The sequence below is a fragment of the Kordia aestuariivivens genome, from assembly GCF_014397005.1.
In the GTDB taxonomy this organism is placed as follows: domain Bacteria; phylum Bacteroidota; class Bacteroidia; order Flavobacteriales; family Flavobacteriaceae; genus Kordia; species Kordia aestuariivivens.
This window is the reverse complement of record NZ_JACGWS010000020.1, coordinates 1-57,671: the sequence shown is the minus strand read 5'-3', so window position 1 is coordinate 57,671 and position 57,671 is coordinate 1. Positions and strand designations below refer to the sequence as shown.

Here is a 57,671-nt window from a genome sequence, read left to right as displayed (position 1 = left end):
TTCACATCAATATCATTCGTACGTTGCATGAGCAACGTTGGTACTTTTATGTATCCTAAAATGTCAATAATATTTACCTGCGTATTCATTTTAGTCAATTTCATAGCCGCTCTCGGACTCGCTCCCGACCTGAAATAACTAGCCAACCAACTCATAAACTGCGCATCATTTGCTTTGGAAGGCACTAAAGTTTGTAAATTCATTTTACCGCTTCCCCAATCGTTTTCAATCATATCGTATACCTTCTGACGTTCGTCGTCGGTTGGTGCCCAAGGATAATCTTCTGAGTATCTTCGCTTTGCAAAAATTCCAAACGTAATTAATGCGCGTACTTTGTTTGGATAGGTAGCACTGAATAACGCAGATACACTTCCGCCTTCCGAATGTCCAAAAAGAATCGCTTTTTTGGAGTTTGTGGCATCCATTACTGCTTTGATGTCTTCCATGCGTTCTTCGAGCGTAGAGAGCTCTACAATACGATCTGAAAGCCCTGTACCTCTTTTGTCAAAGAGAATGATTCTTACGATTTTGCCTAGCTCTTGGAAAAAATCTACTAATTCAGGGCACGCCCACATCCAATCAATATTAGAAACCCAACCAGGAATGTATACCAAATCTATTGGACCTGATCCAAAGACTTGATACGCTATACTAATGTTTCCACTTTTTGTGTATTCTATTGTAGGAATCATAAATTATTTTTTAGTGTGATGCATTCATTTTCAAAAATAGACGCTGCTTTTATTTTTATGATGAATACACTTACTTATAATATTACTAAAAATTAAACCCTTTTAAAAATTAGATGTTAAAATAGTGTTATTGTCGGATCAGTTTTATCGTTTTGCTAGTATTTGCAGCATATAATTTCATTATATATAAACCACTTTTTAGTGTATTGACCTGTATTCTTTCTAAATTATTGTGTTGAGAACGTACTAATTGTCCATTCATGGAATAGATTTCTACTTTCTGTAATGCAACCTCGCTATTTTGAATGTTTACAACATCTGTTGCTGGATTTGGATAAATAGAAAGGTTTGTCAATTGATTTTCTTCCACAGAAAGTGTGGAAAAGTCAAAAGAACTAACTCCTGATAAGCCTGAAGCATTTGGATCTACAACATTAGTAAATACTGCTGCGCCATTATCAATCATATCTGCTTGCATGAAACTTTTTAATGGAGTTACTGCATTTGCTAATGCTGAATCGTTTGCTAAAATTTCAAGAATTCCGCTTGTAGGCGCACCATTTATTTGAATCGTTACAATTGGTGTTGTTGTACCCGCAGATGGTGCAGGTAAAGCCGCTGGACTTCCAAGTGTTTCTGTAATTAGATAGCCATCAATTGTTGGTTGGGCTACATCAGTTCCATTAAAAAAAGTAGCATTTGCAGCACTTCCTAATGAAGATGTAACCGTTGCCGTAGCACCATCTGGTAAAAGAATTGTAAATCCGTAACTCTGTACAGAGGTTGCAAAGTTACTCGCGCTTGCGTTTGGCACAGCGCCAATGGTAAAGCTGTAACTTCCGTTATCAATTAACGTGTAGGTGTAACCATCTTGTGCATACATGTTGGCTGTAAATAGGCAATAGATTGCCATACATAGATTTGTAAAAGTAATTTTGTTCATCATGTTTAATTTTCTGGTAATTGTTCTTGAATTTGAAATGTGCTAAAGTTTAAAAAGTTGCCTGGATGTGCCAATATGTTTTGTAAGATGAAAGGTGCATCTGGTGCAACACCTTCGTATTGTACTCTTCCGTCCATATCAACATCATTTGTATCGTAACCACTTACGATAAAGGTTGAAAAGTTTAGGAAGTTTCCAACATCATTTAAGACTAGCGACAGAATTGCTGGCGCATCAGGATCGGTTCCTGAGTATTGTACGATGTTGTCTCCGTTTACATTTCCTGTCCACATTCCAACAGTGTCTACTGGCATTCCTGCAATCGTTTGTGCGTTGCTTCCAAAGGTAATTTGACTTGTTGCATCTGTAAAATCGACAGTGTTTCGTATTCCTGTTAATGACACTACGTTTCCTGTCATGATTCCTAAATGGTTTCTGTGTTTGATGACTACAAAATAATTCCCTAATGGTGACGTAAATTGTACTACTGATGTTCCATTTGTATCCACCACATCTCCATCGCGTTGGAGTAATGCTGATTTCCCTTCTACAATAGTTGTATTGTTTGAAGCGTCACGTAATTCAACAAAAACCCAATCAACAATTGCATTATTGCCTGTTGCATTAAATACAGCACTATCAGATGTTGCGCCATCAGGATACGGCGAAGTTGTTGGAATTAGATTTTCAATTCTTAAGTCGTCACGCATAAGTGTTTCTTCTCCTGTATTTGGATTTAAACTAGCACCTTGCAGGTATACTTTTGGTTCTAAAACGAGTGTTCCTTGTTCTATCATAGCACCAAAACCTGTCCAACCGGCATCTATATATGCTTGTGTTGTTCCTTGTGGAATGAATAGATTGATATCGCTTCGCGGATTAAAAACACCATTGTTTATTGTTGGTGGATTTACACTTTCTGCGATAACTTCAGTTAATCCATTACCAAAAAAAGATTCTCCTCCAATGGATGTTATATTTGCAGGAATGTTTGTACTTCGTAATGAACCATTACTTCTAAATGCCCGAAATGCTAGCGTGGTAACCGTACTTGGTAAACTAACTGTTTGTACATCTTGGCTTCTAAAAGCTGAGTTTCCAATGGTCGTAATGGTAAAATCAACTCCGTTTTTACTTATTAATTCTGGGAATATAAAATCGCCATTTGGTACCGTTCCATTTTTTCCAACTGCGGATAATGTATTGGGTGCTAAGGTTAAAATTTCATATCGTATTGCGTTTACCGTAAATTGTGTTCCGATAGCAGGATCGCCACCATTTACCGAGAAAAAACCTGTCCAACCTGCATTTTCATAATCAGTTTCACTACTTACAGGAATTGTTAGGTCTATGCCTCCTGTTTCTCCAAACGAATTGGTTTCAATGGTTGCTGGTGTTGCTCCAAATGCTGTAACTTCCGTTAAACTCGTTGTTGTAAAAGCATTAGCGCCAATATCAGTGATACTTGCAGGAAGTGTTACGCTAGTAATAGGATCGTTTTGAAAAGCGCTTGCGCGGATCGTTTTTACTGAAAAATTAGTAGTATTTAAATTTGCTTGCGCAGGAATTATTAAATCTCCTGTTACGGAACCACCAATGACTTCTACTTCATTTGGATTGACAGACGTAATTTCATACGTAATTCCATCTGCACCAAAAGTTACTCCAATAGCTCCATCAGAAACTATACCATTTACACTAAAAAAGCCTGTCCAACCTGCGTTTTCATAAGTTGTTTCTAAACCAAATAATACTGTTAAATTTATTACACTACGATCTCCAAAACTTGAAGCCGTAATTGTTGCTGGCATTGTCCCTTGGGCGTTCACAGAAGTTAGTGAACTTCCCTGAAAAGCATTATTTCCTATGGATACTATATTTCCTCCAATCGCAACACTTGTAATATCTGTGTTTTGAAAAGCTGCATCTTCTATTAGAGTCACATTAAAACTTGTAATTGAATTAGTTTCTAAGACAACTGCAGGAATGCTGATATTTTGTGCAGCTGTTTGCCTATCTAATACTTTTACCGTATTCGGACTTATAGCTGTAACTTCATAACGTAAATCTCCTTCTGTAAATCGTGCACCAACTTGAAAATCACCGTTCACACTTCCAAAACCTGTCCAAGCTGCGGCAATATAATCGTCTATAACCGTTTGTTGATCTGGTATAATGGTTAGATTAATAGTACTACGTGTTCCAAAACTAGAAGAGGTAATGGTTGCTGGCGTTGCGCTATCGGCAATGACAAAAACTAATGGATTATTTGCGAACGCACTATTTTCAATGCTTGTAATGTTTGAAGGAATGGTAATACTAGTCAATAAATTTTCATTAAATGTATTTACTTCTATTGTTGAAATATTTGCAGGAATGGTAACGCTGGTTAATTTATTGTTTCGAAAAGAAAATCCTCCTAATGTTGTTAAACTCGCAGGAAAATCAATACTTGTAATTTCATTATCGCGAAAGACATCGTTATTAATGATTTGTAAATTCGCAGGAAGCGTAACACTTTCTAAGTCATTATTACGAAACGTTTGTGATTTAAGTTCAGTAACACCATCAGGAATTACAATAGATGTCAATTGATTGTTACGAAATGCGCCAGCTCCTAAGGTTGTTAAATTTGTGGGCAATGTTATGTTTACAAGTTGATTGTCTAAAAAAGCATCTGTATCAATAGTTTCTACTGTAGTAGGCAGTACGACTGTCACCAAATTATTATTTCTAAAAGCTCCCCTACCAATGGTAATGACTCCTGTTGGAATTACCAAACTACTTATCTGATTGTTTATAAAAGCACCATTTCCAATAGTTACCGTTCCTGACGGAATGTTCACATTAATTAATTGGTTTCCTCTAAATGCATTTACCCCAATCGTTTCAGGTCCAGAAGTGAATATAACCTGCGTTAAACTGTTATTTAAAAATGCTTCTTCACCAATTGTAGTGACTGAAGCTGGAATCGTAATTGTAGTAAGATTGTTGAGTTCAAATGCTTCTGCCCCGATAACTTCTATATTTTGAGGAAACACAACACTATTGACTCCTTTATTTCTAAAAGACTGAAAACCAATCGCTGACACCGTAAATGAAATACTATTTTTAGTAGTTGTAGATGGTAAAACTAAATCGACAATTCCTGTTCCGCCACCTCTTAATTCTACTGTATTTGGATTGACACCGTTAATTCTGTAATTGAATCCATCCACAGAAAAATCAGCACCTATAAAAGGTGTTCCATTGATAGAAAAGAAACCTGTCCAACCACCATTTACATACGAAGCTTCTGAACCACTTGGAACTGTTAAACTAATATTTCCACGATTTATAAAGCTATTCGTTTCAATTGTTGGAGCTACAACGGCTTGTGAAATAACTTCTGTTAATGGATTGAGGTTAAATGCCTGATCAGCAATGGTAGTTACCGATGCTGGAAGCGTAATTGTAGTAAGATTATTGAGCTCAAATACTTCAAATCCTATAGTTTCTATAGTTGATGGCAATACGACACTGTTGATTCCTCTGTTTCTAAAGGCACGATTTGTAATAGCGTTTACTGTAAATAAAACGCCATTTTTAGTCGTTGTGGGCTGTAATACCAAATCAGTGATTCCGCTTCCGCCACCTCGTAATTCTACTGTATTTGGATTGACACCGTTAATTCTGTAATTGAATCCATCTGCAGAAAAATCAGAACCTATAAATGGTGTTCCATTGATAGAAAAGAAACCTGTCCAACCATCATTTACATACGCAGCTTCCGATCCACTAGGAATCGTTAAACTAATATTACCACGATTTACGATACTATTCGATTGAATAGCAGGAGCCGTTACTGCCTGCGAAATGACTTCTGTTAATGGATTTAGGTTAAATACTTCGTTACCAATGGTAATTAAAGATGCAGGAAGTGTAACTGTTGTTAAATTATTAATTTCGAAAGCTTCGTTTTTTATCGTGTTTATCGTATTTGAAAACACAACACTGTTAATACCTGCATTTCTAAAAGCACGACTTCCAATAGCTGTAACCGTATACGTATCTCCTAATTGTGGTTCTAAAACTGATGCTGGTATGACTACATCAACAATACTATTTAAACGACCAGCAACTTCAACTTCTAGTGGGTTTTGCGATATCACTCTATAACGCAAATCACCAACATCAAAAGTTCCTCCAACGGGAATTTCTCCATTCACTGTGTTGAAACCTGTCCAACCGCCACTTATATACGTAGCTTCTAATCCGTTTGGAACTATTAAATCTACATTAGTACGTGTACCAAATGAACTATTGCTAATACTAGCAGGTATTGTTCCTTCGGCAATAATTTCAGTTAATCCGCCATTTAAAAAGGCTTCTCCACCTACATTGGTAATGCTCGCTGGTAGGGTAACTGAGGTAAGACCTCCATTGTCTCTAAATCCGCGAAAATTAATAACGCGTAAGGTGTTGGGTAAAATTACACTCGTCACACCTTTGTTTCTAAATGCCTGACTTCCTACTGCAGTTACTGTATAATTGTCTGTACCATCTGTAACTGTACTTGGGATCGTTAATGGATTTGTAAATGTTCCGCCCGTGACCTCAACTTCGTTGGGACTGGTGGAAATGACATTATAATTAAACCCGTCTACGCTAAAGGTTTGCGCAATTCCTATTATACAAAATAGATTTGCAATGAGAATGGTTAGTTTTGTTTTCATAATCTGCCCCTTTTAGTATCTCTTTTGTTTTCTTCTGTAATTTTTACGTTGTAATGCTAATTGGTAAATTGTTATTATTTATTTTTAGTTTAATAGGCCGGCCCTGAATTAAAACTAAAACTAAACTTATTATGGTGCAAAACTAGAAGCTATTTGTCTTTACATGTATAACAATACTGCATAATGCTGTTACATTTCCGACATTATGTCGGTTTTTTACTGTACTATTTTGAAAATTGGAACTATTTGGACGCACATTGTTGATAGAATCATCAATACACACAAACAACTATAAATCAATAAATTAAAAAGTATATTAAAGAATTTAATAATAGAAAAGTCAACTGTTCGCTGTTAGAAAGAACTATTTTATACTTTATTTAACGTTTTAGACCGCACATCAAACGCAACCTTTTATTTTTACGGTATCTACTAAACAAACCCAGAAACTCTCAGAAGATATGCGTACCAAAATTTTTAAATTAATTGCTTTTATTACGATTGCTCAACTATGTTTGTATGCATGTTGTGGAGATGATTTTAATGCCTTTATGACTTCATTTGAATTTACAGCTAATGACGAAGATGATGAAGATGCTAGTTCAGTCACTAATGAAGATTTCAGCTTAATTATACGCCCAGACTATCAAGTAGAAATGGCTTCGCTCCTATCTAAAAAAGCTGGATTCATGAACATGGCAAACGCTACTACATGTGACGAAAATTATATGGTTGTTAAAAATGCTACAAGTGTTGAATTGAGAGCTGATGTGCCATTATTTGGAATTGCCGCAGGAGAACTATTAAATGAGCGTGTGCTTACTAAATACCTATATAGTAACAATGAAAGTTTTCCGCTAAATGAAATCATCTTAGAGTTAAATTCAGATAACAATATTGGAAGCCAATATGAACTAAGATTCGATATGGATATTCCTGTTGATACTACAGTAAATTTTACATTCACCATTACATTTGAAAACGGCGATGAAATTGAACGTACCTCAGCAGCAGTTACTTTTGAGTAATTATTTTTACAAACTATAATCTAAAGGCAAGGTATTTCCAACACGTTTGTCTCCTAATACGCCTCCAAAGAAAACTTTTTTTGGAGGTGAATAGTTTCCAAATTTATTAATAAAAAACACCCTATTTTCATCATCTATATCTAGAAACGATTTGTAATAGCGATCGTACACAATGACTAACTTATTTGTTGTGACATTAACTTTAGTGTCCTCGCCCATGTTCGTGATTTCAAAATACTTGTACGGCGGCACAATAAATCCTTTATGGAAGATTTGAAAACCGTTTTCTGTCAATTGTTTTTTTGCCAACGAACGCATAAAATATAATACTGATTGATCGTATTCTTTTTCTCTAATTTTTCTATGCTTTCTGCGCACTTCCTTGTTTTGCTCCATATAAAAACTAGAACCTTCAACATATACACTTCGTACTAAGACATCACCCATTGTTGACAATCGTAAATCCGCTTCAAACTCTTCCAATATATATGAAACAGTATACCCTAAGTATTTGTTTTTAATAATAAGAGGCTTAGAAGCATACGCGTTCAATTTTTGCGTTGCCGGATTGTACACTAATTCTATATCATCCTGATTTACAATTCTACATGCGGTTGCTGAAACTGATCTTCCTATAAACTCACGCTTAAAAATATCCATCTTCTTTTTACGCGACCATGTATCATTTTCAAGATATACCGTTCCTAAAACTTGCGGTTTGGCAACTAAATATAAACTGGTGCCATTTGTTAATTTACGGACATCCAACAGTTGCTTTTCATAACCTAAGTAACTAATGATCAACGCAGATTTAGTAGATGGTTTGTAGCTAATGCGAAACTTTCCTTCATCATTGGTTGATGTTCCATTGGTGGTTCCGTCAAAATAGACAGAAACACCAAAAAGTGGTTCTTTCGTTACCGCATCAAACACATATGCTTCTAATATTTGTGCTTGAGATGTAGTAACACATAGTAGTAGCAACCAAAAAAAATAGTTTGAGTAGTTTGTAAACATATAGGTCAAATTAGATCGTTACTGAAAATAATAATTATTTTTGTGTTAGACTTCAAAATCTTATGAATTTATCCGAATTAAAATCCTTCCTTGACGAAAAAGTAGCAGAATACAATCAACCCAAATTTGTGGAGAGCGATCCAATTCAAATTCCATATCAATTTCAACGCAAAGAAGATATCGAAATCGCTGCATTCTTAACAGCTACCATTGCGTGGGGAAATCGAAAAATGATCAACAACAATGCCAAAAGAATGATGGATTTACTGGGGAATTCACCCTATGATTTTGTCATGAATCACACCGAAGACGACTTGGAATCTTTGCAATCATTCGTACATCGCACCTTTAACGGAACTGATTTTATATTCTTTATAAAAGCATTAAAAAATATCTACGAAAATCACGGCGGATTGGAAACGGCTTTTTCTACCTCTAAAAACAAACGATTGCAAGAGAATATTTCTAAGTTTAAAGAACTATTTTTTAGCATTCCACATCCCGAAAGAACCCGAAAACATGTTTCTGATCCAAATAAAGGAAGTGCCGCCAAACGGATTAATATGTTTCTCCGCTGGATGGTTCGCAATGACAATACTGGCGTTGACTTTGGAATTTGGAAACGCATATCACCTTCGCAATTATCGTGTCCGTTAGATGTGCATTCTGGAAACGTAGCACGCAAATTAGGCATTCTCAAACGCAAACAAAACGATGGCAAAGCATTGCTAGAACTTGATACTGCCTTGCGCAAACTAGATCCGAACGATCCTGTGAAGTATGATTTTGCACTCTTTGGATTGGGCGTTTTCGAAAAGTTTTAAATTTTGTCATTCCTGCGAAGGCAGGAATCTTGAAGCTTTGGAAACAAAACTTAAAAAGTCATACCGAACATTAACATAAAAAATCCCCATCAGTTTACTGATGAGGATTTACTATATACAAATTCGTTTTTCTTTTACTTCACACGATCAAATACAATCGCATCCACAGAGAAATCGGTAGGTCTGCCTGCGCCGCCGCCAAATGTAATGGCCATTTGCATTTCGTTTCTAGATTTCATATTGATGATTCCTTTTAAACGTCCTAGTTCTTCATCTGCTCGTTTATCCATAATAATAAAATCGATCGCTGCTGGTGATGTTCCATTGTTTACGGTATATTTCATCGCTGCTTTTACACCTTGGTGATCATACGACTTTCCTCCCATGGTTTGACCATTGAATTCAAACGTAGCATATCCATCAGCACTTAAAGTTAAAAAACCGATGTCGCCTTTGTCTTTTCCTTTCCATCTCCCTACATGTTCTCCACCTGGAGCGGTAAATGAATACATTACTATTAAGGTTACAAGGGCAAGCGCTACTCTTTTCAAAATTTTCATATCGGAATGTTTACTGTTTTTACAATCAACAATATAAACGATTATTTTAAAAAAGACTAATTATTTTTATACTGCGTAATCAATCTGTAACATCAGCGCTTCCAAATGGAACATGATTGTTTTGTAAGAAAAAAGACTGAATTTATATTTTTCGCAATATTTTAGTGATTTTCGATAGTTTCATTAAAAAATCATCAGAAAAACTAAAGACGGATTGAATTTACACTACTGCAAATAGCTTCCAACAACAAACAAAACGTTCTCGCAGACCTGCAACAAGCTTTCGCGAGCAAACAATTCCTTCTCGCAGACCTGCAGCAAGCTTTCGCGAGCAAACAATTCCTTCTCGCAGACCTGCAGCAAGCTTTCGCGAGCAAACAATTCCTTCTCGCAGACCTGCGGCAAGCTTTCGGGATACCCCGAAGCAATCATTTTAAGTAATTTCTATTAAAAAACAAGCGTACACTGAGCAGAGTTGAAGCACACAGACGTTTAAAGCATAAAAAAACGCCATCTTCTCAGATGGCGTTTGTATACTTAATTGCCCAAGTTGTCTAAATAATGTTATTTATAAAGTTGGACTAAAATTTTATTCTTTATTGTTTAACAACCTTGATTGTTTTTTGAGCTTCTAATGTTTGAACTTTTACAAAGTATAAACCAGTTTGTAAACTGCTCATATCGATAGTTTCTAGATTTGATGTTGGTTTTAATACCAATTGTCCATTGATATTTGTTACCTCAACATTTGTAATGTCTGTAACTCCTGTAATGTTTAACTTATCTGTTGTTGGATTTGGATATACTGAAACACCTACTAATTCTGCAGTTGGTGTACTTAATGTAGCAAAATCAAAATCAAATGGTGTTGTTAATGCACTAGCATTTGGATCTACAACATTCGTAAACGATGCCATTGCATCATCAATCATATCTGCCTGCATAAAAGCTTTTAAAGGTGTTACCGCAGTTGCTAACGCAGAATTATTTGCTAAAATGTATAAAATACCACTAGTTGGTGAACCATTTATTTGGATCGTTACTATTGGACTCGTTGTTCCACTAGAAGGAGCTGGCAATGAACCAGGACTTCCTAAAGTTTCTGTGATTAAGTATCCATCAATTGTTGGTTGTGCAACATCAGTTCCATTAAAGAAAGTTGCTCCAGCGCTACTTCCAAGCGAAGAAGTAATCGTTGCAGTAACTCCATCTGGTACAATAATAGTGAATCCGTAACTCTGCACAGAAGTCGCAAAGTTAGAAGCACTCGCATTTGGTACAGCTGCAATGGTATAGCTATAAGCGCCATTATCGACTAACGTATAAGTATAGCCATCTTGTGCTTTTAGTTGCCCTGAGAAAAAACAAAGGACTAAAATTAGTAATGTAGACAAAGTAATTTTTTTCATAATAGATAATTTAGTATTGATATATTTGGTTTTGAAGCAGATTTTCTTCTATTTGTGTAGCTGTTAAAATTTAAAAAATATGCTTATACTTTCTAAAGCATAAAAAGTGTATTTGGTGCTATTCAAGCGTATTGTTTATTTTTAACCGTATTGGTATCATGCTTTATACCCTTGCCGACAAAGGTAGAAAAATTAAGGAAATTTCCAACATCATTTAATACAATCGCTAAAATACTTCTCACATCAGGGTTTATTCCTGATTATTAGATCGTTAGTAGCTACAGTTTACATGACCTATTTTCAAGGCTATAACTCCTATTATAACAACGAATTTTAGATTTTAAACTACAGATAATAAAATAAGTAATACATAAACGTGTTTGATTTAATTTTTTCACTCTATATTACAAGCAATTAATCTAATCAATAATTAAAACAGTAAATGGTATCATACACTATAAGTGAAATCAATAACATTTTAAAAGGTGAATTGATAGGTGACACATCCCAAAAAATTGAAGGTCCAGAAGAATTACAAAAAGCAAGTTGCAATCAAATCACATTTATTGGCAGCAAGAAATATGTAAAGTTTTGGGAAGATTCAAATGCTTGTGCTGCCCTTGTAGGTACCGATTTAACTATTAGCCCTGGTGACAATCGAGCTTTTATTAAAGTGAAAAATGTCGATTTGGCAATGGCAACGATATTGGAGTTTTTTAATCCTATTGCGCCTGTTTTTGAAACAGATATACATCCAACCGCAGTAATCCATGAAACCGCAAAAATTGGTCATGGCTGTAAAATCGGCGCCAATTGTTATGTTGGTAAAGATGTTGAATTAGGAAACGAGGTTATTTTATATCCAAATGTGTGTGTGTTTGATGAAACCGTTATCGGTGACAAAACTACTATTTGGTCAGGAACGGTAATCCGCGAACGCTGTATTATTGGCAGTCATTGTATTTTTCATACGAATGTAAGCATTGGTGCTGACGGATTTGGATACAGACCAAGTGAAGATGGCAGAGGACTCGTGAAAATACCACAAATAGGAAATGTAATTATTGGACATTATGTCGAAATTGGTGCCAATTCATGTGTTGATAGAGGAAAATTTAGTTCTACCATCGTTGGTGATGGTTGTAAGATTGACAACCTTGTCCAAATAGCGCATAACAGTGTTATGGGACGTTCCTGCATTATGGCAGGACATAGCGGACTTGCTGGTTCTGTTACCTTAGGTGATGGCGTTATGATTGGCGGAAGTGCTTCTATTAAAGACCACACCACCATAAATTCTGGTGCAACTGTGGGTGCTGGTTCTGGAGTTATGAATGATGTAGCAGCAGGGAAAACTGTTTTAGGATATCCTGCACAAGATGCCCGTGATATGCTACGACAATGGGTTGCTATACGACAGTTTATGAAAAATAAATAAGTTGCCTTTCATAGGAGATTAATTCATCCTAAAGATTAACGTGAATTCTATATATCTTCTATAAAAGAATATTTTGAATTTTTTAAATAAATCTTGAATTAAGCACCTAATTTTTAGATTCTTATTTTCGTTTTCTTTGCTCGCACAAAGAAAAGAAACAAAAGAAAGTGCGCTTTTTCCAGAGGTGTTTTCAGCTTTCTCTCCGGAAAGCTAAAACCGCATTCATTTTTCTAAATTTTCTCCAAGGCTTCAAAAATTCTTAACGAAAAATGCCTACTACACTTCGGAAAAAGAATGAATTGCCTAGAAAAAATTAGTGCTTATTATATCGAGCTCAGGTTTAGATTATATTTCTATAGACAGTATTTCTAATGCAGGCAGAGGATTTCTCGAATTGTAGGTTCAGATTCTCATGTAGATTGAGGTTCTCAGGCGAGCTGAGGGACTCGAAGCTACAACCCAACAATTGCCGCTTCCGCGCAACGTTCGCCATCCATGGCTGCTGAAACGATTCCGCCGGCATAACCGCCACCTTCTCCGCATGGAAATAACCCTTCAACTTCTGGATGTTCTAAATTTTCTTTTCGTGGAATGTTTACTGGGGAAGATGTACGCGATTCAACACCAACAATATTCGCCTGATCGGTATAATATCCGTTCATTTTTTGACCAAACGCTGCAAACCCTTTACGCAAACGTCCACCAATTGATTTTGGCAAGAGCGAATGCAAAGGCGCTGATTTTAATCCTGGTTGATACGAAGTCGGGTTCAAATCTGTAGATAATTTTCCTTCTACAAAATCTGTCAACCGTTGTGCGGGTGCTACCTGACTTCTTCCGCCTGCCGTAAATGCCAAACGTTCCAAGTCTTTTTGGAATTCCAATCCTTTTAAAACGCCGTGCTTTTCATATTTGTATAAATCGACATCTGCATTGATTTCCACTACAATTCCTGAATTGGCAAATTTATTATTTCGTCGCGATGGAGACATTCCGTTGACTACAATTTCGCCATTTGCGGTTGCGGCTGGTACAATGAATCCGCCCGGACACATACAAAACGAATATACACCTCGGTCATTGACTTGGTTTACCAAACTGTATGCTGCTGCTGGTAATAATTCGTTGCGATCGCCTGTACAATGGTATTGAATATTGTCAATTATTTGTTGTGGATGCTCTACACGAACGCCCATGGCAAACGATTTTGCTTTGAGTGCAACTTCGTGTTTATGTAATAATTCATAAATATCTCTTGCAGAATGCCCTGTTGCCAGAATAACGCGTTTTGCTGTTAGTTCACGACCATCTTGCAAGTGAATGGCTTGTATTTTATTTTCCTTGATGATTAAATCGGTAACGCGAGTTTCAAAATGAACTTCACCACCATACTTTATGATCGTTTCACGAATGTTTTGAACAATTTTCGGAAGTTTGTTCGTCCCAATATGTGGATGTGCATCTAGTAATATTTGATCGGTCGCGCCGTGATATACTAAGTTTTCAAAGATTCTACGCACATCGCCACGCTTGAGGCTTCGTGTATATAATTTTCCATCAGAATACGTTCCTGCGCCGCCTTCGCCAAAGCAATAGTTTGAATCTTCATTGACAAAATGCTCTTGATTGATCGCGCGTAAATCGCGACGACGATCTTTTACATTTTTTCCGCGTTCGAGTACAATCGGCTTAAAGCCTAATTCAACACAACGCAATGCGGCATACATTCCCGCTGGTCCAAATCCAATAATGTGAATTTCTTTCGCATTGGAAACATCTTTATATTCAAATTTATATTCGCTTGCTTCCGGTAGTTCCTCATTGATGTAGACTGCTACTTTATAATTAAAGATAATTAATGGTTTTCGCGCATCAATTGACTTCCGCAATACTTTGATACCAGTTACCTCATCTTTATTAAGATGTAATTGTTTGATTGCTTTTTGCAATACTATATCGTCTTGCGTTTCTTCATCAATCGTAACGCGAAGTTGAATTTCTTTAATCATGCTGCAAAGCTATTCAATTTTTATGAAATGGTGTGTTTTCGTTTGTTTGTTTATGAGTTCATTTCGACTTCGCTCAATGTACATATGAGTTTATAAGTTTATAAACTTATAAGAAAATTAAATATTTTTATGAGATTACTCTTTGCGTAAGTAAAATCTTTATACTATTTTTAAATATGAAGATTAATCTTTTGTTAATTGTAGCAGTAATTCTAATTATTTCAGGTTTATACTTGTCTTACATGTATTGGTTTGGGAGAAGATTAAAATGGCCATGGTTGAATAGATCAAAAGTTATAGGGCAAAAAATTTGGTATATTCTTCAAATAAATAATTTGATAAAATTTAATTTTGCATTACTTTCTTTTGCTATAGTTTTTTATTCTATTACACTATCGTTTTATGGTTCAGATATAATAAAAAATAATAATGAGTATAATATCATTAATCCTTTTAAAGTCATAAAGTATGCTGAAAATGAAATTGATGTGCTCAGCTCGACTATGAAACTTGATACAAGACAAAGAGATTTAAAAAATCAGCTTATAAATTTAAATTTTTTTCTCGTATATGATGCTACTAGGAATCATTCATTTGATAAAAGAAAAACAGAAAAATTACTTTATAAATTTCCTGACAGTATAATAAAAAATACTAAAATTAGATATAATGAGGATTTTATAAAATTTGAAATACTACATTATCTGTCAAGTATGTATAAATCTGAAAAATCTAAAATTAGTAGTGTGTCAATTTCTTTCTCTAGTTCAAGTGCTAATTATTATACACATAAATATATTCAAGAAATAACAGACTTTAAAATTGATAGCTTATATTATTACTTTAAATTTAATATTCCATACACTAAAACTAATTTTAATAGGAAAGAGGAAAATAAATTAGAAAAAATAATAATTGAAGTTTTTAGAAAGAATGAAAAGGTAAAAAATATGAAAAATACATCTACTTTTTTTCTTTTAGCAAATTCAGGTATCATCAATAGTTTGGATTTTGATTTTTTAAATAAAGAAATAAATATTTCTGAATTAGAAATCATTCAACTCTACAACGAACAAAAAAGTAGCAGATATTTTCAAAATATATCACCTAATGTTAAATCTAAGATAAGAAATCTAAAAATTCCATTTAATTTTTTGCATAATGATGATCCTTTAGGGGATTATATCAGTCGCAAAATCTGGAATAAAAACATCATTAATTTATACTATGATTCGGAGACCAATTCTTATAAAGTTCCGCTAACTTTTAAAGACACTAAACAAAAAAAATATATCATAAAAGTCTTTTCAGAGATAGAAACAGATCTTTCTAAATTAGAAGTTATTTCTACTTCAATGAAAAATTCGAAAAAGTTTGTTTATGACGAAATTAATAATAATCATTTATGTTATTTATACCTAAAAAATGATTCAATAGAATTTAAGATTAATGATGAATATAAAAAATTAAAATTTTCGATTAAATCAGAGGATGGAATTGAAGAATACTTATATGATCTTAGTTTCAATAAACAATTACCTTCTAATCCAGCTTTTACTTTATTGGCACTTGGTTACATAATTTCAGGACTATCCATATTTTTAATTTTATTATTCATTACTTGGATAACTCTTCATTTCAAATATAAGAATACAATATATCAAACTAGTAATTCAACAATAATCAATAAAGAAATAGAGAATGATCATAATCCTCATATAGAATTAACTTCAATTACACATATAGGACAAAAAAGAGCAGAGCTTTTACAAAATCATTATATCAAAACATTAGAAGACTTCGTAAATACTACCGAAGAAAAGCTTTCTGAAATTTTAAATAGTGGAAAAGGCATAAAATTATCTAAAAAACAAATCATGAAAATGAAAGAAATTGCTTCAAAAATTATGAACCAGTAATAAAAAACCGCTTCCAAAAAACTTCATCTTTCCAACGCGTTTCTTGTTGATATACTAGATCTTTGGATTGTAAGTATTGTTTAAAGACTGATTGCAACGTTTCTGCATATTCAGGAAATGCTTTAACATCGGCAACGTTTAACTTCTTTTCAATCGCTTCTAAAGCTTTTGCCGAAGTGTATATTGCATTTGTAATTCCATGTGATGATAACGGATCAAAAGACATCGCGGCATCACCCAATGCCAACCAATTTATTCCTGCTATTTGTGTTGCCACAGATGAATTTGCATTTCCACCTTTTACTTTTGTTGTGGTGTCTTCTGTTAAGAAATCTTTTAAATAGGTTGTCTCCGCTAATGTAGATTTCCATTGTGAAGCATCTTTTAATTTAGGTAAGATCTCATTCCCTACATCTGTAAATAGAGAACAAATATTTTCTGTTTCGTTTAGGGCAGAGACAATTCCCCAACCTTCTTTAAAACTTTCCACATAGACTTCATGCGTCAATTTTGGATGTTTTATTTTTGGGATGTGACAACTTACCGCGACCAATTCATCATGAATGGTACTCTCTACTTTTAATTTTTTTAAAACAGCTCGATTTCTGCCTGTGGCATCTACTAGAATTTTCCCTTGAACGATTTTTATTCCGTCATTTTTCGCCAAAATCACCGTGTTTCCGTGTGCTGAATGAATGATTTCAAACCCTTTTTGATAGGAAACCGTATGTTCTTTTACAGCAGCTTGCAATTGCGCTAGTGTTTGTTGCTTGTTAATTTTCAATCCATTTTTATACGGATTCTGATGAAAAAAGTTAATATCCGTTACTTTCGAACTTCCCCACATGGAATGATATCCATACGTTTTTCGATAGGCGTTTTCTTCAAATACAGACAATAATTGCAATTCATGAAGCAGTAGCATTGCGGTAGGTGGCAACGTTTCGCCCAATGCAAACGATTGTTTTTCCTCTTCCCGATGCAATATGACAAAAGGAATATTTTTTCGTTGTAAAAGCACTGCAAGCGTGATGCCTGCAATGCCATTACCTATAATGATGACTTCTTTTTTCACATTTTTTAATTTTTCAGTTCGCTGTTTTCAATTCACAGTTTTATTAATTATGTCTAACTGTCCAACAGCGGAACGCGTCTAAGAGATTCCCGTATACACGGGAACGAGTCTAATTATCATTCGCATCAAAAGCTACATATACCATATCAGGAATTCCGTCAATATTCAAATCGAGCTTTCTTCCTGTCACAACGCCGATATCTTTCCATTGATACACCATATTGATCAATCCGTTCATATAACCGCCTTCTGCGTGATAGCCAATAAATCCTGTACTGGCAGTATGTAACCATTCCAAACGATTCGCGTAAATATTACGTTTGGTGTCGTCTGTAATTGTCGGATCTAACAATTTATGATAACTATCCGCTGGCAATACATGTACTGGCAAGTTTGCTGCCCACCACGATGGAACTGGATATTGTTTTTCAACATATACAGCCTGACAACTTCCCGCGTCTGATTGCCAAGGAATTCCCATCCATTTGGTTAAATCGCCCGGAGTTGCTTTCCACAACCAACTTTCAGGGCTTCCGCTTTCCATCGATTTTCGCACGTCTTCCGCAGTCATAGAAAATCCAAAGTCGTTGTAAAATATTTTTTCTTGTTCTTCTTTTGAAGCTATATTCAATCGAACTTCACGCAATCCGTACGCGCCAATTCTATTCATTGAATTGTCTACAATAAGTTTAAATGTTTCTGAGTTTTCAGCATACATTTGTTCGTGTCGCATTGGCCACGTTAATTCCACACCTGGATGAAATCCGCCACCATATAAAGTTTCTAGTACAGCTCGTGTCATTAATAATGGTTTGCGTGCTTCATCATTTGCTGAATCCAAAAATTGTTGACGATAAAACGCGCCCATTTCGTCCATGTTCTTAAAGTTGAAACTTTCTGGTGTGAAAAAATCACCATCGCGCCATTTTCTTAATTGTTCATATAACATTGGTGGAATAGCAAACCATTGTGCTGGACTTCCTGGATAATCAATGGCATCGCCTGGATAGTATGGTAATTTTAATTCATCGGTTCCGCTTCCGCGATTGACCAAATCGGTGGTGTTTTTACTTGGAATGATCGGTTCATTCGACATCTTATACGCAGGGTCACGGAACATATTGAAAATCTTCTCACGTACTGCATCTGCTTCCGCTTTTGGTTCTTTCTTGTAAATATATTTGAAGGTATCATTTGCAATTAATTCATCAATCGTTTCCTTGAAAGATGGCGCTAAGAAATCTCCTAAGTTTACCCATTGCATTCTATACAAACGATACATCATAGGAAATACCGTTGCCAATTCTGATGCGTGTTCTTCGTTTGCTGCTCCAGTAATTAAGTCGTACATCGTAGAAAGTGGCTGAATTTGTGGCGCATAATCTGGTGGAGCCGAAGCAACCCAAGCCGCAGAGTTTGCATCGTCCAATTCAAATTTTTCTCCTGAATCTTTTTTGCGAATGCTCGCTGTCACTCTTCCATCGCAGATATCATCGTACCAATTGGAATTATCAGCAAAATCTGTGTTTAAGTCCGAAGGATTTAACGCTGCCGAAATTCCGTCCGCGCCATAAAATATAAGTGTTCCGTCATCGTCATATTCCACAGTTCCTAGATTAACAGGTCTTGAATCTACATTCATACGTTTTGCCAACATGCTAAAAGCACTTTTAGACATTTGTGAAGAAGGAAATTCACCTTTGATTTCTTTACGCTTCGCACGTTCATCTACACTTACTATTCCGGGATGATTGACCAATTCTTTTCGGTAATCATATCCGCCTTCTACACGCAATCCTTGATTTAATACATTTGGGTTTCTGCGTTCAGCGCTGATTCCTGGTGCAAGTTTATCTTTTACAAAATTTGGCGATAAGTTTTGATTGTGCGCTAGTACCGATAAATCCAAACTATTGTTGAAATCGTACCAAAACGGTTTCTTATTCGCAACTTCCACTGACCATTCAATGTCGTAATCAGCTGTATTGATTTGATGTGTTGGATTTCCGTTTGCGTCACATTCATAAATATAAAAACGCTGTGCTTGTTTCTTTAAACGTCCATCTTTCGTTAAATAGTTTTGATCAGTTTCAAATAGATTTTTCCAAGGAACTTCGGGGCTGAATATCACTTTATCTTTTTCTGCAGGACCATTTCCAAGTCGTGCAATTCCGATTGACGGATAGATTCTAAATTTAGGTGTTGGGTTTGCCATGAGGTTTATTTTTTGGTTTCCCTAAAGATATGCCTCGCAAGAATTTTATACTAGCGTGTTTTTACGTGTTTTTTCTATTTTCGGATTTTACTCGTAGCTTGTTTATTTGATGTTTTAGTAGATTACGTGAAATATTAATGCTATTTTGTGGAAATGACAATTAAGAAATAACATTAAAATATATCATTATGGCTAAAAGTAAAGATGCTCAGAAGAGTGCAAAAAAAGAACCGTTAAAAACGGCAAAAGAGAAGAAAGCTGAAAAAAGAGAGAAAAAGAACAAGAGAGTTTAAATACCTCAAGCTTTATAGTAGTATTAAAAAGGAATTTCATTTGTGGAGTTCCTTTTTCAGTTTAGTAGTTTAGTAGTTTAGTAGTTTAGTAGTTTAGTAGTTTAGTAGGAAATTACGAAAAATGGCATTGTGTATGTGTAATCTTTGTCTTATTTTTATGAAAAATAACTGGAACTTTTGCATGAAAGTTCTGTATATACGTACTCTAGGCATAATTTCCCCAAAAACCCGAAAAACAAGATGGACAGTAATTCAAAAGGAAATCAAGGAGAAGAATTTGTAAATACAATCGCGAAAAACATTTTTCTTGAATATTGGTGTTACCCAAGTCCAAAAAATGAAAAAGGAGATAAAAAAGAGATTTGTGATCTATTAATAACTTTTAGAGATACATTAATTATAGTTTCAGTAAAAAATTATGATTTTAAAAATAACTACGATAGATATTTTAACAACACTGTTGAAAAAGCATTAAAGCAAATTCAAGGTGCTGAAAAAAAATTGTTTGGAGATAAAGATGTTTACATAAAACATCCGAAAAAAGATATTGAATTATTCCCAAAAGAGAAATTTTCAAAAGTATTTAGAATAGTAATCAACCTTGGTATGGGTTTAAAATTTTATCATCCTTCAAGCTATACAAAATCGGGTAATCATGTTACAATAATGGATGGAACTGCCTGGTTTGCGATTACCAATGAAATGAATACTATTTCTGATTTAACAAATTACTTAACAGAAAGAGAAAAATTATTCAAGAATAAATCTGTTATCATGTTATTTTGTAGTGCTGAGGAATATGATGTCGATACTCATCAAAAGTTTAGTAAGCGAATTGATGAAAATTTCAAGAAAAAAGAAAAGCAAATCTATATTTCTGGTAGTGAACTTGATTTACTAGTATCTTATATTAATAATTCAAATAGTTATCCCAAAGACTTGACAGATGACAGCTTTCAAGGCTTGTATTTTGATATAGATCAATCATGGGAAAAATTCATTTCTGATCCAGTCTATCTAGAGAAAAAAGAAAATGATAAACAAAGTTATTTCATAGATAACTTTATCAAAAATGAAATCGGTTATAGAAAAGAATTAAAAGTATTAGCAGAAAAACTAATGTCTCTTACTAGATTTGAACGAAGAATCGTTTCAAAGTATTTTTTCTCATTCTATGACAAGTATAAAAATGTTCATAAAGAATTTTATGCTAGAGCTTTCACTTACATTGAAAATTTTGGCTTTGTTTTTGTCAAATATCCTAAAAGTTTAAAAGGCAGTTCTCTTGAAAAAATTTTGAGCTTAACAATACAGAGTTTTGCTGTTCACACAAAGTATTTGAGAAAGGACTTCATTATAATTGCATATCATGATGAATTTAAAGGTTTGAGATATTCAAACTTGGAACTAATTCAAGAATTTAATAAAGAAGATGAAAAAGGAATAATGAAAGACGCCAGATCTTTAGGTTGGTTTTCAGATTCTTTTAGTTACCAAAGTATTTCAGAACAAGAATATTAAAACAATGCCTATTAACGTGTGTAATCAATTGCTAGTAAAAAATCTACTTACGAAAATTGCTTACGCTAATTCGCTTCGCACGTGCCTCGCAGATTTTCTATTTAGTCTGTATTTCCTAATTAGTTGCTTAAACACACAACAAACTCATAAACTACTAAACCCATAAACTTATACACAAACTCCTTTTAACACTTCTTTATAAAACAGAAATTATGGTAAAATAGAATTAATCGTTTATATTTGACAAACGTTAATTTTAGGAATGCAATTCAAATACCCAGAAGTACTTTACGCGCTATTATTACTGCTCATTCCGATATTGGTTCACTTATTTCAATTACGTCGATTTGAGAAAACTGCGTTTACGAACGTGAAGTTTCTACAAAATGTTATTCTCCAAACCCGAAAAAGCTCACAACTCAAAAAATGGTTGATTCTCTGTACGCGATTGTTAGCGCTTGCCGGATTGGTCTTTGCCTTCGCGCAACCGTATTTTGCGAATCGTGATATTGTAAAAACGGAGAAAGAAACGGTGATCTATTTGGACAATTCGTTTAGCATGCAAACGAAAGGCGAAAAAGGTGATTTATTGAAACGTGCAGTACAAGAATTGCTAAATACTGTTCCGGAAGACGAACAAGTTTCTGTGTTTACAAATACAGCAACGTATAAAAATACAACGATCAAGAGCATTCGAAATGAATTGTTGCAATTGGAATATTCACATCAACAAGAAGCAATTCCGTCAGTAATTCTGAAAGGAAGAAAGTTATTTTCAAAACAACAAAATGCTGACAAAAACCTAATTCTGATCTCAGATTTTCAACAAAATGAACAATTGAATGTTCAAAAAGACAGTGCATTTACCACTAGTTATATTCAGCTAAAGCCAGCAAACGCTAACAATATTGCGCTCGATAGTTTATATATTTCAGAACAAGATGCAAATTCGGTTACGATTGCCGTGGTACTGAAAAATTCAGGAATTCCTGTGCAAGATGTGCCTGTTTCGTTATACGATGGCGGAAGTCTGATTGCGAAATCTTCGGTAAATTTAGATACGCAAAACAAAGCGGAAGTTACCTTCTCGATTCCTTCCAACAAAGTGATTCAAGGAAATATCCAAATCGATGACAATTCATTGCAGTTTGACAATAATCTGTTTTTCAATATCAATTCACCTGAAAAAATAAATGTATTAGCGATCAATGAAACTGATGACGAATTTTTAAAGAAACTCTACACAGACGATGAATTCAACTTGATTTCTTCGCCAGTAACACAATTGAATTACAATGCAATCGCGACACAACAATTAATCATTCTGAATGAACTAAAAACCATTCCGAATCCGTTATTGACCGCACTGAGAAGTTTCAAACAAAACGGCGGTTCACTCGTGATTATTCCCGCTAAGGAAAGTAATCTGACCACATACAATCAATTATTACAAGCAAATAATTTGGGACGCTTTGCGCAAGTGCCAAACGTAACCGAGAAGAAAATTACCAACATTAGTTTCTCGCATCCACTATTTACGAATGTATTCGAGAAGAAAGTGACCAATTTCCAATATCCGAAAGTGAATCACTATTTCGCGCTAGATAAAGCAAATCCTGCCATTTTACAGTTGGAAAATAACGCGCAGTTTTTAGTCTCGACGAATGAAACCTATTTGTTTACGGCAGCAATCAACAATGAAAATTCAAATTTTAAAAACACACCTTTAATTGTTCCAATTTTCTATAATATTGGGAAAAACAGTTTGCGACTCACCAATCTGTATTACACACTTGGCAAAGAAAATACTTTTGATGTGCAAACGTCGCTTGGACAAGATGCTGTGTTAACGATTGCGAAAGACACGGAAGAATTTATTCCGTTGCAACAAACGGCAAATAATAAAGTTCGAATGACAACGGATGAATTTCCGAATGAAGCCGGAATTTACACGATAAAAAATCAAAACACTGATTTACAACAAATTAGTTACAATTTTGATCGAAAAGAAAGTACGTTACAATATCACGATATGGCATTGTCATATCCAAATAATACACACACAACCGTTGCGCAATTCTTTGAAGATTTAAAAAATGAACAGTCCGTAGCTTCGCTTTGGAAATGGTTTGTTATTTTTGCGCTATTATTTTTATGCATTGAAATTTTGATTTTAAAATTCGTCAAATGAACCTCATCATAAAATCCGCTACTATCTTAGATGCACAGAGCAAACACAATGGCGCTGCAAAAGATATTTTGATAGAAAACGGAATCATTACTCAAATTGCCACTTCCGTAGAAAATCCAAAGAATTACGATACTATTTCGCTTGAAAACTTACATGTTTCACAAGGTTGGTTTGATAGCAGTATTAGTTTGGGAGAACCTGGATTTGAAGAACGGGAAACGATTGAAAACGGTTTGAAAACGGCTGCAAAGAGTGGATTTACCGCAGTTGCCGTGAATGCGAACGCAAACCCGATTGCAGATTCAAAAGCCGATATTTCGTTCTTAAAAAGCAAAGCATTCGGAAATGCTGTTGACCTCTATCCTATTGGCGCGTTGACCACGAAAAGTGAAAGTGTAGATTTAGCCGAATTGTTTGATATGAAAAGCGCGGGCGCGATTGCGTTTGGCGATTATCAGAAAGCCATCGAGAATCCGAACTTGTTAAAAATTGCATTATTGTATGCTTCAAATTTTGGCGGTTTGGTATTATCATTTCCACAAGAAGATAAAATTGCAGGAAAAGGAATGGTTAGTGAAGGACCAAATAGTACGCGTTTAGGTTTGAAAGGAATTCCCGCTTTGGCGGAAGAATTACACGTTGCGAGAGATTTATTTCTGTTGGAATATACACAAGGAAAATTACACATTCCGACGATTTCTACAGCAAAATCAGTACAACTCATTCGCGAAGCAAAACAAAAAGGATTCAATGTAAGTTGTTCGGTTGCCATTCATAATTTAATTTTATCTGATGATGAATTGGAAGGTTTTGATTCCAATTATAAAGTATTGCCACCATTACGAACGCACAACGATCGTGAAGCATTAATTGAAGGTTTAAAAGACGGAACGATTGATATGGTGACTACAGATCATAATCCGATTGACATTGAACATAAGAAGATGGAGTTTGACAATGCGATGTACGGAACTATTGGTTTGGAAAGTGCTTTTGGCGCCTTGCAAACTATTTTTGATACCACAAAAACTATCGAATTGTTAACTTCAGGAAAAGAACGATTTGGCATTGAAACTTCACAAGTTGCAGAAGGTCAACTCGCAAATCTGACACTTTTCAATCCGGACGGAAATTATACATTTAGCACAAAACACATTCACAGTAGTTCTAAAAATAGTGCTTTCTTAGGAAAAGAACTCAAAGGAACTGTCTATGGAATTATTCATAAGCAACAAAAAATAGCGTAAGTATGGATTTCAAAACCATTTCAGCAGGCAAACAAACCGCCATTATTTCCTATATCACCATCATTGGATTTGTAATTGCGATTTCCATGAATGCAGATAAGAAAAATGAATTTGCACGCTTTCATATTCGTCAAGCATTAGGCTTGGGTATTCTTTTTTTTATGATTTCATTATTTATCGGTTATTTCGATAGTTGGATGATTTCAGGATCTTTTTACGTGTTTTTCATTGTACTTTGGGTATTTGGACTCACAAACGCCATTCAAGGTGAACACAAACCAATTCCTTTATTGGGCGATTATTTTCAAGACTGGTTTAAAAATATTTAACTTATACTACCATGCAAACTAAAAAATTATCCCTTGATCATATCATAAAAACTCCAAAAGTAGCTGCTGAAAAGTCGCCAGTTTTGTTCTTATTTCACGGATACGGAAGCAATGAAGAAGATTTGTTTTCTTTTGCTGCCGAACTGCCCGATACCTTATTTATTGTTTCGGTACGCGCGCCAAGAGATCTTCCTCCGTATGGATATTCTTGGTACGATATTCATTATACAGCAACTGATAAAACAAGTGATGATGGACAAGCGATTGAATCGCGTGATGCTGTTGCAAATTTCATTGATGAAGTTGTAGAAAATTATCCTGTTGATGGCGACAATGTTTCGTTATTAGGATTTAGTCAAGGTACAGTTTTGAGTTACGCGGTTGCGTTTACTTATCCTGAAAAAGTGAAAAATGTAATTGCCATAAGTGGTTATTTGAATCATAAAATTTTTGATTTCAGCGATGACAAAGATTACAAAAACCTTGATTTTTATTGTTCTCACGGAAGTGTTGATCAAGTGATTCCTGTAGAAGCCGCACGTGAAATTGCGCCGTTTATGGAAGCAAATAACTTGAAATATTTTTACGAAGAATTTCCTGTAGGACATGGCGTTGCGCCACAAAATTTCCATTCATTCAAAGCTTGGTTGGAGAAGCGGATTTAAAATTTTAATACGTCTTAAAATGTTTTGGAATAAATGGTTTAAAAAACAATCTTCTAGTTTTAAATGCACTACATGTGGAGAAATTCATGACGAATTACCTGCTTTAGGGTTTTTAGCTCCAATATATCATGATGATCTTAATGAAAAGGATAAAACCGAAATTGCTGAAATTTCTAGCGATTTTTGTGTCATACACCATGAAGATCAAACAGATCGATTCATAAGAACAACGCTAACTATTGAAATCAATGATGCTTGTGAAAATTTAGATTATGGAATTTGGGTTTCGTTAAGTGAAAAGAGTTTCAAAGAATACAAAGCTGAATTTAAAAATAACGTTGAAGGAAAAACATATTTCGGCAGAATTTGCAATGAGATTTCAGACTATAAAGAAAGTACTTTAGGACTTCATGTTAATGTTAATACGCTTAGTAACGGAATAAGACCTGAAATAATTCCCCATGAAAACAACCATCAACTAATTACAGATTGGAAAAATGGAATTACATTAAATGAGGCTGAAAAACGTATAAAACAGGCTTTCAAATAATGGGAATTCAATGAAAAATCAGAAACTACCGCAAATGCTGTCGATTGCTACTTTTATAAAATAAATCAGTGAAGTATGAGACGTTTTTTATGTAGAATTTTGTTTGCGAATTATTAAATTAGTTAATCTTCAAATTGTTACATTATAAACTACCCTTCATATTTAGCATACAAAACTTCGCTTAGTGTTTCAAAACTTAGGGTTTTGTCTTTGTCAATTTCGTAGCTTAAAAGCACTTCACCCCAATAAGTTCCATCGGAAAAACTACATAAAACCCATTTATGATTGATCACTTTTACTTTATCAATGGCAAAATTACCGTCCATACCATCAAAAGGAACTAACGGATTGTCTTTACTAGCTGAATTTTGATCATAAATAATATCCGTAATATATTGCGACAAATTATTTACATCTTCAAAGTTATATTCATCAAAATATGCCAAGGCTTCACCATTATTTTTTAATGAGAAGTAACTCAAGTCTAAATTTTCATTCATCAACGTGTTGGTCGTATCTTTATACGCCGTCACATCATTTTTTAAGCTTTCAACTTTAGTACGCAATTCTTCAATTTTTCCGGATTGTTTCTCGTACATTTTATTCATACTTACGTATTGATAAATTGCCAATAAAGCCATAAAAATTAACGCATATAATAGAATCTTCTTTGTCATTGTACTGCTATTTTTTTAAATCGTAATCGTTAAGGTATCGTGCGCCAAAAATACGTTTTCTGGCAAATCTTTCGAAACTTCTGCATGAAAACCTAATAAATGACTGATATGTGTCAAATATGCTTTTTCAGGTTTAATTTCGGCAATAAATTCGAGTGCTTCATCTAACGAAAAATGCGAGATATGTTCTTGAATTCGCAATGCATTGATGACTAACACTTTTAAACCTTTCAATTTTTCTTTTTCAGCTTTCGCGATGGTTTTCACATCCGTCAAATACGCAAAATCATTAAAACGATAGCCAAAAACTTGTAATGTATAGTGCAATGCATTGATTGGTGTGACTTGTACACCTTTCAATTCAAACGCTTCATTATTCTTCACTTCATATTGTATAACGCCAGGTGCGCCAGGATATTTGTTCTCCGTCGCAAAAATATAATCAAAACGTCGTTTAAACTCTCCAAACACACGTTTGTGCGCATACATTGGAATATCTCCTTGACGGAAATAAAAAGGGCGAATATCGTCTAATCCAGCAGTATGATCGGCATGTTCGTGTGTAAAAAGGATTCCATCAATGTGACTACAATTGGCACGTAGCATTTGCTGACGAAAATCGGGTCCGCAGTCAATTACGTAAGTTGCATCTTCCCATGAAATAAGGATAGAAACGCGCAATCGTTTATCGCGAGGATCATCACTCAAACACACAGGATGATCGCTTCCTATAATTGGAATTCCTTGCGAAGTTCCTGTGCCGAGAAAAGTAACTGTCATCATAAACGTTGATAATTTGTTAAGAATCAGGTGTATTTTTAGAAAGATGTATTCCATTCATCGATCATTCTTCAAATTTAACTTATTATTTAACAAAAAACCTGAAATATATAGTCCAAAAAAATTATGAATGTTTATTTTTGTAGTAAACAAATTCAAACTACGCATGGCTATTGTCTACAAAGGTGACACTAACATAGAAAATGTACCTTCTATCAAAGCGAAAGCATTACGGATTAACTTAAACAGCCAAATCTATGGTACATTTGCCGAGATTGGTGCTGGACAAGAAACGGTTCGTCACTTCTTCAGATCTGGTGGCGCTTCGGGTACAATTGCGAAAGCAATGAGTGCGTATGACAAAGATTTTAGTGATGCAATTTATGGTATTGAACAAGATCGTCGTTACGTAACGGAAGCACGTCTAAAAAAGATGCTTACGCATGAAATGAAGTTGTTAAACACTCGCATTTCGCGTGACAAACATCCTGATAAGATGTTTTTCTGTTTTGCGAATACAGTGGCAACTATTGATTTTGCGAAGAAATATAAAGGTCATGGTTGGATGGGAATTAAGTACCAAACTGATCCTACACAAGATTACAACGAAATTATCTTACACGTTCGTTTTCACGAAAATGACGCAAAATTACAACAAGAAACACTAGGAATTATGGGTGTAAACCTTATTCACGGTGCTTTTTACAAATACAACAATCCGAAAAATTTACTAAAATATTTATACGATCATATTGATAAGGATAAGATCGAAATTGACACAATTAACTTTTCTGGACCACAATTTGACGATGTTGACAACCGATTGATGAGTTTACAACTTTTGAAAAATGGAATGACAGAAGCCGTTATTTTTGGACCTGATGGAAATAATATTCTTCCTGCTAGATTGCTTTACAAGAAGAATATTTTAGCGCTTCGTGGAAGTTTCCGTCCTGTAACCAAAGTGAACATGGACATGTATCAAAAGTCGTATGATATTTTTATACGTGAAAATAAAGTTGATGTTGATAAAACGGTGGTACTATTTGAAATTACACTTTCCAATCTTCGGGCAGAAGGTGAAATTGATGAACAAGATTTTATGGACAGAGCGCAATTACTCGGTTCACTTGGGCAAACCGTCATGATTTCCAACTTTAAAGAATACTACCGATTGGTCGAATACTTCTCTAACTATTCAAAAGAACGTATGGCGTTGACAATGGGCGTAAATAACCTCGTTGATATCTTTGATGAGAAATACTACCGTCATGTCAGTGGAGGAATTTTAGAAGCGTTCGGTAAACTATTCTATAGAGACTTAAAAGTGTATTTATATCCAATGAAACGCAAGGAAACTGGCGAATTGGTGAACAGTAACAATATAAAAGTACATCCACGTATGAAAGAATTATACAAATTCTTCAAGTACAATGGAAAAATGGTTGATATTTTTGATTTCGATAATGATATTCTACAAATTTTCTCTAGAACAGTCTTAAGAATGATTGCGAGTAACGAAGAAGGTTGGGAAGACATGTTACCAGATGGCGTTGCCGAAATTATCAAAGAGAAGCATCTATTTGGATACTTACAACAGAACGAATTGATCGAAAAAGAATAACAATACAGACAAAATAATCAAAGCTCCTTTTTAGGGGCTTTTTTTAGTTGAAAATTGAATATTACGAAACAATTTTTAATCCTATACTATGACAATTTTTGATTTTACAAAAACAAGCGACATATCTAATTGGTATGTTGTAAATGACGGCGTAATGGGCGGATTATCGCAAGGAAAATTTACCCAAAATGAAGCTGGAAACGGCGTTTTTAGCGGAATTATTTCCTTGGAAAATAATGGCGGCTTCTCGGCTATTCGCTATGGAATTGGAACTACAGATATTTCAGGAAAAAATACAGTTGTCATTCGTTTGAAAGGTGATGGGAAAAAATATCAATTCCGTCTGAAACAAAATAGTGACGATCGCTATTCGTTTGTGACACAGTTTGAAACTTCTGGCGATTGGGAAATCATTGAAATTCCATTGAAGAGTTTATATCCAACATTTCGTGGGCAAAAATTAACGATCGGAAACTTTTCTGAAAACTATTTGGAAGAAATCGGATTCTTGGTTGGTAATAAAAAACGAGAGCAGTTTCAACTGGAGTTGGATTATATAGAATTGAAGTAAAAGAATTAGAGTTTATATGAAATGTTCTCGATACAATTTTTGTCTATTCTGCTTACGCGAATACAAAAAAATCACTCGAACTGACGGTTCTGAAACATACAACAAACGTCACTTCGAGTGAAATTTTGGAAAAATTTTGTATCGAGAAGTATTTTTATTTACACATTAAGAAACTATTCCACCAACGCCAAAATCTGCGCTGCATGATCTTTCGTTTTCACTTTATCAATCACATGATCTACAACACCTTCTCCATTGACTAAGAATGTTTTACGATGGATTCCATCATAGATTTTTCCCATGAATTTCTTTTCGCCCCAAACTCCGAAAGCTTCAATAACTTCTTTGTTTTCGTCTGCTAATAATGGAAATGGAAATTCGTATTTGTTTTTAAAATTTGTTTGCCTTTTTTCTGAATCGGCACTTACGCCCAACAATTCAAAACCTTTGCTTTGTAGTTCTGCATAATGATCTCTCAAATTACAAGCTTCTGCCGTACAACCTGGTGTACTTGCTTTTGGATAAAAGAAAACCACGAGTTTTTTTCCACTAAAATCTGATAAAGAAACTGCGTTTCCATCTTGATCATTTACGGTAAAATCGGGTACTTTATCACCTATTTTTAATGTGTTCATAGCGTTCTGTTTTTTATTACTTTTTAATGATTATTTTTGTATAAAAATACTGAAAAATGACCAAACAAGAAAAGGTTCAGTTTGTTATTGATACATTAGAAAAAATATATCCTGAAATTCCAGTTCCACTCGATCATAAAGATCCATATACCTTATTAATTGCCGTATTAATGTCTGCACAAAGTACGGATGTGCGCGTGAATAAAATTACGCCTTTGTTGTTTGCAAAAGCTGATAATCCGTACGATATGATCAAACTTTCGGTAGAAGAAATTAGAGAAATCATCAAGCCTGTTGGTTTATCGCCAATGAAAGCAAAAGGAATTTATGGTTTGTCGCACATTTTGATTGACAAACACGATGGAAAAGTTCCGCAAAATTTAGAAGATTTAGAAGAATTGCCAGCAGTCGGACATAAAACAGCAAGTGTTGTGATCAGTCAAGCATTTGGAATTCCTGCATTTCCAGTAGACACGCACATTCACAGATTGATGTATCGTTGGAATTTGACCAACGGAAAAAATGTGGTTCAAACAGAAAAAGACGCAAAACGTTTGTTTCCAAAAGAAAAATGGAACGATTTACATTTACAAATTATATGGTACGGTAGAGAATATTGCCAAGCGCGCGGTTGGGATTTGGACAACGATATTATTACCAAAACAGTTGGTAGACAGTCGGTAATTGATGCGTATTATAAAAATAAAAAGACTCGCAGCTAACGAGTCTTTTCCAAAGTTTAGTTGAGAAGCGTTTCAAACTTCATCCTTTTGTAATTAATAACACTTAAAGCCTTCGAATAGTTCAACAGAAAGCTGATTGTTTCCTTTTTAGGCGACATTTTTTTAATTTCAGGTGAACTCTTAATGTAATTTTTTGCCATACGGTGGTTTATTATTTAAAACAACAACGTATGTAATTCAGTATTATTGTGTTAGTTTGTTAAAACTATGTTATGTTTATCGATTACTTTCCTCAAATTGATCAATGCATAGCGCATTCTTCCCAAAGCAGTATTGATGCTAACGCCTGTTTTCTCTGAGATTTCTTTGAAACTCAAATCTTGATACATGCGCATTAATAAAACTTCTTTTTGATCGTTAGGTAATTCATCAACCAAGCGACGAACATCAGTTTCTACTTGTGTTTTGATGATTCTATTTTCGGCATTCAAATCGGTATCACTCAATACAGAAAAAATATTAAAATCGCCATTATTATCATATTTTGGCATTCTATTGTTCTTTCTAAAATGATCAATAACAAGATTATGTGAAATACGCATAACCCAAGGCAAAAATTTTCCTTCTTCGTTATAATTTCCCTTTTTTAAAGTTTTGATAACCTTAATGAAAGTATCTTGAAAAATATCTTCTGTGATATCTCTATCTAACACTTTCGAATATATAAAACTATATATACGTTGTTTGTGACGCTCAATTAGTTTCCCTAATGCGCACTCGTCACCCTTAATGTAATTAGATACCAATACTGAATCTTGCAGAATCTGTTTCATAGCAATACTTTTTTACGTGATAATTATCGAGGCTGATAATCTGTCTATATTTTTTAAAAAAGTATTTTTACGCTATACGCAGTTTTGTTTTGTAGTGTTTGTTAAAGAACCAAATATAACAACATTAGTTAAAGAAATGCAAATAAAATCTAATAATTTAACATTTCGACTGTATTTATTAAGCAAAATCGCCCTTTTTAAGGAAACAGACCTATAAAAAATACAGGGCACTTTGACTATTCTTTACTTCAAATTCATTTCAATTCGAGTATTAAAAGCAGTATCTTTGCAATTATTTTTTTCTCAATGATACAAGATCTCTCTACTGTAAATCCAAAAGAAAACATCATTATAAAAGGTGCAAAACTGCATAACCTAAAAAATATTGACGTGGTGATTCCGCGAAATAAATTGGTTGTGATTACAGGGCTTTCGGGTTCAGGTAAATCCAGTTTAGCATTTGATACTTTATATGCCGAAGGGCAACGAAGGTATGTAGAAAGTTTATCATCATACGCACGACAGTTTTTAGGACGTTTACACAAACCAAAAGTAGATTATATTAAAGGGATTGCGCCTGCAATTGCTATTGAACAAAAAGTAAATTCAACCAATCCGCGTTCGTCGGTTGGAACAACGACAGAGATTTATGACTATTTAAAATTGCTTTTTGCCCGAATTGGAAAAACCATCTCTCCTATTTCTGGCAACGAAGTAAAAAAACATACCGTTTCGGATGTCATCAATTATGTAAAGACTTTTGAAGAACGCAGCAAACTATTATTAATAGCGCCTGTAACGGTTCCGGAAGGTAGAAGCGCTTTCCATACAATTAAAGTATTGGCGCAACAAGGATATGCGAGAATTAAGAAGAATGATGAAATTTTTCGTATTGATGAAATCAACGAAGATTTTAAAGAAGATTTCTTTTTAGTGATTGATCGTATTGTGGTTGCAGATGATGAAGATTTCTATAATCGATTGGCAGATGCTGTACAAACTGCTTTCTTTGAAGGAAAAGGCGAATGTTATATTGAAACTGTAAACGATAAAAAAAGTATGCATTTCAGCAATAACTTTGAGTTGGATGGCATGAAGTTTCTTGAACCAAATGTACATTTATTCAGTTTCAACAATCCGTATGGCGCCTGTCCAAAATGTGAAGGTTACGGAGATGTTATCGGAATTGACGCCGATTTAGTAATTCCAAATACAGGACTTTCCGTATATGAAAATGCTATTTTCCCTTGGCGTGGCGAAAGCATGAGCTATTACAGAAATGAATTGGTCAATAATGCCTATCATTTTGATTTTCCAATTCACAAACCTTGGTTTGAACTCACGGAAGCACAAAAGAAGCTCGTTTGGGACGGAAATAAATACTTTGAAGGATTGCATCAGTTTTTTACTTTCTTAGAAGAGAAGAGCTATAAAATTCAAAATCGAGTGATGTTATCGCGGTATCGCGGAAAAACTAAATGTGCTACGTGTGAAGGGAAACGTTTACGATCGGAAGCAAATCATGTGAAAATTGGTGGAAAAACCATCACGGATTTAGTGGTGCTTCCATTAGATGAATTAATTGTTTTCTTTAATGAATTAAAACTCAGTGAACACGACACACATATTGCAAAACGTTTACTAAAAGAAATCAAAAACCGTTTGACATTTTTAACGAATGTCGGATTGGATTATTTAACCTTGAATCGGAAATCGAATTCACTTTCTGGTGGAGAATCGCAACGAATCAACTTAGCAACGTCGCTCGGAAGTAGCTTGGTAGGTTCTATGTACATATTAGATGAACCTAGTATTGGATTGCATCCAAAAGACAGCGAACGCTTGATACAAGTTTTAATATCGCTCCGCGATTTAGGAAATACGGTTATTGTCGTAGAACATGATGAAGATATTATGCGTGCTGCGGATGAAATTATTGATATTGGTCCTGAAGCGGGAACAAATGGTGGACATGTAGTTGCGTATGGTAATTATGAAACGATTTTAAAAGCAGATTCGCTCACCGCGAAATACCTCAACCAAACGATGAAAATTGAAGTTCCTCAAAACCGTAGAACTTCCAATCAATATGTGACGGTTGTTGGCGCACGCGAGAACAATCTTAAGAATATAGATGTTACCTTTCCTTTAAAGATGCTGACCGTAATTACGGGTGTTTCAGGAAGTGGAAAAAGTTCGTTGGTCAAAAAAATATTGTATCCTTCATTATTGAAAGAAACTGGCGGTTATGGAGAAAAAGCGGGACAATTCACCAAATTAGAAGGAAAATATAGTGATGTAAAACATATAGAATTTGTGGATCAGAATCCGATTGGACGTTCTTCGCGTTCCAATCCTGTGACGTACATCAAAGCGTATGACGATATAAGAGCGTTGTATGCAAGTCAAAAACTATCAAGCATACGAGGTTATAAAACAAAGCATTTTTCGTTTAATGTTGATGGTGGACGCTGTGAAACTTGTAAAGGTGAAGGACAAGTTACGATTGAAATGCAATTTATGGCAGATGTGCATTTGGAATGTGAAACTTGTGGCGGAAAACGTTTTAAGAAAGAAGTGTTGGAAGTTGCGTATGAAGGAAAGAATATCGACGATATTTTAACCATGACAATTGACGACGCCATGGATTTCTTTACAAAACACGATCAAAAGAAAATTCACAGAAAACTAAAACCATTGCAAGATGTTGGATTGGGTTATGTAACGCTCGGACAAAGTTCGTCGACACTTTCTGGTGGAGAAGCACAACGAATCAAATTGGCTTCATTTTTAGTAAAAGGAACAACGAAAGAAAAAGCATTGTTTATTTTTGATGAACCTACCACAGGATTGCATTTTCATGATATTAAAAAACTATTAAAATCATTTGATGCTTTAATTGAAAAAGGGCATTCTATTATTGTTGTAGAACATAATATTGAACTCATTAAATGTGCCGATCATATTATTGATTTAGGTCCTGGTGGTGGAAAAAATGGTGGAACCTTGGTTGCTTTTGGAACGCCTGAAGAAGTTGCGAAAAACAAAAAATCGTTTACTGGAGCGTATTTGAAAGAGAAGTTGTAATCTAAGGCAGTTTGAAAAGTCTTTAAAATTGTCATTCTGAATCTCAACGTACAATTTTCAAAGATTATGTGAAATTGAATCAAGTTCAATTTGACGTATACTGTTAATTTATTTCCATATTTAGACTGCTTAAAAAATCTTCTAATACAACACAAACGAAATTATCCACAACATTACAAACGTAACTGGCGCTACAAAAATCAAGTAGATAAACGAAAGAATACACGTTTTAAAGAAAGTTTTAATATATCCTTGCTCATAGAATCGCTTGAGACTTATAATCAAGTAGAAAAAGGTGGAAGCAATCACTAAAAAGTCAATCCAATCAGGAATATCTACAATATAATTAGAGATTAAAACGATACTTGCTGCCAGAAACATAAACGCAAAATAGTAGAAACTAAAGACCATGTGATGCGCAAATCGTCCGCGTTTTCGATAGAGTATTTTTAATAAAAATGCAAAGATTGGAATCAGGAAAAACATCGATATTGGAATGGTATCCATAAAAGCTTTCAAAATTCCTGCACCGCTATTTGCTCTAAATTTTATAATTTGTTTTCCAATAAATTTCGCAAACCAACCATCTGACTCTTTGTAGCCCATAACTTTGAGCATGTCATCGGTACTTGCGCCAATTGCGTCTAATGAATCTAGTTTTTTGGTATCAAAATTAAATCCAAATATTTTTCCATTAATCGAATTTTCATTTTTTGTCGCTGTAGAATCATTTTCGAAGTTCGTATCCAATAAGTTTTTCACTTTAGCTACTGCCAAGCTATCATCACCAGTCATATCAGCAGCCTGCATTTCTAGTGCTTTTGATAAAGAATCCTTCACGCGATTGACATCAGCCATAATCGCCTTCTCTTTGCCAAATGAACTTTTAAGTGAATCGTCAACTTTCCGCTGCAATGGACGTGTAGCAACCGAAAACAAAAAGAAAAATACAATAGAAGCAAATAAGTAAAATTGTGCAGGATGCAAATACATCAAACGTTTTCCGCTTACATATTGTTTTGCCAAATATCCTGGTCGTATTAATAAGGGAATAAAACTTCTAAAAAACCGCGCATCCACCGAAAAGTAATTCATAATGGTGTTATGAAACAACAAACGCATGCTCAGCTTATCATCTACTTTCTGTCCGCAATTTGGACAAAAGTTGTGATAAGATGTCAATGGATAGTCGCAATTGGGACACTGTTTTGTTTCGGTTGACATAGGTTTTTATAGTTGGTTGCACAAAGATGCTAAAATCTATTCACAATTTGCGAATACATCATCAGTCAATCTATACTCATCTAATCATTGTTTTTATTTGATTAAATGTATTCTAAAGTAACTCATAAATTTTTTAATGACATCATGATTCTTTAAAAACTAGTAAAAAATTCGTTTTCAATTCATTAATGATTCATGCTCATCAGTACTAAAAAACATCCGATTGTTACATTTTTCGAGTTACATCTTTAAAAATAATCAAAAAATACCACTCTTGAAACACCATTTAAAATATTGATAAACAATTAATTACATTTTTGGCACGCAAATTGAAATTAACTACAGCAAATAGCGTCCGCCGAAAAGCTTAAGAGTAGGCATAACCCTAAAAGTATACAATATGAAAAATTATTACCTTTTATTCGTAGGATTGTTACTTAGTGTAACTGCTACACAAGCAAATGAAATGAGCGACCAATTTGATGGAAGCGAAAACGGGTTAACCAATCGCTATCGTTATGCACAACCAATTCAGTTTGTAGAACGAGGTGTTGAATTTTTTATTTTCCAAAATGGAGAATTCGATTTTAACACACATCCAATTACGTACAGTAGAACACGAAGAGGTTCGGTAAACACAACTTATGGAGCACCAAGAGTTCGTACGAGAGGAAATCGTAACAACACTAGAAATATTGGAGTTCGTGTAGAGCATGATTATAACGGAAGAGTTCGAAGAATTGGAAATTTATTTATCAATTATGACAGACTTGGAAGAGTAAAAAGAATCGGATCTATTTATATGCGTTACCACAGAAGACATGGAAAAGTAACACAAATTGGTGGATTGCATTTAAAATATAGTCGTAGAGGAAGATTGATAAGACAAATTGGAAATGTAAAACCGATAGCAAGTTGTGCTTTTTGTGGAACAACCAATTGTACTATAAATCATGGAAATGTACATATTGATGACGATTTTCAAAATGGACATGATCTACCTGCAAATGATGATGATTTATACTATTACAGAAATAATGGTAAACAAAAAAAGATTAAAAAAGGAAACTAAATCATTAGTTACTATATACTACAAAACCTCGTGAATTCATATAATGATTCACGAGGTTTGTTATAGTATAAAGAAAACGCTCCAACTATTTCTTCGCTGTATATCTTAGTATCCAAAAGCTATAAAGAGCAACTAAACTACAAAATTTAAGGTTATATCAAACGATTATAACTATTTTCCCTTATGCAATTAGGTTTCGGTAACAGCACTACTATATTGACGCCTAAAGTAGTCATTAGCAATTACTTTACAGTATGGAAAAACCATACTTTATAGCGGTTATTTTGCTTATTTTCAAATTTTATTTTCAGTTTTATAAAAACCTTTCTAAATTCTTGGCACGTTGTTTGTTTAGTATATAACAACATTAAAACCATACGTTATGAAAAAAATATTAATCGCATTCACAGGACTATTCTTCTTGGTAGTAAGTACTACCGAAGCAAAACGAAGCAACACTTCAACAATAGCTTCATACAACGGAAACGAATCTATTTCATTTGTGGAAGAAGGCATTACTTTCTCAGTATACAACGATGGAGAATTTGATTTCTTTATCAATCGTCTACAAAACGGAGTAAGTGCAAACATAAATGCTGCTGGCGTTAATATTTCATTCAATTCAGGATTTGATTACAATCCATATATTCAATATGATGATTATGGTGCAATTGTTCAAATTGAAAACACACCAATTTTCTACGATTATTACGGAAGAGTATATAGAGTCGGAAATGTTTTAATGAACTATGACGGATTTGGAAACTTAATTCAAGTTGGAGGATTATTCATTTACTATGATACCTTATTACGATTTTCACATACTAGAGGTTACATCAACCCATTTAACAGATATTCACAACGTACTGCATTTTACAGAAATGTATTTTTCAGACCAGAAATTAGCTTATGTCTCGTAAACATAAGACCATACAGAAGGTTTTACACACCAATTCGTTACACCTATTGCAGTCCATATAGAAACAATTACAGATATAGATATGCAAGAGCTAGAATTGGAAATGTATATCGCAGTGCTGCAAGAGCAAACACAAACAGAAGAAGTGTATACAGAAACGACCGTAGAGTTACTCGTAGAAACGATGCTAATGTGTATAATACTAGAAGAACGGTAACACGTACAAATACAAACACAAGAAATACACGTTCGGCAATTTCAACTCGTAACAATACCAGAAATCAAAATACACGTTCGGCAGTTACAACTCGTAATAATACTAGAAATCAAAATACGCGTTCGGCAGCTACAACTCGTAACAACGTAAGAAGTACGACGAGAAACACACGAAACAATACAATTGCACCTAATGTTCGTACGAGTCCTAATAACACTAGAATTGACAGAAATACGACAAGAACGCAACGCACTAACAATGCAAGCGCAAATAATACAAGAACAAACACAAGATCTACAACACGTAGTGCTTCTACTAGAAATGTAACACCAACACGTTCTACAAGAAACGTAACGCCAACTAGATCGACAAGAAATACTAACAATTCGGTTCGCACCAACAGAAATTCATCAAACAGAAGAACTGTTGCAGCGCCACAAAGAAGCAATTCTTCTTCTAGAGCTACACGATCATCAAATCGTTCTTCGCAACGTAAAGCGACAACGACACAACGATCAAATCGTTCACAAAAAAAGACAACTAGTAGAAAACAAAGAACTGCTAGAACAAGAAGCTAAAATATAAGTTGTTTAGTTATAAAAGAAAACCTTGCTTCATCGTAACAGATGAAGCAAGGTTTTTTCTTTTATCAATATTTGATATCAAAATCGTTATGTAATATTGAGTTCTTTTTTTAAAATACTTCTGAATCGTGTAGCACTCAAATAATGGTCGTCTAATAATTTTCCATCATGCAAAAGATTGAAAACACCAAAGCCAGAAGGCGCCATTTTTGCTTCCTTTACTGTGTTTATTTTTGATACTTTTAAATCTACATCATAATCCATTGCAACATTTAATATTGCTACAACTGATTTCTCGCTCCAAGGGCACTGATCCGCATAGAGCAAGTGCCAACCTTTGTATTTTTTTTGTTGGCTTGTCCAATCATGAAATTTCGGTTTTTTAGCATCTTTGTTCCATGTTTTAGATAAAAGCTCAAACCTGTCTTTTGCATCAATTTGCTCAAATCCATTTTTCTCAAAAAGGCTTTTATTCGCAAGCCAACCACCTTTGCTTGTTATTACACATACACCATCCATACCTCTGGCCCTTGCTTCTTTTTCGGCTTCTTCAATAAGGAGTGAGCCATACCCTTGACTTCTCTCTTTTTTAGAGTAAATATAAGTACAATGAATAAACATATAAGTATCAGCATCTATAGGTCGCCATGCATTTTTGGCTGGAACATATTCAATAAAGCCAATCATCTTGTCTTCATCGTTTTTCAAGATTTTTATTCTTAAACCTTCTTTATGACGCTTTTCAAACCAATTAACTTTATCCTTAAATCCTTGTCTTTTGGTGTCCTTTATACAGAAGAAAGTCTCTCTTTCCGCATTTTCTGGTGTAACCTCAACTAGTTTCATTGTTTTTCTTTTAAAGGTTTTATCATTTTTGCTGTGCGAACAATCGGGATGTCCCAAGCTTCTTTAATTTCACCTTCCATAATACACCATACTACAATAGCGTCAATTTCCATTGGTTTGCCGTCCAATAACATTGTGTCTTTAACATGTGCAATGACTATTTCATCTCCTATAGGAGTTGCAGATATGGTATTTACCTTAAAGGAACCACTCGTGCGACCTGCTAATTTTTGGAAAAAATCCATCAAACCAGAGAGACCAATATAGTCGCCTTCAAACTCGGGCAGCTCAGGATTAATATAATGCCAAATAAAATCTTTGGCTAACACCTCAGACACTGTACTCGGATTTGCTGGGTTGAACCTCTTTAAAATACTGATATTTGGATGTTCTTTATTCATGATATTAATTTTTAACTAGCTGCTTTTTAGAATGAATTACCTTCAAAGTCAATGCTCCATAAGTAATTGACAGAATGACCACAGAAAGGAATATACCCACAAAAGGTATTATTGTAAGCAAACGCAATACAATAGCACACACTAATGCTAGGAATGTAATACTCCAAAATCCCCAATTCCTGTCTTTTTTATACTTGATATAATAAACGACTAGTAAAGCAGCGATTAAATGACCAAAAAGAAGACTAAATATAAATATGACCGTTGCGAAAAGTCCCAAAGGAATACCTATAATAATTAACAAAGCAAGGATAATTAATAATGGAATCCCAAGTAAATAAATCAATCCAAAGCCAAAACTTTTGAGCCAATTATTCTCTATACCTTCAACAGCATTTGAAAATGCATTTCTAAAGAGCGCGTGTAAAACCAAAATCATTAGAAATGATGACAATATATAAAAGATCCATAATGAAAAGGAAGCCGTGCCAAAAGTAGTTAAAGATAATTCTGATTTTTCTTTACCAAAATCTTCATTAAATTGAGCTTTAGTGTTGATCAACGAATTACTAAAATCTATTTCTCCATCGCTATTCCAATACACAACTTCCTTGTGAAATTTGGCATTTGCACCAATAATGATATCTTCCCCTATTATTTTTGAGGTTTCTTTTATAGTTCCATTAATAAGAACGTCATCTCCTTTAATCTCAAGCTTTCCAATGACGATGCCATTCATTTCAATATTCCCGGCAAAACAAGTAAGGTTCCCGTGTATTATAGCATTTTCAGTGAGGATAACTTCTCCACCAAAAACATATAAATCGTCGCCAATTTCTGAGTCAATAGTAGTTCTTCCAACCGCTATACGAACGTCATCTGCTACATAACCGTTGATAAATAATTCTCCTCCAGCTGCTGTCAAGTCTCCGTTAATACTATCATTAACAATGAGTTTTCCTCCTGCGATCACCAAGTCTCCCTGAATCACAGCATTTACTTTGATCGTTTCTCCAGCGCGATAGGTGTCATCCTGCTGTGTCTTGTCAATTAGAATATCACCTTCCTTCTCTGTTTGGCTAAAAGAGACCATTGAACAGAGTGCAATAAGTAAAATAGTTGTCGTTTTCATTAGTCTTAAGTTTTTGGTTTATAGACTAAATCTACTAGATGTCAGCTATTTAAAAAATGACGTAGGTCATGAAACACTTTTTTTAAGATTCCTATTCTTACAAAAAATATGGTGGTAAATAGCGTTAGTTATTGCTACAATAAGTATTGCATTTAATAATGAAACTATGTTTATACTTCAGAAAAAGAAAAAAGCAACCTAAATATATCTTGATTGATCACGAAAGCTTGTGAAGCAAATCAGCTAACTTTTTAGTCAACGCTTTTCGCGAATATTTCTGCAATCCAATAGGTGAAGTCTGCAATTGTTTTGTCTTAAACGCTTCATAATACGCTACAATTTCCGCTTTGAGTTTTTCTTTTTCAGTATACAAAAAGTACCTTCCTGTATTGGTTTCCTGAATAATCTTAGAAATATCGGCATCTTTTGGTCCGATTCCGATAATTGGTCGCTCCGCAGCCATATATTCAAATAATTTTCCAGCTATAATTCCCTTTGTTTTTTCGGCATCAATCTCAATGACTAACAATACTTGCGAGGCACGTTGCAATTGCAATGCTTTTTGATGTGATACATAACCGAAATAAATTGTATGATTGCTCAATCCGGCTGCTGTAATTTTTCGCTGAATGCGATCGCTTACTACGCCCGCAAACTGCAGTTGAAAATCAGTTGCAAAAGTTGCATCAGTTTGAATTAATTCGGACAAAACTTCCCATAAAATCTCAGGATTTCGCTCAGAAAGTAACGAACCTATATGTGAAATTGTGAACTTTTCATCTAGAGAAGTTTTAGCATGTTTTTCAACGTCATAACCATTCGTAATCACTTCAATAGGTTGTTTTGTAAGGTTTAGAAATTCTTCGCGTGTAGTAAAACTTGTCGTTACAATTTGATCTGCCGTTTGTAAAACCTCAGCTTCAAGTTTATAATGTTTCCGCTTCGATTTTTTAGTCAATTTCAATTCCTCATGATAACCAATCGTTGTCCAAGGATCTCTAAAATCAGCAACCCATTTTATAGGCAATTGCTTTCGCAGTTTAAGTCCAATTAAATGTAAACTATGTGGCGGACCCGTAGTAATAATGGTTTCAATAGTATGTTCAGTGATGTATTTTTTTAGAAATTTCACAGAAGGTTTCACCCAATATTTACGGGCATCTGGAATAAAAAAGTTTCCACGAATGTAGAGTAACAACTTTTCAATAAGCGTCTGTTTCTCTTTCGCAATAATACCCTTGCTAATTTTCTTTGTTTTTTTCTTCGAGAATAAAGTCGCGAATGCGTAAGGCTCAATAATCGATTGCTTCAAAATCGTGATATCTTTCGGAATATCATCCGAAAACGTTTCGTCAATAATTGGGTAACTCGGATTCTTTGGAACATACAAAATTGGTTCAATATCGAAATCACGTAAATACTTTACGAACTTCAACCAACGTTGCACGCCAGGTCCACCAGCTGGTGGCCAATAATACGAGACAATGATTACTTTTTTAGCCATAATTAGGGGAATTATGCTTTCACTTCTCTCCTACGCTTAAATTCATAATATAGCGCTCCGAGAATCAATAACACTAAAATGATGGTACTTGTTAAAGAGACCGCTATTCCTGTGCTTACTATTTTTGGTTCAAATTTAAAATCGATGGTATGTTTTCCTGCCGGAACTTCTAAAGCTCTCAATACGTAATTCACACGATAATGTGGAACTAATTCCCCATCAATATACGCGTTCCAACCATGTGGATAATGAATTTCAGAAAACACGGCTAAACCAGCAGCACTATTTTCAGCAGTATATTTTAATTCACTTGGTAAGTATGAAATCAGTTCTATACTAGACAACGAATCTTTTCCGTAGGTTTCTTTTAAAATTTCTGCGGCAACTTGTCCTTTTCTAATCACAGCTTCTTCTTTAGTGTCTAAACCAAAAAGTGATAGCATTTCTTCATCGGCAGTATCAACAACATTTAGTTTTTTCACAAACCAAGCATTTCCATTTGGATACGGATTAAGCAAGGCTATTGCGCCCGCGCCAGCCTGATCTTGTTCACCATCTAGGTCTTTAATGATGTATTTTACATTCATCATATTAATCACATTGATGTTCCGCGCGGTTACTTCAAATTTTTCATTTCCATGATCTAAATAGAAATCGTATAACTCTTGAAACTGTCGTGGTTTGGCTGCATGATAACCACCAAGTGTATTGTGAAAGTATGCAGTTCGCGAATTTGCCATGCGTAATCTCGGTTCAAACACGCGGTAATGTCCTTTATCTTGTAAAATTTGTTTGTCTACTTCAAGTGTTCTATACGGATGTTCAAACTGTGCTTTTGAAACAAATCCTTCCGTAGATACATAATGTCTTGCAATGCTTACTAAGTCAAATAATAACAATCCAACTAAAAGAACAATGACAATATTTTCTTTTAATTTTTCTTTGATAAATGACCAAACAACTACTGCTGTTGCTAGAATTAAAAGTAAAGAACGAATCGCATCTTTTGTTAATATCGCTGATCGATCTTCACGAATAATCTCCATCAATTCTGGTCCGAAAATAGCTTTTTCATAATATTCATCGCTCAAACCAACAAAATCAAACAATGACGATTTAAACAGCATAAAGAATAAAATGATTCCACTGAGAATTGCAGTACTTATATATACTGCTTTTTTCTTTTTTTCAATAGCAATTTCCTTATTGAACAAGCTGGCTAAAGCCAACACTCCTAAAATAGGAATACATAATTCTAAGATAACCTGGATAGAAGAAACAGCTCTAAATTTGCTGTACAGCGGGAAATAATCAAGCATGAAATCTGTTAGGAAACTGAGATTTTTCCCCCACGATAATAGCAATGACATTAAAATTCCGCCAACAAGCCACCATTTTGCTCTACTTCTGACCAAAAATAATCCTAAGAATGCCAAGAATATAATGACGGCTCCTATGTATGCTGGTCCAGCAACAATAGGTTGTTGTCCCCAATAAGCTGGAATATTCTTTACAATATCTTTAGCCTGCAAAGCAGGAATATTTCGTTGTAATAAAAACTTATACGTTTTAGAATCTGTTCCTAAATCTTCGGAATTTGCACCACCCATAAATCTCGGCATCAACAAGTTGAACGTTTCCATTTTACCGTAACTATATTCGGTAATATATTCTTTAGAAAGTCCTTGGCGTTCTTTTTTTGAACCATCAGGATTGATGGTTAATTCACTCTTTCCACGCATACTCCAATCAGCGTATTGCTTGGTCGTTAATAAGTTTGTACCGTTGACGCCAATTCCTAAAACTACGGCGGCTGATAATAATCCGACTGCTTTAAAAAAGTGTGGTAAATCGTTATTTTTAAACGCTTTCTCAAAATAGTTCTTAGTAAACTTAAACGGTTTTTCTTTGCTGAATAAGGTGCTGAAGAAATATACAATTCCTAATACAATTACCAAAAGCATCAAATAATACGTCATTTGCGGATGCGCCGTCATAATTTCCAACGACATGGCGACTGCGGTGAGCAGAAACCCCCAAATATATTTCCGCTGAAATGTTAACAGAATTCCTGCCAAAACTAACGGAAAGTACGCAATTGCATGTGCTTTGGCGTTGTGTCCAACGCCGAGAATAATGATAAAATACGTGGAAAACCCGAAGGCGACTGCACCGAGAAAGGCGAGTTTATAATTGACTTTCATCACGAGTAGCAATACATAAATTCCTAAAAAATAGAGAAATAGATAATCTGCTGGGCGCGGTAAAAAACGAAGTGTACGATCGAGTGTTTTAATGTATGAATGTGGATAACGTGCTCCAAGTAAATACGTTGGCATTCCGCCAAAAGCGTTGTCTGTCCAATACAATTCTTCACCTGTAGCTTCACGAAATTGATTTTGTTTTTTTGCCATTCCAGCATATTGAACAATATCGGTCTGTTGAATTTTTTTCCCTTGTACTACTGGATAAAAATATGCCAAAGACATCACAACAAACAACAACAATGCTACTGCGTGAGGAATTATTTTTTTGAAATCTATATTCACTTGATGTAGTTTTTTTTAGCGTGTAAAGTAATAAAAGCAATATACTAAACCTTTTTGGAAAGGTATTTTAAATGACTGAATTGTTAGTCAACTTCTTCAAAATCTATATATTCACCTACATTTTTAGATGACTTTGTATCTGGCATTTTATCAATACTAGTTTCGCCTTCTTTGGTACGTTGTTGATTTTCTGCATGTTGCTTGAATTGCTCAGAAAACTTTTTCTCAGCCTTCTTAGCTACGTAACGTATCATTACTGGTGCGAATAATCTAGCTAAAATCCGTAATCCGTAAATGACTAGAATGATTATTGCTATTGTTCTAAGTACTCCCATATTATTCTGTAACGTATATTTTTTCAAAAATACAATTTATACAGATTTATTATCGGTTTTACTAGATAAAAAACTATAATTTTATGTAGTTTTGAATTTAACCTATTAAAAAATAAGGTGAAACATCGCTGCTTGAATTTTAAAACCAAAGCAAGTTACTTATATCGCTGTTTCACAAGACTCATACAAAAAACAACAACATATAGACACATGAAAACAAATTCTTTCTTTGCAGTCCTTAGTTTTTTATTTTTATCCACTTCTGCCTTTGCGCAGTATACGGAAGTCATCAATTCTAACCGTCCTGGTGCTTCTATTGGTGCTTTTTCTGTTGGGAAAAATGTAATTCAATTTGAAGGTGGTATGTTTGTAGAGCAGCAAGATCACAAGAAACTAAATACGGAAGTACAAGCTTTTGGACTTGATTTCGCATTGCGTTATGGGCTGTTTAAAGAACAGCTAGAAATTAGTTGGGAAGGTTCATACCAGTTTGATACATTTACGAGTAATGCAACAAATCCAGCACAAGAGTTTAATAGAAACGGCTTTTTATCACATACTATTGGTGCAAAATATATGGTGTACGATCCGTATATTAAATCTTCACAAGAAAAACCTAATTTACTAAGTTGGAAAGCAAATAATTCATTCCGTTGGAAAGATTTAATTCCTGCAATTGGTGTGTATGTTGGTGCAAATTTTATTTTTTCAGACAATCCTTATTTTCCCGCTACGGAGCCTTCAGTGAGTCCTAAAGTTACGTTAGCAACGCAAAGTCACTTTGCAGGAAGTTGGGTTTTTGTTTCTAATATTACCTACAATCGAATTACTTCAGATTCAAAAGAGTTAAGCTATACTTTATCACTCACGCATGCCTTTGACAATCCAAAATGGTCTGCTTTTGTAGAACATCAAGGAATTGATAGTGATCAATATGCAGATGCTTTGTTTAGAGCTGGTAGTGCTTATTTATTAGGTGACGATTTTCAGTTGGATGGCGGAATTGGCGCAAGTGTGAAAAATACACCAACACGTTTATTTGCTTCTATCGGAATTTCATATCGATTTGATGATTGGCACGTTGATGAGCTTATTCCTATTGACGAGCAAGATCCAAAAGGTGAAGATCCTAAAAAGAAAAAAGACGAAGATGAAGATGAAGACGACGGAGACGACAATAACTAGATTCCTTTTCACTAACCAAATTAATGATTGATGATTGACGTACGAGAAGTAGCCAATAAGAAGGAATTAAAAACTTTTGTAAAATTTCCTTTTGGTCTCTATAAAGGTTCTAAATATTGGGTTCCACCAATTATAAAAGATGAATTAGAAACGTTTGACAAAGATAAAAACCCTGCATTTTTGGATGCAGAAGCGCGCTTTTTCTTAGCGTATAGAGGTGGAAAAATTGTAGGTCGTGTCGCAGCTATTGTCAATTGGATAGAAGTAAAAGAACAGAAACTTTCCAAAATGCGTTTTGGCTGGTTTGATATGATTGATGATCTGGAAGTTTCAGGTGCTTTACTTGCTAAAGTGGCAGAAATTGGTCAAACGCACAAATTAGAATACATGGAGGGTCCGGTTGGATTTTCAAACTTAGATAAAGTGGGTGTGCTTACCGAAGGATTTGATCATATTGGAACGATGATAACTTGGTACAATCATCCATATTATGAAAAACACCTCATTCATCACGGACTCGTTAAAGAAAAAGAATATTTAGAAAATAAATTTCCGTTTGAAAACGTAAAACCGAAGTTCTTTGAACGCGTTCAAAACCTAGTCAAAAAGCGGTATCAACTGCGCGAACTCAATTTTACCAAGACAAAAGACATTATGCCGTATGTAGATCAAATGTTTGATTTATTCAACGAATCGTATGCGTCATTGGCTTCTTTTGTTCCGATTAATGATATTCAGAAAGCATATTTTAAAGAACGTTATTTGAATTTTATCAATCCCGAATTTATAAAGTTTGTCGTTGATAAAGATGATAAATTAGTCGCTTTTGCAATTGTAATGCCATCCTTTGCGGAAGCTTTGCAAAAGATGAAAGGGAAATTATTTCCTTTCGGGATTTTCCACTTATTGAAAGCGCGAAAAAAACCAAAAAACATCACATTCTACTTAATTGGCGTGCATCCGGAATATCAAAATAAAGGATTAACGGCAATTCTATTCATGGAATATTACCTCACATTTACCGAAAAAGGGATTGAAACTTGTATCCGAACGCCCGAATTGATTGAAAACACAGCCATTCATCAACTTTGGAAACATTTTGAACCTGTAACGCATAAACGCCGGAAAACATACAAGAAAAATCTGTAGATTTTTTTTAGATTGTTAGATCGCTCTGCTTTTAGACTCGTTCCCGCGTAGGCGGGAATCTCTTGGATCGCTTCGCTGTTAGACGAGTTAGCTTTTAGCAAAAACACTTTTTAATTTAAAACGCCGTCAACACCTCATCAAAAGGAACTTCTAATTGTGTTCCGTCTTTCATGTTTTTTACAATGCACGTATTGTTTTGGAGTTCGTTGTCTCCGATGAGAATTACATACGGAATTTCGCGTTTGTTTGCGTAATTCATTTGTTTTTTCATCTTAGCATTATCAGGATACAATTCGGCACTTTTTCCAGATTTACGTAAAATTTTGATCAATTTCATTGAAGCAAGCGCTTCTTTTTCTCCAAAATTAGTACACAATACATCTACGCTGTCCGAAACCGTTTTTGGGAATAAACCAAGTTCTTCTAAAACCAAGTAAATTCGATCCAATCCAAACGAAATTCCAACACCACTCACATCTTTCAATCCAAAAATGCCTGTTAAGTCGTCGTAACGTCCGCCACCGCCAATAGAACCCATTTTTACGCCTTCTGGAGCCGAAACTTCAAAAATAGCGCCTGTATAATAATTCAAACCTCTTGCGAGCGTAATATCTAAGTCTAAAGTTGTTGTCTGCAAACCTAATGTTTCTATTGCTGCAAAAACAAACTCTAATTCGGCAATTCCTTGCATTCCTTGCTCAGAAGTAGAAAGTAAATTTTTTAACTGATCTAATTTTTGGTCTAAGTTTCCAGAGAAACCAAATAATGGTTGTACTTTTTCAATCGCTTCCGCAGAAATACCTTTGTTAAGCATTTCGTCTTTTACGCCTTGTTCGCCAATCTTATCAAGTTTGTCTAACGCGACCGTAAAATCGATTAATTTATCCGCAGCTCCTATCACTTCCGCAATTCCCGAAAGGATTTTACGATTATTTATTTTGATGGTTACACCTTCCAACCCTAAGTTTGAAAATACGCTGTCATACAATTGCACAAATTCCACTTCTTGCCATAAGGATTTTGAACCCACAACATCTGCATCACATTGAAAGAACTCTTGAAATCTTCCGTGTTGCGGTCTGTCAGCACGCCAAACGGGTTGAATTTGATACCGTTTAAAAGGAAATGTAATATCATTTTGGTGTTGTACCACATAGCGTGCAAACGGAACTGTTAAATCATAACGCAATGCTTTTTCAGAAAGTGAATTTGAAAAACGTGCTAGATTTCCATCTTCCAAGGCTTTCAAATCAGCTTTTCGAACCTTTTCGCCAGAATTCAAGATTTTAAAGATCAAACGATCACCTTCTTCTCCATATTTTCCCAACAACGTGCTGGATTTTTCAAAAGATGGTGTTTCAATTGGTTGAAATCCAAAGCTTTGAAAAGCCGTTTTTATGATGTCGAAAATGTAATTACGTTTGGTAACTTCTATCGGAGAAAAATCTCGTGTTCCTTTTGGTATGCTAGGTTTCTGTGCCATGATCTTGTATTGTGGCGCAAATATAAGTCTATTTTAGTTTTTGTGTAAATGATAGCGCATAGATTATTATGCCTAATTGATAAAGTACTTTTACTCAGTGTACATTATCGTTTACGAATTACTTTAAATTCGATGAAAAGTAATGCATAGATTTGATGAAAAGTAATGAAAAAATGAAAATTATAATATGCACACTTCTAGTATTTGTTTCAAGTATTAGCTATTCCCAATCACCTGCTCAAGTTAAAGTGTTATTAGATAAAATTACAACTGTAACAAATTCTAAAAACATTATAAAATCTAAAGAAGCCAAAAAGCTTATTTCTTATAATAAAAGAATTTTACTATTACTATCTTTCAATTTTGCTGATGATACAAAAACTAGTGTAGTATCAGATTGTTTAGATAGAAAACTAACAAGAGGAGAAATAGCAATGATCATAGCTGATCATATTGACAGAATGCCTTATTTTCAATTGACAGGAGTTCAAAATTGTACAGTAACCTTCTGTGTGGAGAATCCAAATTTTATCGAATACTATTTCTGGTGGTTAAAGACATCATCTGAAAAAGTGATCTTTAGAAATAAATATATCACATACATTGGAAATGGAGAACTTATTGAACCGATTCATTATCCTGAAATTAACGAAAAACAACATTAAACTCATAATCCAAAAGGTTGTAAAATGGATCGCTTTGGGAGAGAACGAACGTAATCTATTTATTTCACCACAGGAACTTTACGCCAGCCATTTTTAGATTCCGAGAAATCTCTTGCAGCAAAACACCAAATAATAACTTTCTTCTTCGCAAGCCATTCAGCGTCTTTTGCTTTTCTGTATAAATCGATTCGGACAGAAGATGTTCCTGAACCTTTTACACCAATTAAATCAACGTTTAAGCCTAATTGAGCTGCTAAGTTATCTGAAAGTCCAGCGTTTTCGGCTAACATATCACCTCCCGAATGGAATATTAAAGTGTGACTATCGCCAATGATTAATACAGGAGAGTTTTTATCGGTTGAGGATGATTTATCAAAAGTATTTAAGCTAATTTTTTCTTTTGGTACATTTAGATTTGAAACACTTTCTTTTAAATCACCATCAATTAAAATCGTTTTTTGAACTGCTTTTTCTGTTTTTTTGACTCCTGAATAGTCTTTGTACCATTGCTCCTTTTTGATGTTATTGCTAAGAATTTTAGATGCTACATCAATTCCTTGTGGATTCCAATGTGAATCTTGTTGGCAATAGGTATTATTTCCATTCGCAGTAGATTTCGTGAATTGAGGAAAAAGGTCTATGACTTCTACTCCATTATTGGCAAGTTCAGAATATAGATTTTTATAATTCGTATATAAACTTTGATTCACTTTTACAGAAGCATCAAGTTTATTTGCATTGACAATCGCTTTCGGCGGAACTGGCATTAGGTATAATTTTATGCCCAGTTTTTTGAGTTGATTGTTGAAATCTACAATCGCAGGAATTGGATCTTGTCGATCAGGATTTGGGCAAACCGAAGTTTTCGCAGCATCAGTTCCATAAAATTTTCCTTTTGAGATATGCGCTAATTCATTCGCTAAAAACAACCAACCTTTTTCTCCAACAATTGTACTACTTGAAGCATTGGTAACTTTTTCTTTACATATTTCCTCAAAAGCTGTTTGATTTTGATTGTTGGAAGAAATCCACAATCCGATACTTAATGCAGCTATGATAACTATATCTTTCATCTGTTTATAATTATTTTTTGATCAAAATTCCCCAACATGGATCGGCTAATGATAATTCGTCGTCTTGTAATTCAGAACGATTTATAGAACCAAATTTGTCTGTATAGTCATTCCAATTGTATAGTTTTAATTGAATTTCTTGTCCATTTCGCAATCGTGCGGCGTCTGTCCAACTATTATTTTCCATACTCGATAAATATACTACCGATTCTCCTAAATCCTTTCCTGTAGTCAAATCTTTCAAATCAGTAAGATGTATTGCAACCAAATGATCTTTGTACGGAACTGTGCTTGGCATCGGTACTTTACTCGTTTCTCGCACAATTCCTGTAACCGTAACAGAAGTCTTTTCTTCAGGAATAAAGTAGTTAGAAACGTACTCTTCATTCAGCGTCAAATCTAAGATTTTCCAATCGCCAACAGACAATTCGCGCGCAGCAAATTCCCAAATTAAAACTTTTTTTCCTTCTAATCGATCTCTACCGCGTTTCAATTCATTAGAAAGCGCTAAACGTGTTGCATACGCTCCAGCATCGTTCATGATAATTCGATCTATTGGTTTGCGCATGTTTTCACTTATATGCTCAGAAAGTCCCGCAGAACTTCCCCAATTCATTCCTTCTAAAGAATAGATGTTTGAATAACTATCGCCCAAAAATAGTATTTCTGATTGCGTTGAAGGTTTGAATAAAAAGTTGTCTTCCAAAATCTGTTCTATTTCTATAGCTTGAGGATTTACAAAATCGTTTTTATCATGAATATTTAGCATATCCACAATATCTCCAAAGTTCTGAACGGTTGCCTTTTTAATTGCATACTTTGTATTTCCTTTCGGGATGGATAAACTGTCTAATAAGTTGCTTATTTTGTTTGAAACTATTTTTACAGCTTCAGGTGACCAATGCGTATCATATTTTAGAAAACCAGAATTTTCCAGTTGTTGATTTTCAAGCAATTTGAATGCATCACAAACAATGATTCCTTCATTTTCTAGTTGCTTGATGAATGCTGTGTATGATTGATTATTTAACGCTTTTTCTCCTTTTTTAAGCACAAATGATGCTTTTGGCGGCGCTGGAACAATAATGAGTTGTATGTCTCTTTTTGTTAGTTTTTCCTTGAAGTCCAGTATCGCTTTTACAGGATTTGGCTGTACATTTTCTAGCTTCCGTTTTTTCAATTGTTTTTCTTCTAAAAAACCTGGTTGCGTTAAGTATTGATTTGAATTTTTATAGTAAAAATTATCTTTCGAAAGCCTCGCTTTTTCATTCCCAACATGAAATATATTGAGCAATCCAGCTTGTGTAATTGGGATGAGTGCTTTGCGAAATACAGAATTCTCTTCTATATCTGATTCGTATGTCTTTATATTGCTTAATAAACCATCATTGAAATCAGTTGCCTTTTTTAAAAAACCAGCAGAAGCTTCCACTATTTGATCATTTTTCATCGCTACGTTTGTTGCAACTGCTTCATTTTCGCCAAATATGACTTGAATTACAGCTGCTGAAACGATGAAAATCAAAAAGAATGCCAAGAGTATTTTTTGATTCGTTTTAGAAATATCAGTATTTCCAATTTCGATCATTGCTGTTTCTTCTCGCGTCATTTTTTTATTTTTCATAGTCATCGATTTAAAAAATAAAGTATATGAATGGATTAAAATCTTGCGTCACTAATGCCATTACAGAAATCATCATTAATAACATGATCCAAACTGATTTTGCTAAGGTTATTTTTTTTGTAAAATCCCACGTCTGTGGAAATTTCCAAACAACAATTCCCGCTAGGAAAAAGCTGAATATATAATAATTATTTAGGATTAGTACATTGTTTACGAGATCTGCTTGTGAATTCGTGTTTCCACCAAACATCGATTGAATATAGGTGAGTGCGCTTGGTAAATCGCTTGCTCTAAAAAATACCCAAGTAAAAACAACGATGATGAACGTACTAATTATTGCAACGAATTTTGGCAATTTTTGATAAAAAGCCTGTTTATTAGCGAGTCTTTCGAATGCTAAAAACGATCCGTGAATGGCGCCCCAAATGATGAAATTCCATGAAGAACCGTGCCATAATCCGCCAAGTAACATCACAATCATTAAGTTTACGTAGGTTCTGCCATTTCCTTTACGGTTTCCGCCCAAAGGAATGTATAGATAATCTCGCAACCACGTTGATAAAGAAATGTGCCAACGTCGCCAAAACTCTGTAATGCTTCTTGATGAATATGGCGAATCGAAGTTTTTCGCAAATACAAATCCTAACATTAAACCTAATCCAATTGCCATGTCTGAATAGCCGCTGAAGTCAAAGTATATCTGAAACGCATACGAGATTGCGCCATACCAAGAATTTAGAAAGCCAACATCGACCGAATCAAAACAGACATCTGCTATTTTTCCGCAAGGATTGGCTAACAATACTTTTTTTGCCATTCCTAAGCAAAAGAAAGCAATTCCTCTGGAGAATTTTTCAAGCGTATGTGTTCTGTGTTTTAGTTGATTTGAAACTTCTTGAAACCTGATAATTGGTCCGGCAACCAATTGTGGAAACATAGATACATAACAAGCAAAGTCAATGAAATTTCGAATTGCTTTCGCGTTTCCGCGATAGATATCAATGGAATAACTCATGCTTTGAAATGTGTAAAAACTTATTCCAAGCGGCAATACAACATTGATGATACTGTTGGATTCAATTCCTTGTAATCCAATGAATTCAAGAAGTCCGTTATAGTTTTCTACGGCAAAATTGAAGTATTTAAAAAACACCAATAATGACAAGTTTGATATTACCGAAACAGTAACGGCTATTCTTTGTCGTTTGGTTCTGTCAGCTCCTTTGACTAAGGTTTTGATGGGTTTCTTCCAGTTTTCTCCCCATTGTTCCGAGATGAATAATCCGCAAACATAATCAATTATGGTGCTACCAATCATCAATAGCACAAACGCCGGATTTGCCCAGCCGTAAAAGACATAACTAATGATGGTTAAAGTAAGATGTCTTAATTTCTTTGGAGACACATAGTACAGCAATAGTACTATAGGCAGAAAATAAAAGATAAAAAAGTAAGAGCTAAATACCATTTATAATTCTATTTAGGCGCGAGAATACTAACGCTTATTTCTTTGATGAGCTGTTTCCGTTTCACTTCTCTGAATGATATTGTAAATTCGTTACTTTTCGTGTTCTTGTCAATTTTGAAATATACATTTTCATAGAAACCATCTTTTCTATCATTTGAGCGTAGAAAACTTTTTTCTTGCCCATTATAGTTGACATGAATTTCTCCATATCCTATAGATTTGAATTCGAAAGATATTTTCAAGATATCATTCTTACTGAGTTTCATATCATTAGGTAACGCTACTTTTATGTCGCCAACATTAGTTTTAACATAAACTTCTCCACTTGCTAATATGTTTCCGCTTTTTTCAACTTTGAAAGTTCTTTCGTTGCCAGGTGTTGGAAAAAAAACGAAGTGTTTATACCAATTATCTTTATTAAATTTAATGATTTCTTTTTCCTTGTAACTATCATTATTTATACTTGCCGCTAAGGGTATTACAGGAACCGTTCCTTGAAAAGATTGCGGAAGCGCAACGTATATCATTGCTCTTCTATTCTCTAAGTATGATTTTCCTTTTTTGTAAATTAAGCGTCCAAGTCCAATGCCACCGCTTCTGTAATATACATCAGATATAAATCCGCTTTCGTGGGTAAGATAATGTGGAATACTTCCGCCTTTTGCAATAGATGGATACGCTAAAAACGAATTCCCTATGAGTAAAAAAGGAGATTTATTTTTATCATATTCTAATTGAATCATGTTTCCAAAACTATCTTTAACCGTCTTGTATGAAATTAGTTTATCGGGAGAGAATACTTCATTTCCTTTTGGCCATTTATATTGTTTTCCGCTCCTAACTCCTATGGTATCTTTTAAGTTCGTTTTTATTTTAGGGATAGTTTCATATTCAGGATATCGTTTTAACAGCTCGTTTATTTCTTTGGCAACAATCCGCGCGACTGGTTCCCCTGGATGTTTTTCTTCAAAGTCATTATACCAAAACATCAAAGGATACTTTTTACGTTCTTCGATCAATTTTGGAAGTATATCAACAACTTCAATTCCGTTATTTAATAAATCCGAAGTGACTTTCATTGCATACGGATTCACCACGTGATCTGTAAGTTTATCCGAAAAAATAGTTCCCGAAACTTCTCCTTTGAAAGGTATTCTAACGATGATTAGATCAATATTAAATTGTTTTAGATACGCATTAAAGCTTGTCATTGCTTCCACAAAATTCCCTTCATTGGAATCTGCATATGCTTTTCCTGCTGAAAAAAAAGAATTTTCAACCCATTTTGATTCCTGAGCTTCTGTTGCTTTTGCATATTCCGCCTTAAAATCTTGAATATCTTTTTCCCATTGTTCCCAAGTTCCACCGTGCGAATTTAATAGTTTGTCAATTCTTTTGATTTCAGATTTGATGTTTCGTTTCCGAATTCGATTTACTTTTCTATTAATTGGCAATATTGATATCGTTTCAACTTTTTTATTTTTTGTAACGATATCTTTTGAATTTATATTCTTGGAATATTTTTTAATTTTTGTAGCGTTTACAGCGTAATAGACCTTTATATCAAAATCATCTATTTGATCTACTAATTGTGTTTGACGAATTTCTGAGCTGGCTTTTTCAAAAGGAATCAAGGTAATTTTAACCTTATCACCAATTTTAAATTTTGCAGTTTTCACAAGTTTTCGATTGACAACACCTTTAAACACGACACTTATCCGTGTATCTTTTGAATCTGAATGTATGTTGAGAATGGTGGAATAGTTGCAATCAGGGTAATCCATTTTCTTAGGATTTGGCAACTTTGAAATGAATTCAATTTCTCCTTCTAAAATAATCTCTGAAGAAGCGATATTTTGTGCATAAACATTTGTGAATAGTAGAAAGTTTAAAATCAACAAACATTTTATTTTCATCACATCCATTTCAGGTTTATTTACTTTATGGCTTTTAGCTTTATTTCTCTCGAATATACAACAAAAAAATAATTTTCATTTATCTCATACTAATTTTGAGTACTGTTCGATATAATGCACTAAATCTACGCCATCATCGCTTGAAACCATTGAAATAATTGTCCTTTGGTAATGTTTGATCCTTGCTGTATCAATGCAAATTTGTCTGCGTTTCGATCGGCAGAATAGGCTTTGTTCGCGGTTAGTATTTCCACTTCTTCTGTAGTGTAGTTTTCACGCAACCAAGCAAAACCTTCTTTGGTTGTAATGTCGATTTCTTCTATTAGAATTTTTACGGCAATTAATTTCATTTCGTTTTCACCCAAGTGAAATAAATACAGATGTTGTGGCGAAATGTTTTCCAAATACGTTGCTTGTGTCAATACACCTTCCCAAACTAAATCACTAAAAACATCTATTTCTTGCTCAGCAACAGCTGGTTTTTCAGTTTTCAAGCTTGCCCATTCGTCTGCTGTGATGGATTGTGTTGCCAAAAAATTAATGAATTCTTGGTGTAATTCTACTAATTGTTCTTTTGTTAATCGCGTGTACTTCATGACTTTTCAAATAAATGCGCTCTGTTTTTTTAACGAACGCGCAAATTTACAATTATTACTAAGTTTTCCATAAAAAAGAGGTCGTCTAAAAAGTAATTTTTAGGCGATTTTCTTTTTGGTCTAATTTTGTTTTGATCTCAAGCTTTGATTAATTGAGATTAAAAACGGTCACAATAAAAAAGCGAAGTTAGTTTACAGT

At 34.4% G+C, this 57,671-nt stretch carries 46 protein-coding genes (1 of these 46 running past the window's edge); 19 read left to right on the top strand and 27 right to left on the bottom strand.

The genetic code is table 11. The features are described from left to right. The 3 genes from H2O64_RS22445 to H2O64_RS22435 all read right to left on the bottom strand — a co-directional run. Window positions 1–692: the 5' portion of an alpha/beta fold hydrolase gene (locus H2O64_RS22445; RefSeq protein ID WP_187564486.1), read on the bottom strand. 970 nt of this gene lie to the left of the window's left edge; the window shows 692 of its 1,662 coding nt (coding positions 1–692); it begins with the start codon at window positions 690–692; its stop codon lies off the left edge, out of view. 127 nt (window positions 693–819) lie between these two features. Beyond that, on the bottom strand, window positions 820–1,638 hold the full coding sequence (locus tag H2O64_RS22440) for a T9SS type A sorting domain-containing protein (protein WP_235983004.1): 819 nt from the start codon (window positions 1,636–1,638) through the stop codon (window positions 820–822). Window positions 1,639–1,640: 2 nt separating this feature from the next. After that, window positions 1,641–6,350 (bottom strand): leucine-rich repeat domain-containing protein, encoded by a 4,710-nt coding sequence (locus H2O64_RS22435; protein WP_187564485.1) that lies wholly within the window; start codon window positions 6,348–6,350, stop codon window positions 1,641–1,643. A 461-nt stretch (window positions 6,351–6,811) separates the two neighbouring features. On the opposite strand from H2O64_RS22435, the gene H2O64_RS22430 reads away from it, so the two are divergent. Then, the gene (locus H2O64_RS22430) at window positions 6,812–7,378 is read left to right on the top strand and encodes a hypothetical protein (RefSeq protein WP_187564484.1); all 567 of its coding nucleotides are present in this window, start codon (window positions 6,812–6,814) and stop codon (window positions 7,376–7,378) included. Between the two features lie 6 nt (window positions 7,379–7,384). Here the strand turns inward: H2O64_RS22430 and H2O64_RS22425 are convergent, their stop codons facing one another. Continuing rightward, window positions 7,385–8,395 carry a carboxypeptidase-like regulatory domain-containing protein gene (locus H2O64_RS22425; protein ID WP_187564483.1) on the bottom strand — a complete coding sequence of 337 codons (1,011 nt, stop codon included), beginning with the start codon at window positions 8,393–8,395 and terminating at the stop codon, window positions 7,385–7,387. 62 nt (window positions 8,396–8,457) lie between these two features. On the opposite strand from H2O64_RS22425, the gene H2O64_RS22420 reads away from it, so the two are divergent. Next, the gene (locus tag H2O64_RS22420) at window positions 8,458–9,219 is read left to right on the top strand and encodes a TIGR02757 family protein (protein ID WP_187564482.1); all 762 of its coding nucleotides are present in this window, start codon (window positions 8,458–8,460) and stop codon (window positions 9,217–9,219) included. Between the two features lie 134 nt (window positions 9,220–9,353). Here H2O64_RS22420 and H2O64_RS22415 read toward each other — a convergent pair whose 3' ends face one another. The 3 genes from H2O64_RS22415 to H2O64_RS22405 all read right to left on the bottom strand — a co-directional run bounded on the left by H2O64_RS22415 (window position 9,354) and on the right by H2O64_RS22405 (window position 11,188). Next, window positions 9,354–9,779, bottom strand: a complete 426-nt coding sequence (locus tag H2O64_RS22415) for a hypothetical protein (protein WP_187564481.1) — start codon at window positions 9,777–9,779, stop codon at window positions 9,354–9,356. Between the two features lie 225 nt (window positions 9,780–10,004). Beyond that, window positions 10,005–10,211 (bottom strand): hypothetical protein, encoded by a 207-nt coding sequence (locus H2O64_RS22410; RefSeq protein WP_187564480.1) that lies wholly within the window; start codon window positions 10,209–10,211, stop codon window positions 10,005–10,007. 164 nt (window positions 10,212–10,375) lie between these two features. Continuing rightward, window positions 10,376–11,188 carry a T9SS type A sorting domain-containing protein gene (locus H2O64_RS22405; RefSeq protein ID WP_187564479.1) on the bottom strand — a complete coding sequence of 271 codons (813 nt, stop codon included), beginning with the start codon at window positions 11,186–11,188 and terminating at the stop codon, window positions 10,376–10,378. A gap of 442 nt (window positions 11,189–11,630) precedes the next feature. Here H2O64_RS22405 and lpxD point away from each other — a divergent pair, with 442 nt between their 5' ends. Next, complete coding sequence (lpxD, locus tag H2O64_RS22400) at window positions 11,631–12,626, top strand: UDP-3-O-(3-hydroxymyristoyl)glucosamine N-acyltransferase (RefSeq protein ID WP_187564478.1); 996 nt, start codon at window positions 11,631–11,633, stop codon at window positions 12,624–12,626. 452 nt (window positions 12,627–13,078) lie between these two features. Here lpxD and H2O64_RS22395 read toward each other — a convergent pair whose 3' ends face one another. Beyond that, window positions 13,079–14,635, bottom strand: coding sequence for an NAD(P)/FAD-dependent oxidoreductase (locus tag H2O64_RS22395; protein WP_187564477.1), 1,557 nt, complete (start codon window positions 14,633–14,635; stop codon window positions 13,079–13,081). A 278-nt stretch (window positions 14,636–14,913) separates the two neighbouring features. Between H2O64_RS22395 and H2O64_RS22390 the strand changes: the two genes are divergently transcribed. Further along, window positions 14,914–16,554: a helix-hairpin-helix domain-containing protein gene (locus H2O64_RS22390; protein ID WP_187564476.1), complete on the top strand. Its 1,641-nt coding sequence runs from the start codon at window positions 14,914–14,916 to the stop codon at window positions 16,552–16,554. Here H2O64_RS22390 and H2O64_RS22385 read toward each other — a convergent pair. Both H2O64_RS22385 and H2O64_RS22380 read right to left on the bottom strand, forming a co-directional pair. Continuing rightward, window positions 16,541–17,629, bottom strand: a complete 1,089-nt coding sequence (locus tag H2O64_RS22385) for an NAD(P)/FAD-dependent oxidoreductase (RefSeq protein WP_187564475.1) — start codon at window positions 17,627–17,629, stop codon at window positions 16,541–16,543. The genes H2O64_RS22390 and H2O64_RS22385 overlap by 14 nt on opposite strands. A 109-nt stretch (window positions 17,630–17,738) precedes the next feature. Further along, entirely contained in the window at window positions 17,739–19,844 is a 2,106-nt protein-coding gene (locus H2O64_RS22380) for a LodA/GoxA family CTQ-dependent oxidase (RefSeq protein WP_187564474.1), read from the bottom strand. A gap of 533 nt (window positions 19,845–20,377) precedes the next feature. Between H2O64_RS22380 and H2O64_RS22375 the strand changes: the two genes are divergently transcribed. From H2O64_RS22375 to H2O64_RS22350, 6 genes are all read left to right on the top strand, one after another. Continuing rightward, on the top strand, window positions 20,378–21,658 hold the full coding sequence (locus H2O64_RS22375; RefSeq protein ID WP_187564473.1) for a hypothetical protein: 1,281 nt from the start codon (window positions 20,378–20,380) through the stop codon (window positions 21,656–21,658). Window positions 21,659–21,920: 262 nt separating this feature from the next. Continuing rightward, a complete protein-coding gene (locus H2O64_RS22370; protein WP_187564472.1) occupies window positions 21,921–23,849 on the top strand; it encodes a vWA domain-containing protein in 1,929 nt (642 codons plus the stop codon). Next, the gene (locus H2O64_RS22365) at window positions 23,846–25,096 is read left to right on the top strand and encodes a dihydroorotase (protein ID WP_187564471.1); all 1,251 of its coding nucleotides are present in this window, start codon (window positions 23,846–23,848) and stop codon (window positions 25,094–25,096) included. Before H2O64_RS22370 ends, H2O64_RS22365 begins: the two co-directional genes overlap by 4 nt. A gap of 2 nt (window positions 25,097–25,098) precedes the next feature. Continuing rightward, window positions 25,099–25,425, top strand: a complete 327-nt coding sequence (locus H2O64_RS22360; protein WP_187564470.1) for a DUF4870 domain-containing protein — start codon at window positions 25,099–25,101, stop codon at window positions 25,423–25,425. Window positions 25,426–25,436: 11 nt separating this feature from the next. Beyond that, a complete protein-coding gene (locus tag H2O64_RS22355; protein ID WP_187564469.1) occupies window positions 25,437–26,090 on the top strand; it encodes an alpha/beta hydrolase in 654 nt (217 codons plus the stop codon). 19 nt (window positions 26,091–26,109) lie between these two features. Beyond that, window positions 26,110–26,640 (top strand): DUF2199 domain-containing protein, encoded by a 531-nt coding sequence (locus H2O64_RS22350; RefSeq protein WP_187564468.1) that lies wholly within the window; start codon window positions 26,110–26,112, stop codon window positions 26,638–26,640. A gap of 149 nt (window positions 26,641–26,789) precedes the next feature. On the opposite strand, the gene H2O64_RS22345 is transcribed toward H2O64_RS22350, so the two are convergent. Both H2O64_RS22345 and H2O64_RS22340 read right to left on the bottom strand, forming a co-directional pair. Next, entirely contained in the window at window positions 26,790–27,317 is a 528-nt protein-coding gene (locus tag H2O64_RS22345; protein ID WP_187564467.1) for a hydrolase, read from the bottom strand. 15 nt (window positions 27,318–27,332) lie between these two features. Further along, window positions 27,333–28,097: an MBL fold metallo-hydrolase gene (locus H2O64_RS22340; RefSeq protein WP_187564508.1), complete on the bottom strand. Its 765-nt coding sequence runs from the start codon at window positions 28,095–28,097 to the stop codon at window positions 27,333–27,335. 166 nt (window positions 28,098–28,263) lie between these two features. On the opposite strand from H2O64_RS22340, the gene H2O64_RS22335 reads away from it, so the two are divergent. Then, window positions 28,264–29,721 carry a nucleotidyl transferase family protein gene (locus H2O64_RS22335; protein ID WP_187564507.1) on the top strand — a complete coding sequence of 486 codons (1,458 nt, stop codon included), beginning with the start codon at window positions 28,264–28,266 and terminating at the stop codon, window positions 29,719–29,721. A gap of 88 nt (window positions 29,722–29,809) precedes the next feature. Further along, window positions 29,810–30,292, top strand: a complete 483-nt coding sequence (locus H2O64_RS22330) for a CIA30 family protein (protein WP_187564466.1) — start codon at window positions 29,810–29,812, stop codon at window positions 30,290–30,292. Between the two features lie 173 nt (window positions 30,293–30,465). Here H2O64_RS22330 and bcp read toward each other — a convergent pair whose 3' ends face one another. Next, entirely contained in the window at window positions 30,466–30,927 is a 462-nt protein-coding gene (gene bcp, locus H2O64_RS22325) for a thioredoxin-dependent thiol peroxidase (protein ID WP_187564465.1), read from the bottom strand. 56 nt (window positions 30,928–30,983) lie between these two features. Here bcp and nth point away from each other — a divergent pair, with 56 nt between their 5' ends. Continuing rightward, the gene (gene nth / locus H2O64_RS22320) at window positions 30,984–31,649 is read left to right on the top strand and encodes an endonuclease III (RefSeq protein WP_187564464.1); all 666 of its coding nucleotides are present in this window, start codon (window positions 30,984–30,986) and stop codon (window positions 31,647–31,649) included. Window positions 31,650–31,861: 212 nt separating this feature from the next. Here the strand turns inward: nth and H2O64_RS22315 are convergent, their stop codons facing one another. Beyond that, window positions 31,862–32,443, bottom strand: a complete 582-nt coding sequence (locus H2O64_RS22315; RefSeq protein WP_187564463.1) for an RNA polymerase sigma factor — start codon at window positions 32,441–32,443, stop codon at window positions 31,862–31,864. 306 nt (window positions 32,444–32,749) lie between these two features. On the opposite strand from H2O64_RS22315, the gene uvrA reads away from it, so the two are divergent. Further along, entirely contained in the window at window positions 32,750–35,530 is a 2,781-nt protein-coding gene (gene uvrA, locus H2O64_RS22310) for an excinuclease ABC subunit UvrA (protein WP_187564462.1), read from the top strand. A gap of 141 nt (window positions 35,531–35,671) precedes the next feature. Here the strand turns inward: uvrA and H2O64_RS22305 are convergent, their stop codons facing one another. Further along, window positions 35,672–36,754, bottom strand: a complete 1,083-nt coding sequence (locus tag H2O64_RS22305; protein WP_187564461.1) for a DUF3667 domain-containing protein — start codon at window positions 36,752–36,754, stop codon at window positions 35,672–35,674. Window positions 36,755–37,154: 400 nt separating this feature from the next. Here H2O64_RS22305 and H2O64_RS22300 point away from each other — a divergent pair, with 400 nt between their 5' ends. Then, window positions 37,155–37,826 (top strand): hypothetical protein, encoded by a 672-nt coding sequence (locus H2O64_RS22300; RefSeq protein WP_187564460.1) that lies wholly within the window; start codon window positions 37,155–37,157, stop codon window positions 37,824–37,826. Window positions 37,827–38,208: 382 nt separating this feature from the next. After that, window positions 38,209–39,540: a hypothetical protein gene (locus H2O64_RS22295; protein WP_187564459.1), complete on the top strand. Its 1,332-nt coding sequence runs from the start codon at window positions 38,209–38,211 to the stop codon at window positions 39,538–39,540. A 93-nt stretch (window positions 39,541–39,633) separates the two neighbouring features. Here H2O64_RS22295 and H2O64_RS22290 read toward each other — a convergent pair whose 3' ends face one another. The 6 genes from H2O64_RS22290 to H2O64_RS22265 form a co-directional block, all read right to left on the bottom strand. Continuing rightward, window positions 39,634–40,392, bottom strand: coding sequence for a GNAT family N-acetyltransferase (locus tag H2O64_RS22290; RefSeq protein ID WP_187564458.1), 759 nt, complete (start codon window positions 40,390–40,392; stop codon window positions 39,634–39,636). Beyond that, complete coding sequence (locus tag H2O64_RS22285) at window positions 40,389–40,793, bottom strand: nuclear transport factor 2 family protein (protein ID WP_187564457.1); 405 nt, start codon at window positions 40,791–40,793, stop codon at window positions 40,389–40,391. The genes H2O64_RS22290 and H2O64_RS22285 overlap by 4 nt, the downstream gene beginning before the upstream one ends. A gap of 4 nt (window positions 40,794–40,797) precedes the next feature. Then, the gene (locus H2O64_RS22280; RefSeq protein WP_187564456.1) at window positions 40,798–41,886 is read right to left on the bottom strand and encodes a bactofilin family protein; all 1,089 of its coding nucleotides are present in this window, start codon (window positions 41,884–41,886) and stop codon (window positions 40,798–40,800) included. Window positions 41,887–42,142: 256 nt separating this feature from the next. Next, window positions 42,143–43,429: a glycosyltransferase family 4 protein gene (locus H2O64_RS22275; protein ID WP_187564455.1), complete on the bottom strand. Its 1,287-nt coding sequence runs from the start codon at window positions 43,427–43,429 to the stop codon at window positions 42,143–42,145. Window positions 43,430–43,440: 11 nt separating this feature from the next. After that, on the bottom strand, window positions 43,441–45,978 hold the full coding sequence (locus H2O64_RS22270; protein ID WP_187564454.1) for a YfhO family protein: 2,538 nt from the start codon (window positions 45,976–45,978) through the stop codon (window positions 43,441–43,443). Between the two features lie 83 nt (window positions 45,979–46,061). Further along, window positions 46,062–46,313 carry a DUF4834 family protein gene (locus tag H2O64_RS22265; protein WP_187564453.1) on the bottom strand — a complete coding sequence of 84 codons (252 nt, stop codon included), beginning with the start codon at window positions 46,311–46,313 and terminating at the stop codon, window positions 46,062–46,064. 210 nt (window positions 46,314–46,523) lie between these two features. On the opposite strand from H2O64_RS22265, the gene H2O64_RS22260 reads away from it, so the two are divergent. Together H2O64_RS22260 and H2O64_RS22255 are read left to right on the top strand one after the other, a co-directional pair. Then, the gene (locus H2O64_RS22260) at window positions 46,524–47,498 is read left to right on the top strand and encodes a transporter (RefSeq protein WP_187564452.1); all 975 of its coding nucleotides are present in this window, start codon (window positions 46,524–46,526) and stop codon (window positions 47,496–47,498) included. Between the two features lie 30 nt (window positions 47,499–47,528). After that, the gene (locus H2O64_RS22255) at window positions 47,529–48,647 is read left to right on the top strand and encodes a GNAT family N-acetyltransferase (RefSeq protein WP_187564451.1); all 1,119 of its coding nucleotides are present in this window, start codon (window positions 47,529–47,531) and stop codon (window positions 48,645–48,647) included. Between the two features lie 115 nt (window positions 48,648–48,762). Here the strand turns inward: H2O64_RS22255 and hisS are convergent, their stop codons facing one another. Beyond that, a complete protein-coding gene (gene hisS / locus H2O64_RS22250) occupies window positions 48,763–50,130 on the bottom strand; it encodes a histidine--tRNA ligase (protein ID WP_187564450.1) in 1,368 nt (455 codons plus the stop codon). A gap of 173 nt (window positions 50,131–50,303) precedes the next feature. Here hisS and H2O64_RS22245 point away from each other — a divergent pair, with 173 nt between their 5' ends. Then, window positions 50,304–50,795 carry a hypothetical protein gene (locus H2O64_RS22245; protein WP_187564449.1) on the top strand — a complete coding sequence of 164 codons (492 nt, stop codon included), beginning with the start codon at window positions 50,304–50,306 and terminating at the stop codon, window positions 50,793–50,795. A gap of 59 nt (window positions 50,796–50,854) precedes the next feature. On the opposite strand, the gene H2O64_RS22240 is transcribed toward H2O64_RS22245, so the two are convergent. From H2O64_RS22240 to H2O64_RS22220, 5 genes are all read right to left on the bottom strand, one after another. Beyond that, window positions 50,855–51,868 (bottom strand): alginate O-acetyltransferase AlgX-related protein, encoded by a 1,014-nt coding sequence (locus H2O64_RS22240; protein WP_187564448.1) that lies wholly within the window; start codon window positions 51,866–51,868, stop codon window positions 50,855–50,857. 10 nt (window positions 51,869–51,878) lie between these two features. Next, window positions 51,879–53,492, bottom strand: coding sequence for an alginate O-acetyltransferase AlgX-related protein (locus H2O64_RS22235; protein ID WP_187564447.1), 1,614 nt, complete (start codon window positions 53,490–53,492; stop codon window positions 51,879–51,881). Window positions 53,493–53,502: 10 nt separating this feature from the next. After that, the gene (locus H2O64_RS22230; protein WP_215907209.1) at window positions 53,503–54,897 is read right to left on the bottom strand and encodes an MBOAT family O-acyltransferase; all 1,395 of its coding nucleotides are present in this window, start codon (window positions 54,895–54,897) and stop codon (window positions 53,503–53,505) included. A gap of 71 nt (window positions 54,898–54,968) precedes the next feature. Then, window positions 54,969–56,876, bottom strand: coding sequence for a hypothetical protein (locus H2O64_RS22225; protein ID WP_187564445.1), 1,908 nt, complete (start codon window positions 56,874–56,876; stop codon window positions 54,969–54,971). 125 nt (window positions 56,877–57,001) lie between these two features. Then, entirely contained in the window at window positions 57,002–57,472 is a 471-nt protein-coding gene (locus H2O64_RS22220) for a DUF6495 family protein (RefSeq protein ID WP_187564444.1), read from the bottom strand. Between the last annotated feature and the right edge of the window lie 199 nt (window positions 57,473–57,671).

Excerpts from the sequence above, each read along its gene's own strand:
- H2O64_RS22440 (WP_235983004.1), bottom strand. The coding sequence starts at position 1,638 with ATGATGAACAAAATTACTTTTACAAATCTATGTATGGCAATCTATTGC.
- H2O64_RS22435 (WP_187564485.1), bottom strand. The coding sequence starts at position 6,350 with ATGAAAACAAAACTAACCATTCTCATTGCAAATCTATTTTGTATAATA.
- H2O64_RS22430 (WP_187564484.1), top strand. The coding sequence starts at position 6,812 with ATGCGTACCAAAATTTTTAAATTAATTGCTTTTATTACGATTGCTCAA.
- H2O64_RS22425 (WP_187564483.1), bottom strand. The coding sequence starts at position 8,395 with ATGTTTACAAACTACTCAAACTATTTTTTTTGGTTGCTACTACTATGT.
- H2O64_RS22420 (WP_187564482.1), top strand. The coding sequence starts at position 8,458 with ATGAATTTATCCGAATTAAAATCCTTCCTTGACGAAAAAGTAGCAGAA.
- H2O64_RS22415 (WP_187564481.1), bottom strand. The coding sequence starts at position 9,779 with ATGAAAATTTTGAAAAGAGTAGCGCTTGCCCTTGTAACCTTAATAGTA.
- H2O64_RS22410 (WP_187564480.1), bottom strand. The coding sequence starts at position 10,211 with ATGATTGCTTCGGGGTATCCCGAAAGCTTGCCGCAGGTCTGCGAGAAG.
- H2O64_RS22405 (WP_187564479.1), bottom strand. The coding sequence starts at position 11,188 with ATGAAAAAAATTACTTTGTCTACATTACTAATTTTAGTCCTTTGTTTT.
- lpxD (WP_187564478.1), top strand. The coding sequence starts at position 11,631 with ATGGTATCATACACTATAAGTGAAATCAATAACATTTTAAAAGGTGAA.
- H2O64_RS22395 (WP_187564477.1), bottom strand. The coding sequence starts at position 14,635 with ATGATTAAAGAAATTCAACTTCGCGTTACGATTGATGAAGAAACGCAA.
- H2O64_RS22380 (WP_187564474.1), bottom strand. The coding sequence starts at position 19,844 with ATGGCAAACCCAACACCTAAATTTAGAATCTATCCGTCAATCGGAATT.
- H2O64_RS22375 (WP_187564473.1), top strand. The coding sequence starts at position 20,378 with ATGGACAGTAATTCAAAAGGAAATCAAGGAGAAGAATTTGTAAATACA.
- H2O64_RS22370 (WP_187564472.1), top strand. The coding sequence starts at position 21,921 with ATGCAATTCAAATACCCAGAAGTACTTTACGCGCTATTATTACTGCTC.
- H2O64_RS22365 (WP_187564471.1), top strand. The coding sequence starts at position 23,846 with ATGAACCTCATCATAAAATCCGCTACTATCTTAGATGCACAGAGCAAA.
- H2O64_RS22360 (WP_187564470.1), top strand. The coding sequence starts at position 25,099 with ATGGATTTCAAAACCATTTCAGCAGGCAAACAAACCGCCATTATTTCC.
- H2O64_RS22355 (WP_187564469.1), top strand. The coding sequence starts at position 25,437 with ATGCAAACTAAAAAATTATCCCTTGATCATATCATAAAAACTCCAAAA.
- H2O64_RS22350 (WP_187564468.1), top strand. The coding sequence starts at position 26,110 with ATGTTTTGGAATAAATGGTTTAAAAAACAATCTTCTAGTTTTAAATGC.
- H2O64_RS22345 (WP_187564467.1), bottom strand. The coding sequence starts at position 27,317 with ATGACAAAGAAGATTCTATTATATGCGTTAATTTTTATGGCTTTATTG.
- H2O64_RS22340 (WP_187564508.1), bottom strand. The coding sequence starts at position 28,097 with ATGACAGTTACTTTTCTCGGCACAGGAACTTCGCAAGGAATTCCAATT.
- H2O64_RS22335 (WP_187564507.1), top strand. The coding sequence starts at position 28,264 with ATGGCTATTGTCTACAAAGGTGACACTAACATAGAAAATGTACCTTCT.
- H2O64_RS22330 (WP_187564466.1), top strand. The coding sequence starts at position 29,810 with ATGACAATTTTTGATTTTACAAAAACAAGCGACATATCTAATTGGTAT.
- bcp (WP_187564465.1), bottom strand. The coding sequence starts at position 30,927 with ATGAACACATTAAAAATAGGTGATAAAGTACCCGATTTTACCGTAAAT.
- nth (WP_187564464.1), top strand. The coding sequence starts at position 30,984 with ATGACCAAACAAGAAAAGGTTCAGTTTGTTATTGATACATTAGAAAAA.
- H2O64_RS22315 (WP_187564463.1), bottom strand. The coding sequence starts at position 32,443 with ATGAAACAGATTCTGCAAGATTCAGTATTGGTATCTAATTACATTAAG.
- uvrA (WP_187564462.1), top strand. The coding sequence starts at position 32,750 with ATGATACAAGATCTCTCTACTGTAAATCCAAAAGAAAACATCATTATA.
- H2O64_RS22305 (WP_187564461.1), bottom strand. The coding sequence starts at position 36,754 with ATGTCAACCGAAACAAAACAGTGTCCCAATTGCGACTATCCATTGACA.
- H2O64_RS22300 (WP_187564460.1), top strand. The coding sequence starts at position 37,155 with ATGAAAAATTATTACCTTTTATTCGTAGGATTGTTACTTAGTGTAACT.
- H2O64_RS22295 (WP_187564459.1), top strand. The coding sequence starts at position 38,209 with ATGAAAAAAATATTAATCGCATTCACAGGACTATTCTTCTTGGTAGTA.
- H2O64_RS22290 (WP_187564458.1), bottom strand. The coding sequence starts at position 40,392 with ATGAAACTAGTTGAGGTTACACCAGAAAATGCGGAAAGAGAGACTTTC.
- H2O64_RS22285 (WP_187564457.1), bottom strand. The coding sequence starts at position 40,793 with ATGAATAAAGAACATCCAAATATCAGTATTTTAAAGAGGTTCAACCCA.
- H2O64_RS22280 (WP_187564456.1), bottom strand. The coding sequence starts at position 41,886 with ATGGTCTCTTTTAGCCAAACAGAGAAGGAAGGTGATATTCTAATTGAC.
- H2O64_RS22275 (WP_187564455.1), bottom strand. The coding sequence starts at position 43,429 with ATGGCTAAAAAAGTAATCATTGTCTCGTATTATTGGCCACCAGCTGGT.
- H2O64_RS22265 (WP_187564453.1), bottom strand. The coding sequence starts at position 46,313 with ATGGGAGTACTTAGAACAATAGCAATAATCATTCTAGTCATTTACGGA.
- H2O64_RS22260 (WP_187564452.1), top strand. The coding sequence starts at position 46,524 with ATGAAAACAAATTCTTTCTTTGCAGTCCTTAGTTTTTTATTTTTATCC.
- H2O64_RS22255 (WP_187564451.1), top strand. The coding sequence starts at position 47,529 with ATGATTGACGTACGAGAAGTAGCCAATAAGAAGGAATTAAAAACTTTT.
- hisS (WP_187564450.1), bottom strand. The coding sequence starts at position 50,130 with ATGGCACAGAAACCTAGCATACCAAAAGGAACACGAGATTTTTCTCCG.
- H2O64_RS22245 (WP_187564449.1), top strand. The coding sequence starts at position 50,304 with ATGAAAATTATAATATGCACACTTCTAGTATTTGTTTCAAGTATTAGC.
- H2O64_RS22240 (WP_187564448.1), bottom strand. The coding sequence starts at position 51,868 with ATGAAAGATATAGTTATCATAGCTGCATTAAGTATCGGATTGTGGATT.
- H2O64_RS22235 (WP_187564447.1), bottom strand. The coding sequence starts at position 53,492 with ATGAAAAATAAAAAAATGACGCGAGAAGAAACAGCAATGATCGAAATT.
- H2O64_RS22225 (WP_187564445.1), bottom strand. The coding sequence starts at position 56,876 with ATGAAAATAAAATGTTTGTTGATTTTAAACTTTCTACTATTCACAAAT.
- H2O64_RS22220 (WP_187564444.1), bottom strand. The coding sequence starts at position 57,472 with ATGAAGTACACGCGATTAACAAAAGAACAATTAGTAGAATTACACCAA.